Annotated in this window: 73 protein-coding genes, 2 tRNA genes and 2 pseudogenes (1 of these 77 running past the window's edge); 19 read left to right on the forward strand and 58 right to left on the reverse strand. The window is 71.6% G+C overall.

The window, feature by feature from the left end; translation table 11 throughout:
• The first annotated feature begins 152 nt into the window (after positions 1–152).
• From ACFT5B_RS13920 to ACFT5B_RS13950, 7 genes are all read left to right on the forward strand, one after another.
• Positions 153–1,787 (forward strand): ABC transporter permease subunit, encoded by a 1,635-nt coding sequence (locus ACFT5B_RS13920; RefSeq protein WP_386799235.1) that lies wholly within the window; start codon positions 153–155, stop codon positions 1,785–1,787.
• Between the two features lie 10 nt (positions 1,788–1,797).
• On the forward strand, positions 1,798–2,721 hold the full coding sequence (locus tag ACFT5B_RS13925) for a sugar ABC transporter permease (protein ID WP_386799333.1): 924 nt from the start codon (positions 1,798–1,800) through the stop codon (positions 2,719–2,721).
• Positions 2,718–4,637, forward strand: a complete 1,920-nt coding sequence (locus ACFT5B_RS13930; RefSeq protein WP_386799237.1) for a glycoside hydrolase family 13 protein — start codon at positions 2,718–2,720, stop codon at positions 4,635–4,637. Before ACFT5B_RS13925 ends, ACFT5B_RS13930 begins: the two co-directional genes overlap by 4 nt.
• Positions 4,634–5,503, forward strand: a complete 870-nt coding sequence (locus tag ACFT5B_RS13935; RefSeq protein ID WP_386799239.1) for a carbohydrate kinase family protein — start codon at positions 4,634–4,636, stop codon at positions 5,501–5,503. Before ACFT5B_RS13930 ends, ACFT5B_RS13935 begins: the two co-directional genes overlap by 4 nt.
• Positions 5,504–5,571: 68 nt before the next feature.
• Entirely contained in the window at positions 5,572–6,333 is a 762-nt protein-coding gene (locus ACFT5B_RS13940) for a metallophosphoesterase family protein (protein ID WP_386799241.1), read from the forward strand.
• A gap of 33 nt (positions 6,334–6,366) precedes the next feature.
• Positions 6,367–7,665, forward strand: coding sequence for a deoxyguanosinetriphosphate triphosphohydrolase (locus tag ACFT5B_RS13945; protein WP_386799243.1), 1,299 nt, complete (start codon positions 6,367–6,369; stop codon positions 7,663–7,665).
• A 37-nt stretch (positions 7,666–7,702) separates the two neighbouring features.
• Positions 7,703–8,569, forward strand: a complete 867-nt coding sequence (locus tag ACFT5B_RS13950) for a DUF1295 domain-containing protein (protein ID WP_386799245.1) — start codon at positions 7,703–7,705, stop codon at positions 8,567–8,569.
• Between the two features lie 19 nt (positions 8,570–8,588).
• Here ACFT5B_RS13950 and ACFT5B_RS13955 read toward each other — a convergent pair whose 3' ends face one another.
• On the reverse strand, positions 8,589–8,732 hold the full coding sequence (locus ACFT5B_RS13955) for a hypothetical protein (RefSeq protein WP_386799247.1): 144 nt from the start codon (positions 8,730–8,732) through the stop codon (positions 8,589–8,591).
• Between the two features lie 148 nt (positions 8,733–8,880).
• Entirely contained in the window at positions 8,881–9,333 is a 453-nt protein-coding gene (locus ACFT5B_RS13960; RefSeq protein ID WP_386799249.1) for a VOC family protein, read from the reverse strand.
• An 82-nt stretch (positions 9,334–9,415) separates the two neighbouring features.
• Here ACFT5B_RS13960 and ACFT5B_RS13965 point away from each other — a divergent pair, with 82 nt between their 5' ends.
• Positions 9,416–10,384 carry a helix-turn-helix domain-containing protein gene (locus tag ACFT5B_RS13965; protein ID WP_386799251.1) on the forward strand — a complete coding sequence of 323 codons (969 nt, stop codon included), beginning with the start codon at positions 9,416–9,418 and terminating at the stop codon, positions 10,382–10,384.
• 9 nt (positions 10,385–10,393) lie between these two features.
• The gene (dnaG, locus tag ACFT5B_RS13970) at positions 10,394–12,361 is read left to right on the forward strand and encodes a DNA primase (protein WP_386799253.1); all 1,968 of its coding nucleotides are present in this window, start codon (positions 10,394–10,396) and stop codon (positions 12,359–12,361) included.
• A gap of 23 nt (positions 12,362–12,384) precedes the next feature.
• Here the strand turns inward: dnaG and ACFT5B_RS13975 are convergent, their stop codons facing one another.
• The gene (locus ACFT5B_RS13975; protein ID WP_386799255.1) at positions 12,385–13,167 is read right to left on the reverse strand and encodes a class E sortase; all 783 of its coding nucleotides are present in this window, start codon (positions 13,165–13,167) and stop codon (positions 12,385–12,387) included.
• Between the two features lie 248 nt (positions 13,168–13,415).
• Here ACFT5B_RS13975 and ACFT5B_RS13980 point away from each other — a divergent pair, with 248 nt between their 5' ends.
• Both ACFT5B_RS13980 and ACFT5B_RS13985 read left to right on the forward strand, forming a co-directional pair.
• A complete protein-coding gene (locus ACFT5B_RS13980; RefSeq protein WP_386799257.1) occupies positions 13,416–13,556 on the forward strand; it encodes a hypothetical protein in 141 nt (46 codons plus the stop codon).
• 68 nt (positions 13,557–13,624) lie between these two features.
• Positions 13,625–14,350, forward strand: coding sequence for a tyrosine-type recombinase/integrase (locus ACFT5B_RS13985; RefSeq protein ID WP_386799259.1), 726 nt, complete (start codon positions 13,625–13,627; stop codon positions 14,348–14,350).
• A gap of 55 nt (positions 14,351–14,405) precedes the next feature.
• Here ACFT5B_RS13985 and ACFT5B_RS13990 read toward each other — a convergent pair whose 3' ends face one another.
• The 24 genes and pseudogenes from ACFT5B_RS13990 to ACFT5B_RS14105 all read right to left on the reverse strand — a co-directional run bounded on the left by ACFT5B_RS13990 (position 14,406) and on the right by ACFT5B_RS14105 (position 29,697).
• Entirely contained in the window at positions 14,406–14,720 is a 315-nt protein-coding gene (locus tag ACFT5B_RS13990) for a hypothetical protein (protein ID WP_386799261.1), read from the reverse strand.
• Positions 14,717–14,920: a hypothetical protein gene (locus ACFT5B_RS13995; protein WP_386799263.1), complete on the reverse strand. Its 204-nt coding sequence runs from the start codon at positions 14,918–14,920 to the stop codon at positions 14,717–14,719. The genes ACFT5B_RS13990 and ACFT5B_RS13995 overlap by 4 nt, the downstream gene beginning before the upstream one ends.
• Positions 14,917–15,594, reverse strand: coding sequence for a peptidoglycan-binding protein (locus tag ACFT5B_RS14000; RefSeq protein WP_386799265.1), 678 nt, complete (start codon positions 15,592–15,594; stop codon positions 14,917–14,919). Before ACFT5B_RS14000 ends, ACFT5B_RS13995 begins: the two co-directional genes overlap by 4 nt.
• Before the next feature lie 41 nt (positions 15,595–15,635).
• The gene (locus ACFT5B_RS14005; protein ID WP_386799267.1) at positions 15,636–16,040 is read right to left on the reverse strand and encodes a hypothetical protein; all 405 of its coding nucleotides are present in this window, start codon (positions 16,038–16,040) and stop codon (positions 15,636–15,638) included.
• Complete coding sequence (locus tag ACFT5B_RS14010; protein ID WP_386799269.1) at positions 16,037–17,665, reverse strand: hypothetical protein; 1,629 nt, start codon at positions 17,663–17,665, stop codon at positions 16,037–16,039. The genes ACFT5B_RS14005 and ACFT5B_RS14010 overlap by 4 nt, the downstream gene beginning before the upstream one ends.
• Complete coding sequence (locus ACFT5B_RS14015; RefSeq protein WP_386799271.1) at positions 17,656–19,701, reverse strand: hypothetical protein; 2,046 nt, start codon at positions 19,699–19,701, stop codon at positions 17,656–17,658. The genes ACFT5B_RS14010 and ACFT5B_RS14015 overlap by 10 nt, the downstream gene beginning before the upstream one ends.
• A 95-nt stretch (positions 19,702–19,796) precedes the next feature.
• Entirely contained in the window at positions 19,797–20,156 is a 360-nt protein-coding gene (locus ACFT5B_RS14020; protein ID WP_386799273.1) for a hypothetical protein, read from the reverse strand.
• Between the two features lie 13 nt (positions 20,157–20,169).
• Positions 20,170–20,580: an HK97 gp10 family phage protein gene (locus tag ACFT5B_RS14025; RefSeq protein WP_386799275.1), complete on the reverse strand. Its 411-nt coding sequence runs from the start codon at positions 20,578–20,580 to the stop codon at positions 20,170–20,172.
• Positions 20,577–21,041 carry a hypothetical protein gene (locus ACFT5B_RS14030; protein ID WP_386799277.1) on the reverse strand — a complete coding sequence of 155 codons (465 nt, stop codon included), beginning with the start codon at positions 21,039–21,041 and terminating at the stop codon, positions 20,577–20,579. The genes ACFT5B_RS14025 and ACFT5B_RS14030 overlap by 4 nt, the downstream gene beginning before the upstream one ends.
• 2 nt (positions 21,042–21,043) lie before the next feature.
• Positions 21,044–21,424 (reverse strand): hypothetical protein, encoded by a 381-nt coding sequence (locus tag ACFT5B_RS14035; protein ID WP_386799279.1) that lies wholly within the window; start codon positions 21,422–21,424, stop codon positions 21,044–21,046.
• Positions 21,421–21,744, reverse strand: coding sequence for a hypothetical protein (locus ACFT5B_RS14040; protein ID WP_386799281.1), 324 nt, complete (start codon positions 21,742–21,744; stop codon positions 21,421–21,423). The genes ACFT5B_RS14035 and ACFT5B_RS14040 overlap by 4 nt, the downstream gene beginning before the upstream one ends.
• A 3-nt stretch (positions 21,745–21,747) precedes the next feature.
• A complete protein-coding gene (locus ACFT5B_RS14045; protein WP_386799283.1) occupies positions 21,748–23,376 on the reverse strand; it encodes an HK97 family phage prohead protease in 1,629 nt (542 codons plus the stop codon).
• Entirely contained in the window at positions 23,369–24,526 is a 1,158-nt protein-coding gene (locus ACFT5B_RS14050; protein ID WP_386799285.1) for a phage portal protein, read from the reverse strand. Before ACFT5B_RS14050 ends, ACFT5B_RS14045 begins: the two co-directional genes overlap by 8 nt.
• 57 nt (positions 24,527–24,583) lie before the next feature.
• Positions 24,584–24,754, reverse strand: coding sequence for a hypothetical protein (locus ACFT5B_RS14055; protein ID WP_386799287.1), 171 nt, complete (start codon positions 24,752–24,754; stop codon positions 24,584–24,586).
• An 11-nt stretch (positions 24,755–24,765) separates the two neighbouring features.
• Positions 24,766–26,220, reverse strand: a complete 1,455-nt coding sequence (locus ACFT5B_RS14060; RefSeq protein WP_386799289.1) for a terminase large subunit domain-containing protein — start codon at positions 26,218–26,220, stop codon at positions 24,766–24,768.
• Positions 26,217–26,543: a hypothetical protein gene (locus tag ACFT5B_RS14065; protein ID WP_386799291.1), complete on the reverse strand. Its 327-nt coding sequence runs from the start codon at positions 26,541–26,543 to the stop codon at positions 26,217–26,219. Before ACFT5B_RS14065 ends, ACFT5B_RS14060 begins: the two co-directional genes overlap by 4 nt.
• A complete protein-coding gene (locus ACFT5B_RS14070) occupies positions 26,540–26,938 on the reverse strand; it encodes an HNH endonuclease (RefSeq protein ID WP_386799293.1) in 399 nt (132 codons plus the stop codon). The genes ACFT5B_RS14065 and ACFT5B_RS14070 overlap by 4 nt, the downstream gene beginning before the upstream one ends.
• Positions 26,935–27,315 carry a hypothetical protein gene (locus tag ACFT5B_RS14075; protein WP_386799337.1) on the reverse strand — a complete coding sequence of 127 codons (381 nt, stop codon included), beginning with the start codon at positions 27,313–27,315 and terminating at the stop codon, positions 26,935–26,937. The genes ACFT5B_RS14070 and ACFT5B_RS14075 overlap by 4 nt, the downstream gene beginning before the upstream one ends.
• A complete protein-coding gene (locus tag ACFT5B_RS14080; protein WP_386799295.1) occupies positions 27,312–27,671 on the reverse strand; it encodes a helix-turn-helix domain-containing protein in 360 nt (119 codons plus the stop codon). The genes ACFT5B_RS14075 and ACFT5B_RS14080 overlap by 4 nt, the downstream gene beginning before the upstream one ends.
• Before the next feature lie 46 nt (positions 27,672–27,717).
• A pseudogene (locus ACFT5B_RS14085) lies at positions 27,718–28,026 on the reverse strand (DUF2637 domain-containing protein); the annotation flags it as partial.
• On the reverse strand, positions 28,023–28,271 hold the full coding sequence (locus ACFT5B_RS14090; RefSeq protein WP_386799297.1) for a hypothetical protein: 249 nt from the start codon (positions 28,269–28,271) through the stop codon (positions 28,023–28,025). The gene ACFT5B_RS14090 and the pseudogene ACFT5B_RS14085, both read right to left, overlap by 4 nt.
• Before the next feature lie 267 nt (positions 28,272–28,538).
• A complete protein-coding gene (locus ACFT5B_RS14095) occupies positions 28,539–29,288 on the reverse strand; it encodes a hypothetical protein (RefSeq protein ID WP_386799299.1) in 750 nt (249 codons plus the stop codon).
• Complete coding sequence (locus ACFT5B_RS14100; protein WP_386799300.1) at positions 29,285–29,413, reverse strand: hypothetical protein; 129 nt, start codon at positions 29,411–29,413, stop codon at positions 29,285–29,287. The genes ACFT5B_RS14095 and ACFT5B_RS14100 overlap by 4 nt, the downstream gene beginning before the upstream one ends.
• Positions 29,410–29,697, reverse strand: coding sequence for a hypothetical protein (locus tag ACFT5B_RS14105; RefSeq protein WP_386799302.1), 288 nt, complete (start codon positions 29,695–29,697; stop codon positions 29,410–29,412). Before ACFT5B_RS14105 ends, ACFT5B_RS14100 begins: the two co-directional genes overlap by 4 nt.
• Before the next feature lie 217 nt (positions 29,698–29,914).
• Here ACFT5B_RS14105 and ACFT5B_RS14110 point away from each other — a divergent pair, with 217 nt between their 5' ends.
• Positions 29,915–30,133: a hypothetical protein gene (locus tag ACFT5B_RS14110; RefSeq protein ID WP_386799304.1), complete on the forward strand. Its 219-nt coding sequence runs from the start codon at positions 29,915–29,917 to the stop codon at positions 30,131–30,133.
• Positions 30,134–30,171: 38 nt separating this feature from the next.
• On the opposite strand, the gene ACFT5B_RS14115 is transcribed toward ACFT5B_RS14110, so the two are convergent.
• On the reverse strand, positions 30,172–30,405 hold the full coding sequence (locus ACFT5B_RS14115; RefSeq protein WP_386799306.1) for a helix-turn-helix domain-containing protein: 234 nt from the start codon (positions 30,403–30,405) through the stop codon (positions 30,172–30,174).
• Positions 30,406–30,504: 99 nt separating this feature from the next.
• On the opposite strand from ACFT5B_RS14115, the gene ACFT5B_RS14120 reads away from it, so the two are divergent.
• The 3 genes from ACFT5B_RS14120 to ACFT5B_RS14130 all read left to right on the forward strand — a co-directional run bounded on the left by ACFT5B_RS14120 (position 30,505) and on the right by ACFT5B_RS14130 (position 31,801).
• The gene (locus ACFT5B_RS14120; RefSeq protein ID WP_386799308.1) at positions 30,505–30,870 is read left to right on the forward strand and encodes a helix-turn-helix domain-containing protein; all 366 of its coding nucleotides are present in this window, start codon (positions 30,505–30,507) and stop codon (positions 30,868–30,870) included.
• Positions 30,867–31,007, forward strand: a complete 141-nt coding sequence (locus ACFT5B_RS14125; RefSeq protein WP_386799257.1) for a hypothetical protein — start codon at positions 30,867–30,869, stop codon at positions 31,005–31,007. Before ACFT5B_RS14120 ends, ACFT5B_RS14125 begins: the two co-directional genes overlap by 4 nt.
• A gap of 68 nt (positions 31,008–31,075) precedes the next feature.
• On the forward strand, positions 31,076–31,801 hold the full coding sequence (locus ACFT5B_RS14130; RefSeq protein WP_386799259.1) for a tyrosine-type recombinase/integrase: 726 nt from the start codon (positions 31,076–31,078) through the stop codon (positions 31,799–31,801).
• A 55-nt stretch (positions 31,802–31,856) separates the two neighbouring features.
• Here the strand turns inward: ACFT5B_RS14130 and ACFT5B_RS14135 are convergent, their stop codons facing one another.
• The 24 genes and pseudogenes from ACFT5B_RS14135 to ACFT5B_RS14250 all read right to left on the reverse strand — a co-directional run bounded on the left by ACFT5B_RS14135 (position 31,857) and on the right by ACFT5B_RS14250 (position 47,148).
• Entirely contained in the window at positions 31,857–32,171 is a 315-nt protein-coding gene (locus ACFT5B_RS14135) for a hypothetical protein (RefSeq protein ID WP_386799261.1), read from the reverse strand.
• Positions 32,168–32,371, reverse strand: coding sequence for a hypothetical protein (locus ACFT5B_RS14140; protein ID WP_386799263.1), 204 nt, complete (start codon positions 32,369–32,371; stop codon positions 32,168–32,170). Before ACFT5B_RS14140 ends, ACFT5B_RS14135 begins: the two co-directional genes overlap by 4 nt.
• Positions 32,368–33,045, reverse strand: coding sequence for a peptidoglycan-binding protein (locus ACFT5B_RS14145; protein WP_386799265.1), 678 nt, complete (start codon positions 33,043–33,045; stop codon positions 32,368–32,370). The genes ACFT5B_RS14140 and ACFT5B_RS14145 overlap by 4 nt, the downstream gene beginning before the upstream one ends.
• 41 nt (positions 33,046–33,086) lie before the next feature.
• Positions 33,087–33,491 carry a hypothetical protein gene (locus ACFT5B_RS14150; RefSeq protein ID WP_386799267.1) on the reverse strand — a complete coding sequence of 135 codons (405 nt, stop codon included), beginning with the start codon at positions 33,489–33,491 and terminating at the stop codon, positions 33,087–33,089.
• Positions 33,488–35,116, reverse strand: a complete 1,629-nt coding sequence (locus tag ACFT5B_RS14155) for a hypothetical protein (RefSeq protein WP_386799269.1) — start codon at positions 35,114–35,116, stop codon at positions 33,488–33,490. The genes ACFT5B_RS14150 and ACFT5B_RS14155 overlap by 4 nt, the downstream gene beginning before the upstream one ends.
• On the reverse strand, positions 35,107–37,152 hold the full coding sequence (locus ACFT5B_RS14160; RefSeq protein ID WP_386799271.1) for a hypothetical protein: 2,046 nt from the start codon (positions 37,150–37,152) through the stop codon (positions 35,107–35,109). Before ACFT5B_RS14160 ends, ACFT5B_RS14155 begins: the two co-directional genes overlap by 10 nt.
• A 95-nt stretch (positions 37,153–37,247) precedes the next feature.
• Positions 37,248–37,607, reverse strand: a complete 360-nt coding sequence (locus ACFT5B_RS14165; protein WP_386799273.1) for a hypothetical protein — start codon at positions 37,605–37,607, stop codon at positions 37,248–37,250.
• Positions 37,608–37,620: 13 nt separating this feature from the next.
• A complete protein-coding gene (locus tag ACFT5B_RS14170) occupies positions 37,621–38,031 on the reverse strand; it encodes an HK97 gp10 family phage protein (RefSeq protein WP_386799275.1) in 411 nt (136 codons plus the stop codon).
• Positions 38,028–38,492 carry a hypothetical protein gene (locus ACFT5B_RS14175; protein ID WP_386799277.1) on the reverse strand — a complete coding sequence of 155 codons (465 nt, stop codon included), beginning with the start codon at positions 38,490–38,492 and terminating at the stop codon, positions 38,028–38,030. The genes ACFT5B_RS14170 and ACFT5B_RS14175 overlap by 4 nt, the downstream gene beginning before the upstream one ends.
• Before the next feature lie 2 nt (positions 38,493–38,494).
• Positions 38,495–38,875, reverse strand: coding sequence for a hypothetical protein (locus ACFT5B_RS14180; protein ID WP_386799279.1), 381 nt, complete (start codon positions 38,873–38,875; stop codon positions 38,495–38,497).
• Entirely contained in the window at positions 38,872–39,195 is a 324-nt protein-coding gene (locus tag ACFT5B_RS14185) for a hypothetical protein (protein ID WP_386799281.1), read from the reverse strand. Before ACFT5B_RS14185 ends, ACFT5B_RS14180 begins: the two co-directional genes overlap by 4 nt.
• A 3-nt stretch (positions 39,196–39,198) precedes the next feature.
• Positions 39,199–40,827 carry an HK97 family phage prohead protease gene (locus tag ACFT5B_RS14190; protein WP_386799283.1) on the reverse strand — a complete coding sequence of 543 codons (1,629 nt, stop codon included), beginning with the start codon at positions 40,825–40,827 and terminating at the stop codon, positions 39,199–39,201.
• A complete protein-coding gene (locus ACFT5B_RS14195) occupies positions 40,820–41,977 on the reverse strand; it encodes a phage portal protein (RefSeq protein WP_386799285.1) in 1,158 nt (385 codons plus the stop codon). The genes ACFT5B_RS14190 and ACFT5B_RS14195 overlap by 8 nt, the downstream gene beginning before the upstream one ends.
• Positions 41,978–42,034: 57 nt before the next feature.
• Entirely contained in the window at positions 42,035–42,205 is a 171-nt protein-coding gene (locus ACFT5B_RS14200; protein ID WP_386799287.1) for a hypothetical protein, read from the reverse strand.
• An 11-nt stretch (positions 42,206–42,216) separates the two neighbouring features.
• Entirely contained in the window at positions 42,217–43,671 is a 1,455-nt protein-coding gene (locus ACFT5B_RS14205) for a terminase large subunit domain-containing protein (protein WP_386799289.1), read from the reverse strand.
• Complete coding sequence (locus tag ACFT5B_RS14210) at positions 43,668–43,994, reverse strand: hypothetical protein (protein ID WP_386799291.1); 327 nt, start codon at positions 43,992–43,994, stop codon at positions 43,668–43,670. The genes ACFT5B_RS14205 and ACFT5B_RS14210 overlap by 4 nt, the downstream gene beginning before the upstream one ends.
• The gene (locus ACFT5B_RS14215) at positions 43,991–44,389 is read right to left on the reverse strand and encodes an HNH endonuclease (protein ID WP_386799293.1); all 399 of its coding nucleotides are present in this window, start codon (positions 44,387–44,389) and stop codon (positions 43,991–43,993) included. Before ACFT5B_RS14215 ends, ACFT5B_RS14210 begins: the two co-directional genes overlap by 4 nt.
• Positions 44,386–44,766, reverse strand: a complete 381-nt coding sequence (locus ACFT5B_RS14220; protein WP_386799337.1) for a hypothetical protein — start codon at positions 44,764–44,766, stop codon at positions 44,386–44,388. Before ACFT5B_RS14220 ends, ACFT5B_RS14215 begins: the two co-directional genes overlap by 4 nt.
• Positions 44,763–45,122 (reverse strand): helix-turn-helix domain-containing protein, encoded by a 360-nt coding sequence (locus tag ACFT5B_RS14225; protein ID WP_386799295.1) that lies wholly within the window; start codon positions 45,120–45,122, stop codon positions 44,763–44,765. The genes ACFT5B_RS14220 and ACFT5B_RS14225 overlap by 4 nt, the downstream gene beginning before the upstream one ends.
• A gap of 46 nt (positions 45,123–45,168) precedes the next feature.
• A pseudogene (locus tag ACFT5B_RS14230) lies at positions 45,169–45,477 on the reverse strand (DUF2637 domain-containing protein); the annotation flags it as partial.
• Positions 45,474–45,722, reverse strand: a complete 249-nt coding sequence (locus ACFT5B_RS14235) for a hypothetical protein (protein ID WP_386799297.1) — start codon at positions 45,720–45,722, stop codon at positions 45,474–45,476. The gene ACFT5B_RS14235 and the pseudogene ACFT5B_RS14230, both read right to left, overlap by 4 nt.
• A 267-nt stretch (positions 45,723–45,989) precedes the next feature.
• Positions 45,990–46,739: a hypothetical protein gene (locus tag ACFT5B_RS14240; RefSeq protein WP_386799299.1), complete on the reverse strand. Its 750-nt coding sequence runs from the start codon at positions 46,737–46,739 to the stop codon at positions 45,990–45,992.
• Positions 46,736–46,864 carry a hypothetical protein gene (locus ACFT5B_RS14245; protein WP_386799300.1) on the reverse strand — a complete coding sequence of 43 codons (129 nt, stop codon included), beginning with the start codon at positions 46,862–46,864 and terminating at the stop codon, positions 46,736–46,738. The genes ACFT5B_RS14240 and ACFT5B_RS14245 overlap by 4 nt, the downstream gene beginning before the upstream one ends.
• On the reverse strand, positions 46,861–47,148 hold the full coding sequence (locus ACFT5B_RS14250; protein ID WP_386799302.1) for a hypothetical protein: 288 nt from the start codon (positions 47,146–47,148) through the stop codon (positions 46,861–46,863). Before ACFT5B_RS14250 ends, ACFT5B_RS14245 begins: the two co-directional genes overlap by 4 nt.
• Before the next feature lie 217 nt (positions 47,149–47,365).
• On the opposite strand from ACFT5B_RS14250, the gene ACFT5B_RS14255 reads away from it, so the two are divergent.
• On the forward strand, positions 47,366–47,584 hold the full coding sequence (locus tag ACFT5B_RS14255) for a hypothetical protein (protein WP_386799304.1): 219 nt from the start codon (positions 47,366–47,368) through the stop codon (positions 47,582–47,584).
• Positions 47,585–47,622: 38 nt separating this feature from the next.
• Here ACFT5B_RS14255 and ACFT5B_RS14260 read toward each other — a convergent pair whose 3' ends face one another.
• The gene (locus ACFT5B_RS14260; RefSeq protein ID WP_386799306.1) at positions 47,623–47,856 is read right to left on the reverse strand and encodes a helix-turn-helix domain-containing protein; all 234 of its coding nucleotides are present in this window, start codon (positions 47,854–47,856) and stop codon (positions 47,623–47,625) included.
• A gap of 153 nt (positions 47,857–48,009) precedes the next feature.
• Here ACFT5B_RS14260 and ACFT5B_RS14265 point away from each other — a divergent pair, with 153 nt between their 5' ends.
• Positions 48,010–48,261, forward strand: a complete 252-nt coding sequence (locus ACFT5B_RS14265; RefSeq protein WP_386799335.1) for a helix-turn-helix domain-containing protein — start codon at positions 48,010–48,012, stop codon at positions 48,259–48,261.
• On the opposite strand, the gene ACFT5B_RS14270 is transcribed toward ACFT5B_RS14265, so the two are convergent.
• Positions 48,223–48,295, reverse strand: a tRNA-Asn gene (locus tag ACFT5B_RS14270). The genes ACFT5B_RS14265 and ACFT5B_RS14270 overlap by 39 nt on opposite strands.
• 277 nt (positions 48,296–48,572) lie before the next feature.
• Here ACFT5B_RS14270 and ACFT5B_RS14275 point away from each other — a divergent pair.
• Together ACFT5B_RS14275 and ACFT5B_RS14280 are read left to right on the forward strand one after the other, a co-directional pair.
• On the forward strand, positions 48,573–48,947 hold the full coding sequence (locus ACFT5B_RS14275; protein ID WP_386799311.1) for a hypothetical protein: 375 nt from the start codon (positions 48,573–48,575) through the stop codon (positions 48,945–48,947).
• Between the two features lie 24 nt (positions 48,948–48,971).
• The gene (locus ACFT5B_RS14280) at positions 48,972–49,202 is read left to right on the forward strand and encodes a hypothetical protein (RefSeq protein ID WP_386799312.1); all 231 of its coding nucleotides are present in this window, start codon (positions 48,972–48,974) and stop codon (positions 49,200–49,202) included.
• Positions 49,203–49,257: 55 nt separating this feature from the next.
• Here ACFT5B_RS14280 and ACFT5B_RS14285 read toward each other — a convergent pair whose 3' ends face one another.
• The 4 genes from ACFT5B_RS14285 to yicI form a co-directional block, all read right to left on the reverse strand.
• Positions 49,258–49,761, reverse strand: a complete 504-nt coding sequence (locus ACFT5B_RS14285) for a GNAT family N-acetyltransferase (RefSeq protein ID WP_386799314.1) — start codon at positions 49,759–49,761, stop codon at positions 49,258–49,260.
• Between the two features lie 38 nt (positions 49,762–49,799).
• Positions 49,800–49,873: transfer RNA gene (locus tag ACFT5B_RS14290), tRNA-Ile, on the reverse strand.
• A gap of 80 nt (positions 49,874–49,953) precedes the next feature.
• Entirely contained in the window at positions 49,954–51,381 is a 1,428-nt protein-coding gene (locus ACFT5B_RS14295; protein ID WP_386799316.1) for a GH1 family beta-glucosidase, read from the reverse strand.
• A gap of 64 nt (positions 51,382–51,445) precedes the next feature.
• Positions 51,446–52,940, reverse strand: partial view of an alpha-xylosidase gene (gene yicI / locus ACFT5B_RS14300; protein WP_386799318.1) — the 3' portion only. Its footprint extends 797 nt past the window's final position; 1,495 of the gene's 2,292 nt are visible here — the last part of the coding sequence; its start codon lies beyond the right edge, outside the window; its stop codon occupies positions 51,446–51,448.

A 52,940-nucleotide genomic window follows, 5' to 3' on the forward strand; every position in this document is an offset into this window, starting at 1 on the left:
TGTAACAATTTAAAATAAACATCCTCCAAGCAATGTAATAGTCGATGGCGTTCCCACCCGGAGGGCCTTTGGTCCCGCGTACGGGCCGACGGGGCGCCACCGGCGCCCGGTCGGCCCGGTCATCACCCGCCACGTACGAAAGCAGAGCCCCGATGACGGAGCAGCAGCTCGCCCCCCACCCGCCCGAGGCCGCGTCGTCCGACGACGGCGACGGGACGTCGCCCTCGCGGCGCACCCGCCCGCTGGGGCCCGACTCCCACGCCCGCCGGTTCTCGCCCGGCTGGGTCGCGAAGCTCATCCTCGTCGGGCTCGTCGACGCCCTGGGCCTCTACGGCATCGTCGCGGCGGCCGGGGTCGAGAGCTGGTGGATCGTCGTCTTCCTGGTCGCGGCGCTCGCGGCGGTCAACTGGGCCTATTTCTCGCGGCGCGCGATCCCCGCGAAGTACCTCGTTCCCGGGCTGCTGTTCCTCCTCGTCTACCAGCTCTTCGTGATGGCGTACACGGGGTACATCGCGTTCACGAACTACGGCGACGGCCACAACTCCACCAAGTCCGACGCGATCTCCGCGATCGAGACGCAGAACCAGGTGCGGGTCGAGGGCTCGCCCTCCTTCCCCGTGAGCGTCGTGAGCCGTGGGGACGAGCTCGGCCTCGCCGTCGTGCAGGACGGGCAGGCGGAGGTCGGCACGGCCGACGAGCCGCTCGCGCCCGCCGACGGCGCCACGGTCTCCGGTACGAAGGTCACGGCGATCCCCGGCTGGCAGGTCCTGGCGTTCGCGGACATCGCGGGCCGCGCGCAGGACGTCACGGATCTCGCGGTGCCCGTCTCCGAGGACTCCGCGGACGGCACGCTCCGCACCCAGAACGGCTCGACGGCGTACGTGTTCACGCCGGTCATGCAGTACGACGAGAAGACCGACACCTTCACCAACACGAAGACCGGCGAGACGTACACGGCGAGCGACCACGGCAACTTCGTCTCGGCGAAGGGCGAGCGGCTCGAGCCGGGCTGGCGGGTGACGGTCGGCTGGGAGAACTTCACGAAGATGTTCACGGACTCCCGGCTGTCCGGGATCTTCGTGAAGGTGACGCTGTGGACGTTCGCGTTCGCGTTCCTGTCGGTCGCGACGACGTTCTTCCTCGGACTGTTCCTCGCGTTGGTCTTCAACGACCCGCGGGTGCGGGGGCGCAAGATCTACCGGTCGCTGCTGATCCTCCCGTACGCGTTCCCGGGCTTCCTCGCGGCGCTCGTGTGGAGCGGCATGCTCAACTCGAAGTTCGGGTTCATCAACCAGGTGATCCTGGGCGGCGCGAACATCGACTGGCTCGGCGACCCGTGGCTCGCCAAGTTCTCGGTCCTCGCCGTGAACCTCTGGCTGGGCTTCCCGTACATGTTCCTCATCTGCACGGGCGCGCTCCAGTCGATCCCGGGTGACGTCATGGAGTCGGCACGCGTCGACGGCGCCGGCCCGTTCCGCGCGTTCCGCTCGATCACGCTCCCGCTCCTCATGGTGAGCGTCGCGCCGCTGCTGATCTCGAGCTTCGCGTTCAACTTCAACAACTTCACGCTCATCTACCTGCTCACCGGCGGCGGACCGGACTTCGTGGGCGCGCCGATCCCGGTCGGCAGCACCGACATCCTCATCTCGATGGTGTACTCGGTCGCCTTCGGGACGGGGTCCAACGACTACGGCCTCGCGAGCGCCGTGTCGATCCTCATCTTCATCGTCGTCGGGCTGATCTCGTGGCTCGGCTTCCGCCGCACGCGCACCCTCGAGGAGCTCTGACATGGCCGCCATGCAGCCGACCCGCACCCCGATCGTCCGCGTCGACGGCACCGACGACGGCGGCGGCCCCGTCAACGACACGCGTCTGCGCGGCGCCCGGTGGTGGAAGGAGGTCGGCTGGCGTCACGTCGTGGGCGTCGTCGTCATCATCTACTGCGTCCTGCCGCTGCTGTACGTGCTGTCGGCGGCGCTCAACCCGGGTGGCAGCCTGACGGGCTCGAACGACCTGTTCTCGACGGTGAGCTTCACGAACTTCACGGAGCTGTTCCACCGCGGGTTCGGACGGTGGGCGGCGAACTCGCTCATCATCTGCTCGGTGACGGCGATCGGCACGGTCCTCATGGGGGCAGCCGCGGCGTACGCGTTCTCGCGCTACCGGTTCCGCGGGCGGCGCTCGACCCTCACGGGCCTCCTGCTGGTGCAGATGTTCCCGCAGATGCTCGCCGCGGTCGCGATCTTCCTCCTGCTCCTGCAGCTCAAGGACGTCTTCCCGGTCCTCGGTCTCAACTCGATCCCGGGCCTGATCGCCGTCTACCTCGGCGGGGCGCTCGGCGTGAACACGTTCCTGCTCTACGGGTTCTTCAACACGGTGCCCAAGGAGCTCGACGAGGCCGCCCGCATCGACGGGGCGAGCCACGGCCAGGTCTACTGGACGATCATCATGCCGCTCGTGACCCCGATCCTCGTGGTCGTGGGGCTGCTGTCCTTCATCAGCACCTACGGCGAGTTCTTCATCGCGAGCACCGTGCTGCAGTCGAACAGCAAGTTCACGCTCGCGATCGGGCTGTACCAGTGGGCGTCGGACGAGCGCAACGCGCCGTGGGGCCTGTTCGCCGCCGGTGCCGTGCTCGCCGCGATCCCCGTGGTCCTGCTGTTCCTGTTCCTGCAGAAGTACATCGTGGGTGGTCTGACGTCGGGGTCGGTCAAGGGATGACCGCCACGACCACGAGCGCGCCCGCACCGGGTCTCGGCGTCGGGCGCGCCGGCCGGACGCGCGTCCTGACCGAGCTGCCCCACCACGACGGCTCCGAGGCCTACGTGCCGGACGGCGCGCCCGCTCTCGGCGACGTCGTCCCGGTCCGCGTCCGAGTCCCGCACGGACCCGACGCGCCCGGCGACGAGGACGTGTGGGTCCGCGTCGTCCAGGACGGTGAGCCGCGGCTGGTCCAGGCGCGGCCCGAGCGCCGGGACGAGCACGAGACCTGGTTCGTGGCCGACGTCGTCGCCCACAACCCGGTGACGTCGTACCGGTTCTTCTTCGGCCCGTCGACGCGCCCGGGCGGGCACCGCTGGCTCACGGGCCGCGGCGTCGCGACGCGCGACGTGCCCGACGCGTCGGACTTCCGGCTCAGCACCCACGCGCCCGCGCCGGGCTGGGGGACGGGCTCGTTCGTCTACCAGGTCTTCCCGGACCGGTTCGCGCGGTCGGGCCGCGCCGACGCGCACGACGTCCCCGACTGGGCCGAGCCGCGGTCCTGGGGCGACCCGGTCGACGGCTTCGGCCCGGGGGCGGGCCGACAGCTCTACGGCGGCGACCTCTGGGGGGTCGGGGAGCACCTCGACCACCTCGAGCGGCTCGGCGTCGACGTCCTCTACCTCACGCCGACGTTCCCGGGGCGGTCCAACCACCGCTACGACGCCACGACGTTCGACCGGATCGACCCGCTGCTGGGCGGCGACGAGGCCCTCGCCGAGCTCGCCCGGGCCGTGCACGCCCGTGGCATGCGGATCATGGGCGACCTCACGACCAACCACACGGGCGTCGGGCACGAGTGGTTCCGGCGCGCCCTCGCGGAGCCGTCCTCGCCCGAGCGCGACTACTACTACTGGACGCCCGACGGGCACGTCGGGTGGCTCGGCCACGCCAGCCTCCCCAAGCTCAACTACGGCGCCGACGGCCTGGCGCCGCGGCTCGTGCGCGGCCCGGGCTCCGTCGTCGGGCGGTGGCTGGGCGGCGACGGCGACCTCGACGCGGGCCTCGACGGGTGGCGCATCGACGTCGCCAACATGACGGGCCGGTACCGGGACGCCGACCGCGCGCACGCCGTGGCGCGCGAGATCCGCGCCACGATGGCGGCCGTGCGGCCCGACGCGCTCCTGGTCGGCGAGCACTTCCACGACTCCGGCGCGGACGCACAGGGCGACGGCTGGCACGCCGTCATGAACTACTCGGCCTTCACGAGGCCGCTGTGGTCGTGGCTCGCGCCGCAGGGCGCGGTGCGCTCGCTCGAGCTCCCCGGCCCCATCGCCCGCCGGGACGGCCGCGCGACCGTCGCCACGATGCGGGAGTTCGCGTCCGCCGTGCCGTGGGCGGTCACGAGGTCGCAGTGGAACATGCTCGCGTCCCACGACACGCCGCGCCTGCGGACGATCGCCGGCGGCGCCGACCTCGCGCACGCCGCCGCGACGATGCTGTTCACCTACCCGGGCACCCCGGTCGTGTTCGCGGGCGACGAGCTGGGGCTCGAGGGCCGCAACGGGGAGGAGTCGCGCACGCCCATGCCGTGGGACCGCCCCGGCGACCGGGACGAGACCACGTTCGCGCACTACGCGACGCTCGCCCGCCTGCGGCGCTCGAGCCGCGCCCTCCGTGAGGGCGGGCTGCGCTGGGTCGTGGTCGACGACGACGCCGTCGCCTACGTCCGGGAGACCGCGGACGAACGGGTCCTCGTGCTCGTGGCGCGGGCTCCCTGGCCCGGGGTGGCGGTGCCGGCGGGCACGCTGCTCGGGCCCGACGCTCCCGAGACGCTGCTCGGCGACACCCCGCTCCGGGTCTCCGGCTCGGGCGCCGACCGTGTGCTCGAGCTCCCGGGCGACGGCCCGGCCGCTTTCGTGTGGCGGCTCGCGTGACGGCCGGCACGGGCGCGCCCGAGGTCCTGGTCGCGGGGCCCGTGTCGTGGAACGAGATCGTGCACCTCGACGCGCTGCCGGACGCCGCGCCGCACACCGTCTTCGCGAACGGCTCCTACCGCACGGTCGGCGGCACGTCCGCCGGCAAGGCGCTCAACCTCGCGGCCCTCGGCCGTCGCGTCCTGCTGCGGACCGTGCTCGGCGACGACGACGCCGGCCGGTCCGCGCGCGCCGCGCTCGACGTCCCGGGCCTCGAGCTCGCGGCCGCGCCGGCCTCGGACGGACGGACCGAACGGCACCTCAACCTCATGGGAGCCGGCTCGGAGCGGCTCTCGGTGTACCTCCACGCGCCGTCCGACGTGCCCACCACCGACCCGGGCTGGGAGCGGACGCTCGCCGCGCTCGACCAGGCGCGCGCCGTCGTCGTGGACCTCGCGCCGCACGCGCAGCCCCTGCTCGCGGAGGCAGCCCGCCGGGGTGTGCCGGTCTGGGCCGACGTGCACGACTGGGACGCGCGGTCGGCGTTCCACCGGCCGTGGGTGGAGGCGGCGGCGTCCCTGTTCCTCAGCTCCGAGCGGCTGCCCGAGTACCGGGCGCTCATGAGCGAGCGTGTCGCGGCGGGCGCCCGCCTCGTCGTCTGCACGCACGGCGCCGACGGCGCGACCGCGCTGGACGCCGACGGCCGGTGGTACGAGGTCGACGCGGTCCCCGTGGAGCGCGTGGTCGACACGAACGGAGCCGGTGACGGGTTCGTCGCCGGGTTCCTCGACGCCCACCTCGACGGGGCCGACGTCCCGGAGGCGCTCGCGGCCGCGGCACGTCACGCGGCCGCCGTCGTCACGAGCGAGGCGCTCGCTCCGGCATGACGGCTCCGGCATGATGGCCGGGTGAGCGAACCCGACCCCGCGTCCTTCGTCGAGGCGGGCACGCGGCCGTGAGCCTCGACCGGGTCGCGATCCTGTCCGACGTCCACGGCAACCTCACCGCGCTCGAGGCCGTGCTCGACGACGTCGCGTCGCGCGGCATCACCACCGTCGTCAACCTGGGCGACATCGCGGGCAAGGGCCCACGGGGGAGCGCCGCGGTCGACCGGGTCCGTGAGGCGTGCGCCGTGAACGTCCGCGGCAACTGGGACGACTTCCTCCCGCGCACGCCGGCCGACGCGTCCGAGGGCATGCGGTGGTGGCACGACGAGCTCCACGCCGACCAGCGCGCCTGGCTCGGCGGCCTCCCGCTCAGCCACGACCTCGTCCTCAGCGGGCGGCGGGTCCGCCTGTTCCACGCGTCGGCGACGAGCGTGCACGTCCGGGTGCACCGCCACCACACCGACGCCGAGCGCGACGGCATGTTCGCGGCGACCGCGCTCACCGGCGACGGCCCGGCTCCCGACCTCGTCGGGTACGGCGACATCCACGCCGTGTACGTCGACGAGCGCGATGGCCGCACCCTCTTCAACGTCGGGAGCGTGGGGAACCCGCTCGACGAGCCGGTGCCGAGCTACGTCGTCCTGTCGGGAGTCCTCGGCGGGACCGACGAGGCGCCCTTCCACCTCGACGTCGTCCGCGTCCCGTACGACGTCGACGCCGAGGTCGCCGTCGCCCACCGGTTCGACATGCCCGAGGTCGCTCCCTGGGAGGTCGAGCTGCGCACGGGCCTCTACCGCGGGCTCCAGGGTTCGTCGTCCCCAGCCGGTTGAGGGCAGCGCGCGGGACGTCGTTAGTGTGTGACCGTGCACACGAACCCGCTGCGTCCCGCCGCCGGGGCTCCCGTGGCGGGCTACGACGACGCCGCCGAGGAGCGCTGGCTCCCCGAGCCCCCCAAGTCGAGCGCCCGGACCGCGTTCGAGCGTGACCGGGCGCGCCTCGTCCACTCGTCCGCGCTGCGCCGGCTCGGCGCCAAGACGCAGGTCCTGGGCCCCGGGACGGACGACTTCGTCCGGACCCGGCTCACGCACACGCTCGAGGTCGCGCAGGTCGGGCGCGAGCTCGGCAAGGCGCTCGGCTGCGACCCCGACGTCGTCGACAGCGCGTGCCTCGCGCACGACCTCGGGCACCCGCCCTTCGGACACAACGGCGAGCGCGCGCTCGCCGAGGTCGCCGCCGACATCGGCGGATTCGAGGGCAACGCCCAGACCCTGCGGCTCCTCACGCGGCTCGAGCCCAAGCGTCTCGCGCCCGACGGACGCTCCGTCGGGCTCAACCTCACGCGTGCGACCCTCGACGCCGCCACCAAGTACCCGTGGGGACCGGGGGAAGGGCCGCGCCGCCCCGACGGGACCCCCACGCCCAAGTTCGGCGTGTACGACGACGACCGCGAGGTCTTCGCGTGGCTGCGGGACGGCGCGCCCGGCGGCCCCGACAGCCGCGCCCGCTGCATCGAGGCCGACGTCATGGACCTCGCCGACGACATCGCCTACAGCGTCCACGACGTCGAGGACGCGGTCGTGGGCGGGCGGCTCGACCTCGCGGTGCTCGGGGAGGGGGAGGCGCAGGCGCGCGTCGTCGAGGCCGTCCACGCTTGGTACGGGCGCCAGTTCGACGCCGCGGCGCTCGAGGCCGCGATCGAGCGGCTCCTCGCCACGGGCGACCTGGTGACCGGCTTCGACGGCTCGCGGCGCGCGCTCGCGACCCTCAAGGACGCCACGAGCCAGCTCATCGGACGCTTCAGCCGCGCCGCCCAGCACGCCACCCGCGAGGCGTACGGCGACGGCCGGCTCACGCGCTACGCCGCGCGGCTCGTCGTCCCCGACGAGACCACCGCCGAGATCCTCGTCCTCAAGGGCGTGGCCGTCGCGTACGTCATGGCGCCGCGCGAGGCCGAGCCGCTCTACCTGCGCCAGCGCGAGATCGTCGCGGACCTCGCGCGGGTGCTGCACGAGCGGGCGCCGTCGTCGCTCGAGACGCACTTCGCCGAGGACTTCGCGGCCGCGTCCGACGACGCCGCCCGGCTGCGGGTCGTCGTCGACCAGGTCGCGGCGCTCACCGACCTGTCCGCGATGCAGCTCCACGCCCGGCTCGTGCGCGCCTGACCCGACCGGTTCACCCCTCACACCTCCCGGAGGTTCCGTGCACGCCGTCCTGTGGACCGCTCTCGGGGTCACGCTCGCCACCTGGCTGCTGGCCGTCGTCACGCGCGACGCGTCCTGGGTCGACCGGATCTGGTCCGTCGTCCCCGTCGCGTACGCGTGGATCTTCACGGGCACGGGAGGCTGGGACGCCCGTGCGGTGCTCGTCTCCGTGCTCATCACCTGCTGGGGAGCGCGGCTCACGTACAACTTCGCGCGCAAGGGCGGCTACCGCGGCACCGAGGACTACCGCTGGCCGATCCTGAGGCAGCGGATGAAACCCTGGCAGTGGCAGCTGTTCCTCCCGCTGTTCGTCTCCGGGTTCCAGAACGCGCTGCTCGTCGCCATCACGCTTCCGGTCTGGAGCATGGGACGCGTCGCCGAGGGCACCGTCGTCGGGTGGACCTCGTACGCCCCCCTCGACGACGCGACCTTCGCCGTCTCGCCGGCCGACCTGCGGCCCCTCGGCGGGTGGGACGTGGTGCTGGTCGCGCTGTTCGTGCTGTTCCTCGTCGGCGAGACGGTCGCGGACCAGCAGCAGTGGGTCTTCCACCGGCGCAAGCGCGACGCCGCCGCCCGCGGCGAGACGCTCGAGCCCGGCTTCCTCGACACGGGCCTCTTCCGGTGCTCGCGCCACCCCAACTTCTTCTGCGAGCAGGCGCAGTGGTGGGTCGTGTGGCTGTTCGCCGTCGTCGCGCGCGGCGAGGACTGGGGCTGGACGGTGCTGGGCGCCGTCGCGCTGACGGGCCTGTTCGTCGGGTCGACCCGGTTCACGGAGTCGCTCTCCGCGGCCAAGTACCCGGCGTACGCGGACTACCGGCGTCGGACGTCGATGCTCGTCCCGTGGCTCCCGGGGCGCGTCGCCTGAACCTCGCGCGCCGGGCCGGTCACGCCGGCGCGGACGAGTCCTCGTACTCGACGTACGCCGTCTCGACCGAGCACACCCGGCAGCGGAACCACCACACGACCGCCGCCCAGCTGCCGTAGTCGGTACGCCGCGGCTCGAGGTCGACGACGGGGTGCTCGCACATGGCGACTCCTTCGGCAGTTCGGGTGGGGGCGTCAGTCATCCTCGCGCCGGCCACCGACACGAGAGGTCACGTCCTGCACTCGTGACGGATCCCGGGTGCGGTTCGTGACCTCTCGTGCACGGCCGGGCCGCGCCGGGCTCTCGGGAGGTCAGCCGGCGTCCGTCGCCATCCACGCGTCCGAGGCACGCTGCACGTCGGCAGCGGTGATCTCCGGCGCGACGTGGACGAAGAACCAGCGGTGGCCGAACGGGCAGCGCAGCTCCGACTGGCGGAACCCCTCGAACCAGTCCGCGGGCTCGGCGACCGCGGTCGCACCGGAGGCGACCGCGCGGGCGAAGGTCGTGTCGACGTCGGCGGCGCTCGCGAGGTTGACCGTGAACGAGACCGACGACGGCGCCGACGGGTCCGGCGCGGACGACGAGCCCGCGAACGCGGTCGCCACGGTGAACGTGGAGCCGCCGAGGCTGAGGTCCGAGTGGATGATCGTGTCGCCGGCGGTGATCTCGTCGACCAGCTCGGCGCCGAACGCGGCGACGTAGAAGTCGATCGCCGCGCGGGCGTCGTCCACGGTCAGGTTGGGGTGCAGGGTCGAGGACTGCATGGGGAACTCCTCAGGTCGGCCGGAACGGGACGCCTCCATGCTCGTGTGGGCGCGACCTGGCAGTCTTGGAGGAATGCGACAGGTGTTCGACGACGCCCGCGAGCCGGAGCGGGGCGGCCCGCGCTCGACCGACGGCATCGTCGACCCGACCGGGGCCCGTGCGTGGTTCACCCTGGACCGCCGCGCGCCGTCCGCCGACGTCGCGGACGTCGTCGGCTGGTACTGGGTGAGCCACTGGAACCTGGGCGACCGGGCGCACGTCCAGCCCGTCATCGCGCACCCCGTGGTGAACGTCGTCGCCGAGCCGCACGGGTTCGCAGCGCACGGGTTCGTCCCGACCGTCGACGAACGGCGCCTCACCGGCCACGGCGTCGCCGTCGCCGCGATGCTCCGCCCGGGCGCCTTCGCGGTGCTGAGCGGCGGAGACACGCTCGCCCCCGCGCCGCGGGCGTCGTCGGGCGCGAGGCCCCGGACGATGCCCGCCTCCGCGGTGCTCGGCCCGTCCGCGGACGAGGCCGGCGCAGCGGCCGTGGAGGACGGTCTCGCGAGCCGCGTCGACGACGCCGTCGCCCACCTCGACGCGCTGCTGCGCCTTGCCGTGGCCGCACGCCGCGCCGCCTCGGCCGCCCGACGCGCCTGGCGGGACCTCGAGCTCGTGACCGCCGCGGTCGACGCCGCGCGCGACGTCGTCGGGCCGGGGGAGACCGTCGACGTGCTCGCCCGGCACCTGGCCGTCTCCGTGCGGGGGCTCCAGCGCGCGTTCGAGCGGGCCGTCGGCGTCGGGCCCAAGTGGGTGCTTCAGCGGCAGCGTGTCCACCGCGCCGCGGAGCTCCTCGCGATCGACCCGGGCCAGGACCTCGCGGCGCTCGCGGAGCACGTCGGGTACTACGACCAGGCGCACTTCACGCGTGACTTCGTGACCGCGACGGGCACCACCCCGGGTGCCTACGCGCGGCGGTGCGCGGCGAGCCTCGCGCTCCTCGGGCCGGGCCGTGTCGCCGACGGCGGTGGTCCGGTGCGCGCGACCGCGGCCACCGCCGCGCGCCTCTAGGATGGTCGGGTGGCAGGCCGGATCCGACGCGAGGACGTGGACGCCGTCCGCGACCGCACACGGATCGAGGAGGTCGTCGGCCAGCACGTGACGCTCCGCACCGCGGGCGTCGGCTCGATGAAGGGCCTGTGCCCCTTCCACGACGAGCGCACCCCCTCGTTCCACGTCCGCCCTCAGGTGGGCCGCTGGCACTGCTTCGGCTGCGGCGAGGGCGGCGACGTCATCTCGTTCGTGCAGAAGGTCGACGGGCTCGGCTTCACGGAGGCCGTCGAGTACCTGGCCGGCCGGGTCGGGATCCAGCTCCGGTACGAGGACGGCGGCGGCCCGCGGACCCGGGAGGAGCCGGGGCGGCGGCAGCGCCTGCTCGACGCGAACCGGCAGGCCGCGGCCTTCTACACCGAGCAGCTCGTGAGCCCCGGCGCGGCCCAGGCGCGGGCGTTCCTCGCGGAGCGCAGCTTCGAGCGCGCGGACGCGGAGACGTTCGGCGTCGGGTACGCACCGCAGGGCTGGGACAACGTCCACCGGCACCTGCGGGCCAAGGGCTTCACGGACGCGGAGCTGCTGGCCGCGGGGCTCGTGACCCAGGGCCAGCGCGGGGTCTACGACCGGTTCCGCGGCCGCCTGGTCTGGCCCATCCGTGACGTCACGGGGGAGGTCGTCGGCTTCGGCGCCCGTCGCCTGTTCGAGGAGGACCAGGGCCCCAAGTACCTCAACACCCCCGAGACCACGCTCTACAAGAAGTCCCAGGTGCTCTACGGGATCGACCTGGCCAAGCGTGAGATCGCCAAGCAGCGCCGCGTCGTCGTCGTCGAGGGCTACACCGACGTGATGGCGGCCCACCTCTCCGGGGTCACGACGGCGGTCGCGACCTGCGGCACCGCCTTCGGCTCGGACCACGCCCGGATCGTGCGGCGGCTGCTCGGGGACACGTCCGCGGGCGGGGGCGTCCAGCTCGCGAGCGGGCAGTCGGTCGGCGGCGAGGTGATCTTCACGTTCGACGGCGACGCCGCGGGCCAGAAGGCGGCGCTGCGCGCGTTCGGCGAGGACCAGCGCTTCTACGCGCAGACCTTCGTGGCCGTCGAGCCGACGGGCAAGGACCCGTGCGAGCTGCGGCTCGCCGGCGGCCCGGGGGCCGTCAAGGCGCTCGTCGACGGGCGCCTGCCGCTCTTCGAGTTCGTCATCCGCTCCACGATCGTCCGCTACGACCTGGCGACGCCCGAGGGCCGCGTCGGGGCGCTGCGCGAGGCGGCGCCCGTCGTCGCCGGGATCCGCGACGCGGCGCTGCGGCCCGAGTACGCGCGCCTGCTCGCGGGCTGGCTCGGCATGGACTCCGACACGGTGCGGCGAGCCGTGTCGTCCGCGAAGCCGCCGCGCCTGGCCCCCGACCGCCCGGTCCCCGACCGGCCCGAGCGTGGGCGCGAGGGCGCGGGCGGACGCCCGGCGTCGTCGGACCGCGAGCCGCCGGCACCGGCCCCCTCACCCGCGCTCGTGCGGCCGAACCCGCGGGACCCCGTGGCGGCGCGCGAGCGTCAGGCGCTCGAGGTGGTCCTCCAGGTGCCGCACGCGCTCGACGCCGCACAGTTCGACGCACTCGGCCCCGAGACGTTCGCCGTCCCCGCATGGCGCGCCGTGCACGACGCCGTCCGCGCGGCGGGCGGGCTGACCGCCGCCGCGGCACAGCCCGAGTCCGCGTGGGTCGAGCTCGTGGGGGAGCAGGCGCCCGAACCGGTGCGCCCGCTCATCACGGAGCTCGCGGTGACCCCGTTGCCCGAGGACCGCCCCGAGGCGCTCGCCTCGTACGCGCAGGGCGTGGTCCGGTCGCTCGTCGACCTCGGGCTCACCCGGCGGATCGCCGACCTGCGGGGGCGGCTGCAGCGCACCGATCCTGTCGCGGACGCCGACGGCTACGCACGGACGTTCCAGGCGCTGCTCGCGCTCGAGCAGGACCGGCGGGTGCTCCGGGAGTCCGTCGCCTGACGGCTGGCGCGGTGCCCGCCGGCTCAGCCGGTGATGCCGTCGAGCATCCCGGCGTCGAACTTCCCGGTCACGAGCTCCTTCGGCACCTTGTCGCCGTCCGGCGGAGCCCAGTACACGAGCTCCCCGTGGACGATGTACCGGTGGATCGGCTGCCAGACCGGGTGGCAGCTCGTCATCGTGAGGAGGCGCTCGGTCGGCTTCTTCGTGCCGGTCGTGTCACCCGGCACCGGCGCGACCTGCTCGCCGTTGCGCCACCCCGTGATGAGGTGCTCCGTGACCGCGTAGACGTACCAGCCGTCCTTGGTCTGGACGATCACCGGGTCGCCGGCCTTGAGCTTGTCGATGTCGTGGAACGGCTTGCCGTACGTGGTGCGGTGCCCGGCGATCGCGAAGTTCCCGATGTCGCCCGGCATCGCGGTGCCGACGTAGTGGCCGATGCCCTTGGTGTCGAGGACCGTCGCCTTGTCCGTGCCCTCGGTGATGGTCTTGGCGTAGTCGTCGCCGAACCGCGGGACGTACAGCGTCGCGAAGGTCGTGAGGAGCTTCGGCTCCTTGTCGACCTTGGGCGCCTTCTTTGAGGCCGTGAGGTACTCCGGCGCCTGGGCCGCGTCATGCGGCTCGTACGCCCAGCCGAGCGACGCGACGTCCTTGGCCTGCGCCTGGGCGGACTGGACGTTCGTCCACCACAGCTCCCAGACGAGGAACAGCCCGAGGATCACGCCGAGCGTGATGAGGATCTCGCCGACCGTCCCGACGACGGCGCCGAACGGCGATCGGCGGGTACGGCGGCGGGCGTGTGCGGTCATGGCTCCTCGTGCGGTCGGGGCGTCGCGCGTCGGTCCCGCGCGACGGACGGCCAGGGCAGCAGGATACGAGACGGTGCTGGTCAGACGCTGGGACCGACCGGATGAAGCGGGACGACGAAGGCCCGGAACCAGGGGTTCCGGGCCTTCGATGGGCTCCTGCGGCTGGACTCGAACCAGCGACCGTCCGGCCTTGCGTCATCGCAGGTCATCGCGGGTCCGTGGTCGCCGGGCGGCGTGGAGCTCGCGGCGTGATCCGCGACCTACTGACGTCCTGGGTGCCCTACTTCTGGGTCCTGGGATGGGCCGGCTGGACGCTCTGGAGCGAGCTGCGCAAGCAGCGTCGCGAGCGCCTGCGCCGCGAGGTCGAGAGGGAGAACCTGTGGCCATGAGCAACCAAAGTTGGGAGACCCTCCGTTCCGAATACCTCACCTCGCTTCGTGCTGCCGGCCGGCGTCCCTTGACGCTGCGACAGCACGAGCACTACCTACGGGTCTTGCGGGCGCACTGCCGGTCGCCGCTCGCGCTGGACCTGGCCACCCTGGAGCGCGCGCTCGCGCGGCCCGATTGGGCACCGGAGACGCGTAAGAGTGCGCGCACGGTGTTCGTGGGCTTCTGCCGGTGGCTGCACGGCATGGGCTACCTCGAGGTAGACCCGTCGCTGCGCCTGCGACCGGTGAGAGTGCCGCCCGGCGTCGCGCGGCCGATCCCGGAGCCGGTGCTCCAACGCGCCCTGGGCCTCGCTGACGCGCGCGAGCGGCTGATCCTGCTGCTCGGGGCACACTGCGGGATGCGAGCCGGCGAGATAGCCCTCGTGAACCGCGACGACCTCGCCGGCGACCTGCTGCTCGTCCACGGCAAGGGCGGCAAGACGCGCGAGGTGCCCGTCGTCGACGACGAGCTCTTGCACGCGATCCGGCACGACGCGCGACCGTGGCTGTTCGAGGGCAAGACGAACGGGCACCTGTCGTCGGGGCACGTGACGGTGCTCATGAGCCGGCTGTTGGACGAGCACTGGACGACCCACACGCTGCGCCACCGGGCCGGCACGGTGGGCTACGACCGTACGCGCGACCTGCTCGCCGTGATGACGTTCCTCGGGCACGCGAAGCCTGAGACGACGCTGCGCTACGTGCGCCTGCCCGACGACGCGCTGCGCGCTGTGGCGCGCGCGACGGCCGCGTAGACGCGCGACGACGCCGGGCCGCTCCATGGGGAAGTGAGAGCGGCCCGACGTGCGTCTACCAGAGGATCCGGCGGCGCCGGCGCTGCTGGCCGGCTAGGACGTGCTCCTTGAACTGGCCCTGGAGCACGGCGACGGCTCGGGCGGTGAGCTCGCCCTTGGCCTCGATGCGGTTGACGGCGTCGGCGAGTGACTTGCCGCTGTTGGGCTGGACCTCGTGCGCCGCCACGGCGGCCGCCTGATGGGCTGCCGTGGCGGCCGAGCTCGCGCGCTCTGCGGTGGCCTTGGTGCGGCCGCCACGGACCCACAACGCGACGAGCCCGAGCACGTTCGTCGTGAGGCCGCCGAGGAAGATCCAGGCGTCATGGCTCATGCCTCGTCGGCCTCGCCCTGGTCGACGTTCGGGGTGCCGTAGACGCCGAGCGTGCCGAGGACGGCGACGACGACGGCGGCCCACTTGGGGAGCTCGGGCACGGCCGCGACGACGGCCGTGACGAGCGCCGCCACGGCGGCGACGACGGTCTTCGCCGCGTGCTGGTAGCGCTTGGGGATGAGCGCCAGGAGCGCGCTCACAGGTTGATGCCGAACGACGCGAGCTTGGCGACGGTCTTGGGGCCGACGATGCCGTCGGCGACGAGGCCGGTGCGGGTCTGGAAATGCTTGACCCACGCCTCGGTCTGCGCGCCGAACTCGTCGTCGACGGCGATGAGCTGGCCGCGCTTGACCTTGACGGTCTCCTGGTACGCGGGGAACACCTTGCGCAGGCCGGCCTGGAGCGCGCCCACCTTCTTGCCCTTGGAGCCGAGCGCGAGGACGCCGGCGGCGGGCTTGCTGCCCGAGCTCGTGGCCGGCTTCGACGCGGCCTTGGGCTTGAGGCCGGCGATGCGGACGCCGTTGTTGTCCTCGGTCCAGCCGAGCACCTTGTAGCCGGCGCCCGTCCAGTAGGACAGCGGGGCGGTGTGGGGGTGGCCCTTGGCCGAGTCGGTCGAGCGGAGCTGGTTGCCCTTCTTGAGGCCGACGTGCCCGTACTTGTCGCCGGCCTTGGAGAAGAAGATGAACGCGCCGTCGGGGGCGTCGTCCAGGTCGGTGTGCTTGTGCTTGGCCTCGGCCCACGCCTCGGCGGCGCTGCCGGCGCCGGCGGGGATGCCGTAGGCCTCGCGGGCGTAGCGCTCGCACTCGCCGTTGTAGCCCTCGTCGTGCTGGTCGGCCCATGCGAGGGCCTGAGCGGGGGTGCGGTAGGTGGTCATGGTCGTTGTCCTTTCAGGAGGGGGTTGGATCCGAGGGGTCCCTAGATCGGCCAGGACCCGCCGAGAACGAAGGCCGGGGTCGCGTGGGCAGCGTCGGACCACCGGACGGTGATCTGACCGGTCGACGCGTTGACGAGGCCGAAGCACGCACCGGAGCCCGGCCAGCCGATGAACGGCGAGTAGTAGGTCCGCGGCTTGAACGGCGCGTTGATGTTCCCGAGCGCGATGCTCTGCGCGCCGGCCGCCAGAGACGGGCCGCCCGAGTTGTTGAGCTGGAGCTCCCAGACGATCGACTTGTCGGCGATGACCTCGACGGATCCGGACGCGATCGTGAGGCCGGCTACCGGGGCGAAGAAGTCGGCGGCCGCGATGGTCTTGGACACGAGGGCGAAGTTGGCGTTGAGGTCCTGAGCGGTCAGGACCTCGCCGACGGTGAAGATCTTCACGAGACGCTCCAGGCTTGAAGGGCGAGGGTCACGAGCCACTTGTCCGGCGTGATGACGTGCTGGATGCCGATGACTCGGGACTGTTGGGTGAGGCCGTTGTTGGTCACGAGGACCAGGTCGAACACGTCGAGCGAGCACGCGACGTCGACGTCCTTGGTCGCGTTGTAGGTGACCGAGGTGAAGCGGACAGCGGGGTTGGCGAGGTCGCGCGTGTACTCGGTGACGAGGTCGCCGACGGGATCCGCGGTGGGGACGGCGTCGGCGTCCGGGTCGCCGGGGCCGGTCTCGAGCGAGGTCTCGACGTCGGCGTGGCGCACGCCCCAGGTGGCGGCGGAGGTGACGTCCTGGAACGGGCCGAGGCCCGCGTCGTCGGCCTGCCACTGGCCCTGGTCGTTGAGCGCGGCGTCGTGGTTGGCGAGCGTGAGGTCGTTGACGAGGCTGCGCGTGTCGTAGGTGCGGACGACGTCGACGTAGCAGCGGTGGCGGGGGTTGAACTCGTCGTGCTCGTCGGAGAACTCCAGGCGGATCGGGCGCTCCTGGGCGGACCAGTTGCTGAGCTCGATGCGCACGACGTTGTCGCGGTCGACGTACCACCGGCCGGCGGAGGTGTTGGCGATCAGCTGGAGGTGCTTGTCGAGGGTGGACTCGTAGACGGTGCGGGAGCAGACCGGCCAGTAGGCGTCGGGGCGCGTGCCGGGGGCGAAGTCCCACCGGCCTCGGTAGGACGCCATGACGCGGCGGACACGGTCGGACCACCGGTCGATCCCGAGGGCGCCGTAGCGGGTGATGCCGGCGAGGTCGCGGACCGCGTCGAGCGCCGGGACGTTGGCGATGAACCGGCGGTCGACGGACGTGGTCGAGCGGCGCCAGGTGTCGGTGAGGTCGCCGACGTTGCCGGTGTAGGCGACGGTCTCGGTGAGCTTGGACCGGATCCGCACGGGCAGGTTGGGGCGCAGGCCGAGGCCGGGCGGCTGGTCGGGCTGGGCGTAGACGGTGAGGTTGGCGGTGCCGACCTGCGTGGTCGTGGTGACGCCGTCGACGGACGCGCCCCGGTTGATGCTCACGCCGGTTGCGTCGCACAGGTACTCGGTCCAGGCGGTGGCGGTCGCGGTGTCCCCAAGGGCGCCGGTGTCGAGCTCGTCTCGGTTGAGGACGAAGCCCTCGTCGCCGGGGGTGAGGATCTGGTAGCCGAGCTGGCCGAGCAGCGGGCCGCCGTCGACGGCGTAGATCGCGAGCCGGTCGACGTACACGTAGTTCCCGGTGTTGGTGATGATGAACCGGAACGAGGGCGCGAGGCCGAGGTCGCCGACGTCCATGGCCAGGACGTAACGCGTGGCGATGTTGGACCGGACGTCGTCCTGGGCGAACAGGAGGTTGGCGCCGATGGTCGCGGACGCGGCGTGCTCCAGGTCGGTCGCGGTCAGGACGTCGATGACCAGGACGTAGCGGCCGGGCGGGGCGTCGAGCTGGTCGCGCTGGACGGCGCCGTTGACGGTGCCGTTGTCGGCGTGGACGCGCAACCGGCCGCCGACGGCCTCCAGGACGGCGCCGTCTGCGGTCGACGTCCAGGCGGCTTGCTCGGTCGCGTCGTAGGTCGCGGCGGTGAGCTCGTAGATCAGACCCACCGGCGACCGCCCCCGTTCACGCGCTCGAACTCGGTGATGAGCTCGACGAGCTCGCGGCCGAGGGCGACGCGGTCGGTGCCGGGGCCGGCGGTGACGTTGATGTTGTAGACGCGCTGCGTGGCGGTCCCTGCGCCGTTCTGAGCGGCGATCGTGGGGTTGGTGGGCGTCGGGGTGTACCCGTCGGTCACGGCCCCGGACAGGGCCGTCATGGCGTTGTCTACGGGGGTCGTGTCGCCGAGGCCTTGGGCGAGGCCGGCGACGGTGTAGGCGCCGAGCTCGGCGAACACGCGCGAGGGCGAGTGGATCCCGAGGATCGACTTGACGCCGGACACGGCGTCCAGGCCGATCTGCTTGAGCGCGTCGACCGGGGCGGTCGCCATGGACCAGATCCCGCGCACGAGGCCGTTGATGATGTCGCGGCCGATGTCGTAGAGCCAGTCGCCGGCGGACTTGAGGACGCCGACGACGGAATCCTTGAGGCCGGAGAATGCGCCCCTAACGGTGTGAATGTAATTCGATGCGAGGTCGCTAATGCCACTAAAGATTGACGAGAAAATGTCTTTGATGCCCTGCCAGGCGCCGGACCAGTCGCCGTGGATGAGCGAGGTGACGGTCTTGATGATCCCGCGAATCACTCCGAGCGCGGTGCGCACGATGATCTGGAGCGCGTTCCACACGCCGGCGGCGACGGCGCGCATGGCGGACCAGATCCCGGACCAGTAGGCGCCGGCGGCGGACATGTACGCCTTGATCGTGGCCACGACGAACTGGAACGTGGGCAGGACGTAGGTCTTGAACCAGTCGACGACGACCTTGGCGGCGGCCTGGAGGGCTGCCCACGCCTTCTTGCCGGCCTCGGTCTGGGTGAAGAACCACGTCAGGGCCGCGACGAGGCCGGTGATCGCGAGGATGACGAGGCCGATGGGGTTGGCGTCCATCGCGACGTTGAACGCGAGCTGGACGGCGGTGGCGACCTCCTGGGCGGCCTTCCAGATGGCCAGGACCTTCACGTAGGCCTGCCACGCGAGCACCATGGCGCCGATCGTGACGGCGAGGCCTTCGATCACGCCCCGGTTCTGGATGATCCAGGAGAACGCGGCGGAGAACGCCGGGACGAGCGTGCCTGTGATGAACTCGCCGGCCTTTTGCAGGGCCGGCGTCACGTTCTGCGTCCACCAGCTCGCGAACGACTTGAGCGCGGGAATGCCCTCGGACTGGATCCAGGACGAGACGGCGTCGAACGCCGGCTGGAGGTGGTCCGAGAGCCACGAGACGGCCGCCGTGACCGCCGGCAGGAAGTAGGTGCCGATGGTCGCCTTGATGTTCTCGAACTTGGCGCCCAGGATCTGCTGCTGTTCGGCGAGGGTGTTGCTCTGCTTGGAGAACTGGCCCTGTGCGTCCTTGGTCTGGTCGTAGATGAGCGCGAGGGTTGCGAGGCGCTGGTCGTGGGTGGAGAGCTGCCCGTTGACCTTCTTGAAGCCCATGGTGAGGGCCTTGGCCTGGACGGCGTTGGCGGACAGCGCGAGGCCGAACTTCTCGGCGGGGTCGAACTCGCCGCGCAGCGCGGAGCCGAGCGCGGATGCGGCGTCGGCGGTCGTGCCGCCGAACGTGGCCGCGAGGTCGGAGGACAGCCCGATGAGGTCGTTGGTCTTCTTGCCGGCCTCGTCGAGCGAGAGGCCGGCGGACTTGAGCTGCGTGCCGATTCCGGCGGCGAGCTCGTTGTAGGCGTTCTCGGACAGCCCGACGTCGCCGGCGGCGGACTTGGCCCACTCGTGGACCTGCTGGGCGTTGCCCTTGAACACGGCGTCGACGCCGCCGAACGACTGCTGGAGGTCGGAGGCGGATCCGACGGCGGAGGCGACGAACGCGCCGAGGGCGACGGTGCCGGCGGCGAGGCCGACGGCTACGGCCTTGCCGGCGGCCTTGGCCATGCGGCCGAGCTTGGAGAGGCCGGTCTCGTCGCTGAGGTTCTTGAACGCGCGAGAGAACTGCTTGGTGTCGGCGAGAACGCTGACGACGACGGTCTGTCCGGACAAGGCCGGCCCCTCCTTTCAGTGTCGGTTGCGGCGGCGCAGCTGCGCAGCGATCGCGTTGCGCTGGCGCAGGGTGAGCGACCAGTAGTCGCTAGGGCTCACGCCTGCTTGGACGACGAACCACGCGAGGTCTTGCGCGCGGAGCTCTTCGGCGTGGAGGCGGCCGTCGCCGTCGTAGGGTCCCCGTCGGGCGCCTCGTCGCTGCCCTCGGCGGTGCTCTTGCCGACGCCGATGAGCTCGGAGGCCTCGGCGAACGTGAGGGAGCACGCGTCGTTCCAGGTGAACTCGGAGACCTTGCCGCCGGCGGCGAGGATCTGGCGGCGCTTGACGACGAACGCCACGGCGGCCATGGTCTTGCCCTTCGGGGCCTCGTCCTCGCCGATCGCGGTGATCGGCTGGCCGGAGAGCTCTTCGATCTTGGCGACCTCGCCGAGCGTGAGCTTCTTGACGTCGAACATGGTGGGTGTCCTCTCAGATCAGGTGGTTGGCCCGCAGCAGGTCGCCGAGCCCGTCGTCGAGGTCGCGCAGGACCTCGGCTCGGGACGCGTCGAGCGCGTCGGTCAGGTAGGGGTGGGGCTCGATGTTGTGGGCCGGCCAGCCGTAGTGGATGACGCCGGCGTAGGGCACGCGGGAGGTGCCGGCCCGGACGACGGCCTTGGTCTTGCCCTTGCCGGCCCGGATCGTGGACTCCAGGGCCCCGGAGCGGGCCGGGGTGCGGGGGCGGGCGGCCTCGACGACGACGAGCCCCAGCTTGTGCATGAGGTCGCGCATGTCCTCGGCGTCGGCGCCGGCGGCCGAGAGGGCTCGCAGGGTCTTGCCGAGCCCTTCGACGCGCAGGCGGACCGGGCCGGAGGTGACGTCGAGGTCGCCCGCCGAGGTCACGGGGTGGTGCCCTCGTCCATGGTCGCGACGCCGGGCTTGTTGCCGTCGGCGTCGGTCACGTCGAGCCGGAGCTCAGAGGTGAAGCCGGTGCCGGCGACGACGGCCTCGCCGCCGATCGTCGGTCGCGCCTTGGGGATCTGGACGAAGCCGATGAAGTGCGGCTGCTCGGTCGTCGGCTCGGCGTTGCCCTGCGGGGCGTAGGTGAACGGGACGACCTCGCCGGCGTGCTCCCAGCAGAACCGCCAGAACGACGTGCTGTCGAGGGACTGGACGAACGTGACGTCGAAGAACGGCTGCGCGGCGCCACCCTCGGACGCGTCGCAGAACGTGAGGGTGTCGGTGTCGGCGTCCTCGTGCTCCAGGGTGACCGCCGTGGTCTCGCACTTGCGGTCGGTGTTGTCGGGGGTCTCCCCGAACAGGAGGTAGAGCTTGTTCCCACGGATGCGGGCGGGTCCGGACATGGTCAGTCTCCTAGGACGGGTCGGTTGGTGATGAACGTGAGGCGCTGGGCGATGAACGCCTTGGTGTCGGCGGACTGCATGAACGGCCGGCCGGCGGTCTCGAACGCCCACGCGTTGCCGTCGAGGGCCGCGAGGACCTTGACGACGAGCTCGTCGAGCGCGTCGGTCACGGTCTCGTTGGCACCGGAGCGGGCGACGGCGGTGAGGTCGTAGCGCAGCAGGTGCATCCCGTAGACCTGGCCGGGCTCCAGGGCCGGCGAGCCGCCGGTGACGTAGACCAGGGGCGGGCTCATGCGCTCGGGCAGGTAGTCCCGGACGCCGTCGATGCCGGCGGCCTCCAGGAGCTGCGCGAGCTCGCTGCGCGCGTCGGACAGGACGCTCACAGGCCACGCACCATGTACCGGTCGAGGATCGGGTAGACGCCGGACATGGGATCGCGGGCGAGGCGGACGGGGTCGCCCTCGGTCGGGCCGGACGTGATGCCCGAGGGGGCGCCCCGGCGGGCGTAGAGCTCGGAGCCGACCTCCAGGAGCACGCGGGCGTAGACCTCGGCGTCAGCGACGACGTCGGACGCCGTGGCGGGGTCGCCGCCGGGGCCGACGAGGTAGCGGGCGACGAGCTCGCCGGCCTGGGCCTCGCACTCGGCGACGAACGCGGCGTCGTCGCTGGGCGCGCCCACGTACTCCTGGAGGGTGGTGGCCATGGCTCAGGCGCCGGTCTTGACGGGGACGATGCCGGCGGGGATCTCGTCGGCGATCGCCGAGTAGAGGTAGGTGGAGAAGTCGCGGGACAGGTTGACGATGTTGTCGTCCTGGAGCCGGGCGAGCGGGGACGCGTACTCGCGGATCGCGAGGTGGTTGACGAACGCGCCACCGGCGGCGACCTGCTTGAGGTTCACGCGGACCGGGACGCCGGCGAGGACGCCGGAGATGCCGGGCGCGTTGAGCTCGCCGACGACGTTGGTGCCCGACCCGTAGACGGTCATGAGCGGGCGCCCGTCGGTTGCGGTGAGCGCGGCGAGGCTCTTGAAGTAGGTCTTGTCGACGACGAGCGCGTCGAGGTCGAGGCCGAGGTCCTCGAACTTCTCGGCGGCGTCGACGATCCCGGAGACCCAGTCGACGTACTTGGTGACGTCGGTGACGGTGACGGTGTTGTTCGCGGCGGCCTGCGCGGCGACGACGGTCGAGTAGTGGGCGCGGAACGTCGCGTTGCGGGTCTTGTTCGCGGCGATCGCGAGGGCACGCAGCGAGTGGTCGACGATCGCGACGGACGAGCGCTGGATCGACTGGAGCGACAGGCGCGTGTACCCGCCGAACGTCTCGACGGGCGCGGTCTTGGTCTCGAGCGTCACCTTGCCGAACGCGAGGTCGTCGCCCTCGGCGTCCTGCTTGTCGACCTCGACGGTGTTGGTCTTGAGCTGGGCGTACTCCAGGTTCATGCCCTCGGCCGGCAGGGCGCCGGACGAGAACAGGTCTCGGAGCGAGCTCTTCTCGTCGACGATCCGGGTGAGGTCGCCGATCCAGGCATCCTGGGACACGCTGTCGGCGACGGTGCCGCCGGCGGGGTCCCAGGCGCGGGCCTGGATGGTCTCGTACTCGGCGCGGGCCTCGTCGTCGCCGGCGGCGATCGCCTTGAGCAGCGCGCCGGGGGTGCGGAACCGGCTGACGATCTTGTCGCCGCGCTCGGCCTCGGCGGCGCGGGAGAGCATGACCTCGAACTGGCGGACGACGTCGTCGATCCGCCCGTCGAGCTGGGCGCGCAGCTCGTCGATGCTCTGCGCGGACGGCGTCTGGACGGCGTCCTGGCGCTCGGTGACGGTGGGGGGCATGGTGTTTCCCTTCGGGGTGGCGTGGCGGACCTGGTCGACGGTGGCGCCGTCGTAGGCGGGGAACGGGACGAGAGAGACCTCGCGGACGCGGATCTTGGTGCGGGTGATCGTGACGCCGTCGTCGCCCTCGGTGACGACGTGCTCGATGGGCTCGAAGCCGATCGACATGCGGTCGATGACGCCGTCGCGCAGGAGCGTGTAGGCCTCGTCGCCGCGCGGCGTCGACGAGAGCGTGCCGGTGACCTGCCAGCCGGCCTCGGTGTCCTCGAACTCGGTGATCCGGCCGATCGGCTCGTCGTGGCGCCAGAACGTGAGCGGGAGGTCGTCGGCGGCGTTGGTGACGGCGCCGGGAGCGACCTGCTCGCGGTAGTTGTCGCCCCACCAGTCGGAGATAGTGACGGGGTCGTTGAACGGGACGGCGATGCCGGTGAAGGTCCGCTCGCCGGCGGAGCTCGACGCGGCGCGAACGGCGACGTCGCGCACGCACAGGGCGCGGGTCTCAGGCACCGGTGCCGGCCGGGACGGGGCTGGAGCTGACGGGGGCATCGTCGATCCCTTCGATCGGGTCAAGGTGCTCGGTCGCCCGGACCTCGCTGCGCCGCATCCAGCCGGCGTTGATCGCGAGGGTGTAGGACTCGTAGCGGGTCTTGGTGTCGGTGCGCAGGAGCGTTTCGACGTTGAAGCGGGCCGACTGGCCGCGCGGCAGGAGCACCGTCAGGGCCTCTTCGATTTCGCGCAGGTAGCCCATGAGCGAGAACCGGACGTAGGCCAACCAGTCCTGCTCGACGTTCGAGTAGGACTGGCTGTTGCCCTCGATGACGGCGAGCATGAGCGAGGCCGGCACGCCGAACAGGCGGGCGACCTGCGTGACGTTGAACTGCTGCGACTCCAGCCACTGCGCGTCTGCGGGCTTGAGCAGGATCGGCGAGTAGGTCAGGCCGGCGCCGAGGACGCGGACGCCGCCGTCGGCGGTGTCGTTCCACATCTGCTTGTACTGCGCGCCCTGGGTTCCGGTGAGCATCTGGTCCGTGGACAGGACGCCGTTCGGGACGCCGGCGCCGCCGGGCTGGAACCAGTCGGAGGCGTAGTCGCGGACATCCTTGATGCCGGCCAGCTCGACCTGCGCGGCCTGGATCGGGCCGAGGCCGGCGACCTTGCCGGGCACGCGCAGGAGCTGGAGGTGCGACATGCGCAGCGGGCCGGTCTTGCGGTAGATGCGGCCGTCGTAGTGGTACTCGACGCTGCCGTCCTGGAGCTCGACGACGGTGACCTTGAACGGGTCGACGGGCTCCAGGTTGACGACCTGCCCGAACGACCCGAGGCGCTGGATCCAGAACGCGTTGCCCGTCGTGGCGAGGGCGACGACGCTGCGCTCGATGAACGCGGACCGCGACTCATCGATGTCGGGCTGAGCGATCAGGGTCGGGGTGTCGATGATGACGCCGCCGCGCTCGACGTCGATGGAGAGCTGAGAGGCGGCGATCGCGTGAATCTGGATCGCGCGGTAGACCGAGCTGATCGTCAGCGCGGTCGCCGGGGTGATGATCCCGGACGCGGCCCGCGACGGCGGGACGACGCCGTCAGCAGGGCCGGAGCCGTCGTCCGTCGTCGCGCGGACGAGGCCGACCGCTGCGCCGAGTCGCTGGATGAATCCCACGACTCCTATTTGGGTGAGGTAGGGGGGAATCCATCGAACACGCCGGCGCGGCGGCGGTCACTTGCCTCGGAGCTGCCGGACGACGTCCTGGTCGCCGGGGTGGGCGCGGAGCTCGTGGTGACGGGCCTGGCGCAGGGCCTCGCCCCGGTCGAGACCGGGCAGGCCGCGCCAGCCGCACGGGCACAGCGGCAGGAACGATCCTCCGCCGACGTCGACGCGTACACGCATGGCGTGACCTCCTAGAAGATCTGGATGAGCGGGCTGATCTTGGCCGCGAGCCACGCCGCGGTGACGCCGGCGACGAGCGGGTCGATCGGCCCGAGTGAGTCGCGGCGGGACAGGACGGTCACGTCGGACAGGGTCCGTTCAGCGGCGACCTCCAGGGCCGAGCGCATGGCGGGGTCGGCGTCGTGGATGAGCCAATGCCGCTCGGGCGTCGAGTCCTTGACGAGGGCCTTGAACTGACCCCACGCGGTGGCCCCGTCGCGCCCGCCCACGGTCTGCACGGGCACGCCGGCGTGCTTGAGCTGCGCGGTCACGATGCGGGCCGGCCCGCCGTCGTCGGCGCCGATGGTCGCCGCACCGTCGGTGTAGAGCTCGGTGACGTAGGGCACGAGCCAGTCGGCGCCCTCGCGGGTCTCGCGTAGGTGGAGGTTCACGACGCCGGCGTCGTCGAGCCACGCCGCCCACACCGACGCCTGCGTGCGATCGAGCGCGACGTCGTAGCCGTAGGCGACACGCTCGGGGGCCGGCGGCGCCTGCTCGGTCGCGAGCGTGTCGTAGAACTCGAGGTCGAGGATCGTCGACTCGACGCGCGTGCGGCGGTTGAGGTACATGCGCAGGAAGTTCGCGTGCGTGTTGTTCTCGGGCTTGGACTCGGTCGCGAGGTCGTCGATCGTGACGAGCCGGTCCAGGCCGGGGTGGTACTCCCACGTCGCGGGGTCGTAGGGGTCGAGCTCGTCGGCCGGGGACCACTCGAAGTAGGCCGTCGTCGAGTCGGGATCCAGTGTCGCGAGCCGGCCGGCGTCCACCAGGTCGTTCCAGTACTCCGACGTCGCGTCGCCGGCGGCGCTGATCACGTACAGCTGCCGGTCGCGGCGGGTGATCATCGCCGGCCGGATCGCGGCCATGAGCTCGTCAGCGGCCTCGCGCGAGAACGCCCAACCCTCATCGATGAGGACGAGGTCAGGCGAGTAGCCGTGGAGCGAGTCGCGGGTCGGGGCGAACGGGCTGATGTACGACCCGTTCGGGAACGTCGCGCGCTGGGAGCCCTTGCCGCGCTTGACGTCGACGAACCGCTTGAGCGGTCCGTTCTCGACGTCGGCGATCAGGTCATCCCAGCGGGCGCCGGCGTCCTTTCCGAGCTGCGCGGTGGTGAAGATCTGCGACGCGTCGCGGGTGATCGCGCGGTCGACGACGATCGGGCGCAGGAGCGTCGTCTTGCCGGCCTGGCGCGGGACGGCGACCACGACGGTCTGGTACCGGTAGCGCAGCCGGTGGCCCGGAGGGTTGAGCTCGGTCGCGACGTCGGCCACGTACTGCTGCCAGGGCAGGAGCGGGCGGCCGAGCGCGGCGGCGATCGCGGCGACCTGCCGGCCGCGCGTGCGGAGCCGGGGGTTGCGGCGCGTGTAGAAGCGGGGCGGGCGGGCGAGGCCGGTGGGGTGCGCGGTGGGCGCCGGCGCGGTGAGGGTCACGCGAGGGCCTCGCGGAACGCGGCGAACGCGGGGTCGTCGAGCGCGCCGGCGGGGACCTCGCCGCCGGGGATCGCGGGGAGCGCGTCCAGGAGCTCGTGGAGCTCGCGGACGAGCGTGGTGGTCGCGACGGACACCTTGGCCCACGCGAGCCCACGGTCGACGGCCGCTGCGGTCTCCAGGATGAGCTGCACCGTGAGCGCGTCGGCGTCGCCGAGCACGCCGGCGACCTCGCGGGCGGCGATCGCGCGTTGCGCGGCCTGCCGGATGACGCCTCCCGAGGCGCCCACGCTCAGATCGAACAGAACAGGCTGCGTCTCGGTCACGATCGGCTCCCTTCGGTGTCTTTGCTGGTCATCCCGTTTTTTTCTGGGCCAGTTCGGGGGGAAATGGAAACTGTGGGCGGGGTGTCCGGCGCCTCCCCACGGAAGAACGAGGCGGCCGAGCGGGCCGGGCGCCGGCGGAACGACGCCAGCAGCTCCGGGGTGAGCAGCCGGGCGCCACGCCGGCTGTTGCACCGGCGGTGAGCGGGCCGCAGGTTCGACAGGTGGTCGCTGCCGCCGTACTTGCGTGGCACGACGTGGTCGGCGCTCGGTCCCGAGGGGTGGCGGGGCGGGGCCGCGAGGTTGATGCGCTCCAGGCACAGGTGGCACGTCGAGCCGTAGAGCTCGATGACCTGCTTCGTGAGCGCGACCGCGCGGCGCCCGCCCCAGGTGCTCATGCCTGCGGCTGGTCTCGGATGGGCCGGCGCCACCACGGCACGTCGCCGTGGACGACGCGCGGCGGCATGGGCGGGCGCACGGCACCGACCCGACGGGCGACGTCCGCCGGCGTGACGACGGGCGTCGACGGGGGCGTCACGACGACGACCTGGTCGCCGCTGACGACGGTGGCCGGGTCGGGCGCGACGTGCTCGACCAGACGCTCGACGTGCGTCCACTGACCGGGGGCGTAGATGCCGACGGGGTCGGGCTCGCCGTCGTTGTCCATGTAGACGGTGAGCTGGCCCTCGTCGACGTCGACGGCGTCGGCCTGGTGGGTGACCTTCTCGCCGGTGCTCCAGTCGCCGGCGGGGCGGTGGACGACGTAGGTGCTCATGCTGCGGTCTCCTGACGCTTGAGGATGTTGGACACGGTCTGCGGTGAGACGCCGACCTTGGACGCCACCTGCCGGTATGACAGTCCGGTGGTGGACAGCTCGACGACGCGGGCAACGGTGGACGCCGGCGTGACGTTGGACGGGCGCCGCTTGGACGCTGGACGCTTGGACGCCTGCCGGCGCGCGTGCTCGACGACCTCGGCGCTCGGGGGCGTGCGCCTGGACACGAGGCCGGCCCGGCGTTCGGGCTCGAACTCGATGACGGGCGCCGTGGACGGCTGCGGGCTGGGCTCGGGCGTGGACGGGCGCTGGACGATGAGGTCGGCGATCGTGTGGGTCGCGAGCAGCACGGCCACGGGCGCGACGACGGACGACGGTGCCCACGAGACGCTGGACGTCCGGGGCCGGTGTCCAGCCGTGCGCTGCGTTGCCGCCCACGCTCACGGCCGTCCACAGGGCGAGGGCCGTCCAGGCCGTCCACTGCCGCTCGCCGCGAGCTCGCGCGACGAGCACGGCGAGCGTGTAGACGGCGATCGCGCCATCGATCATCACGGGCACGCACCACGAGAGCCGGCCGGGGACGTGGCCCCACGCGGCGAGCTGCACGAGGCCGGCGAACGAGAGCGCGAACGAGACGCCGGCCAGCAGCACGGCCGACGTCGTCGCGACGATGAGGACGGGCTTGGTGTCGGGGTCGATCCGGGCGGTCATGCGCTGACGGCCTTGATCGTGACAGGCGCGCCGATGCCCACGGCGTGGAGGTTGCCGGCGGCCAGGGTGAGCTGCGCCCACGCGGTCTGGACGTTCTCGGTGGCGGCCTCCAGGGCGATCCGGGTGATCGTCGAGTCCACCTGGTGCTTGGACGTGTGGAGACGCTGGAGCGCGGCGTCGGTCTGGTGCGCGAGGTCGATGATCGTGAGCTGCACGTCGCGTGCGTTCTCGATGTTGCCTGCCATCGTGGTCGTCCTCTCAGTGGGGTGTGGTCCGGCGTCGTCGCCGGGCGTTGGTGAAGTCGATGACCTTGGGCGGGTCGTCGTCTGTGAGGGTGAGGTCGTGCGCAGCGAGAGCGGCTATGTCCAGGCGCGGCTGCACCTGCGACGCCCTCCGGGCCGCTTGTTCCGTGCGTCTCGCGGAGGCGAGACGCCGGCAGAGGGCGCAAGCCGACTCGCCGGTGCGTGTCTTGCGCCAGACCTCTACGCCGTGCTCGCAGGTGATCGGTGTGCTCACTGCTCGGCCCTCCGGCAATCGGGGCAGGTGAGACGGCCGTCGCGCTTGCGCTGGCCCACCGGCCAGCCGTGGTCGCACTCGTCGCGGTTGTAGATCGCGCGTCCGGCGCGCGTCACGACGCCCCCCAGGGCGTCGGGACCTTCGATGAGCGCCCGCGCAGCGGGCTCTTGAAGGGCTTGTGTCTGTTCCGGGTCTCCTACGCGGGGAGGCGTGCCTCCGGACCCTCCCCGTAGGGGGGTGGGGTGGGCGCTCAGTTCCACATGGTGTGACCTGCGAGAACGCTTGTCGTTGCGGAGCTTCGTGCGTGTGTAGCGGGTCTTGATCGTCATGATCCGGCGCAGCGTCTCGGCCCGGTGCTGGGCAAGGCGCTCGTCGTGCCAAGGGCGGGCGGCGAAGATGAGCTCGACGAGCTTGTGCTTGACGATGCGGATCCAGCCGGGCGTGCCGTGGCGCTTGGACGCGGACTCGATGGTGATTCCGCCTCGCGTCCACTCGATGACGCCCAGGTCCTCCAGGAGGTGCAGGCACCGGGCCGTCCACTTCATCGACAGGCCGGCGCGGTCGGCGATATCCATGACGGTCGCCTTGCCGGCTGCGGAGCGGTGGGGGAGCTGCGCCACGAGGCCGTGGAGCACGCTGCGCACGCCCTGCATGGAACGGCCGTTGAGCTCGCCCCAGCCGGCGTTCGAGAGGGACGTCATGAGCGACGGGGCGCTCCAGGACGCGTTGGGCGTGGGGCGGCTCACAGGTCGACCTCCGGGCGCGGCTGCGCGACGTAGAACGGGGTGCGGCGCGGCTCGACGCCGAACCGCTCGCGGTAGACCGCGACGTAGGCCTCGCGGCGCGTCTCGGGCTTGGTCCAGGGCGTCACAGCGACTCGCCGCCCTGGAGGTAGGTCCGCTCGAACTCGGCGAACGTCATGCGGCCGTTCTTGGCCCACCACTCGCGGAGCTCGTCAGACGCCCACCGGTGCGCGCGGCGCTCGGGGCCGATGAACAGGGACCAGGCCGAGACGCCACGCTCTCGGGCCTCGTGGTTGAGCAGGTGGCCGCGCGTCGCGAGCTCGGCGCGCTCGTACTGCGCCTCGCGGTAGAGCTCGAACGCGTCGCGGACGTCGCGCCACAGCGCGATCGCGTCATCGAAGATCGCGCTCACCGGCGGGCCTCGTACCAGTGAGCCGCCACGCACAGAGCGACGACGACGCCGGCCAGGATCCAGCCGCCGGCCGTCACTCGGCGCCCCGGGTGACGTCACCGGCCGGCGCACTGACACGGCGTGCGGGAGAGTCGGCGCACGCCGTGTCAGCGGTTTCCCCTACGGTCAGCTCAGCGCCGGACGGTAGGACGTCCGGCCCAACCGAAGGAGAGTCTTCGTGGGCACCCTCAACGACATCGTCGGCGACAAGATCCCCGCCGAACTGACCGTCACCCGCCACCTGATCGACACGCTCGATGAGGGCGAGGCCCTGACGAACGAGCGGGTGACGGGCGCGCTGATCAGCGCCGTCGTGGAGCTCGAAGCGCGACTGGTCGAGCTGGAGCGCGGCCATGGCGCGGGCGAGCTCGCGGCCGAGAGCGACACGGTCAACTGACGCCAGGGGGCAGGCGCACGCCGCCATTCGCTGATCGCTCACCGGGCACCGACCACGCGGGCGGCTCCGACGAGGCGGATCACTTCCTCGCGCTCCGCCTGGATGCGCTCAATGTCGGCGCGGTCGAACAGATAGGCGCCGTTGCTCCCGGGGTACTTGAACGCCGGCGTGATGCGGCCGTCCTGGACCCATCGCACGAGCGTCGAGCGGTCGATCCCGAGCATCGAGCACGCCGTTGCGCTCGTGAGGGTCGTCTCTTCGATCGGTTCCATGCCGACAGTGTGCGCAATGCGCATCCCGTAGGTCAAGCGAAGACACGCGGAGAAGCGCACCGTCTTGTGTGGTAAGGGGACGCGTGCAATGCTCGTTGCATGAGCATTCAGCCTGAGAGTGGTGTCGTGCCGGTCTTCGACATCGCCGATCGCATGCGTAAGGCGCTGCGCGTCGCCGACGTCGGCGTGCAGGAGATGGCGGACTATCTGGAGGTCTCGCGCGGGGCCGTCGGAAACTGGATCAACGGCAAGGCCAAGCCGAGCCCTCAGTCTGTGCGCTTGTGGGCGCTCCGGACGGGCGTGCCCTACGAGTGGCTTCGGGATGGAGAAAGCCCCCGCCAGGGTGGACCTGACGGGGGCAATGGGCTCCTGCGGCTGGACTCGAACCAGCGACCGTCCGGCCTTGCGTCATCGCAGGTCATCGCGGGTCCGTGGTCGCCGGGCGGCGTGGAGCTCGCGGCGTGATCCGCGACCTACTGACGTCCTGGGTGCCCTACTTCTGGGTCCTGGGATGGGCCGGCTGGACGCTCTGGAGCGAGCTGCGCAAGCAGCGTCGCGAGCGCCTGCGCCGCGAGGTCGAGAGGGAGAACCTGTGGCCATGAGCAACCAAAGTTGGGAGACCCTCCGTTCCGAATACCTCACCTCGCTTCGTGCTGCCGGCCGGCGTCCCTTGACGCTGCGACAGCACGAGCACTACCTACGGGTCTTGCGGGCGCACTGCCGGTCGCCGCTCGCGCTGGACCTGGCCACCCTGGAGCGCGCGCTCGCGCGGCCCGATTGGGCACCGGAGACGCGTAAGAGTGCGCGCACGGTGTTCGTGGGCTTCTGCCGGTGGCTGCACGGCATGGGCTACCTCGAGGTAGACCCGTCGCTGCGCCTGCGACCGGTGAGAGTGCCGCCCGGCGTCGCGCGGCCGATCCCGGAGCCGGTGCTCCAACGCGCCCTGGGCCTCGCTGACGCGCGCGAGCGGCTGATCCTGCTGCTCGGGGCACACTGCGGGATGCGAGCCGGCGAGATAGCCCTCGTGAACCGCGACGACCTCGCCGGCGACCTGCTGCTCGTCCACGGCAAGGGCGGCAAGACGCGCGAGGTGCCCGTCGTCGACGACGAGCTCTTGCACGCGATCCGGCACGACGCGCGACCGTGGCTGTTCGAGGGCAAGACGAACGGGCACCTGTCGTCGGGGCACGTGACGGTGCTCATGAGCCGGCTGTTGGACGAGCACTGGACGACCCACACGCTGCGCCACCGGGCCGGCACGGTGGGCTACGACCGTACGCGCGACCTGCTCGCCGTGATGACGTTCCTCGGGCACGCGAAGCCTGAGACGACGCTGCGCTACGTGCGCCTGCCCGACGACGCGCTGCGCGCTGTGGCGCGCGCGACGGCCGCGTAGACGCGCGACGACGCCGGGCCGCTCCATGGGGAAGTGAGAGCGGCCCGACGTGCGTCTACCAGAGGATCCGGCGGCGCCGGCGCTGCTGGCCGGCTAGGACGTGCTCCTTGAACTGGCCCTGGAGCACGGCGACGGCTCGGGCGGTGAGCTCGCCCTTGGCCTCGATGCGGTTGACGGCGTCGGCGAGTGACTTGCCGCTGTTGGGCTGGACCTCGTGCGCCGCCACGGCGGCCGCCTGATGGGCTGCCGTGGCGGCCGAGCTCGCGCGCTCTGCGGTGGCCTTGGTGCGGCCGCCACGGACCCACAACGCGACGAGCCCGAGCACGTTCGTCGTGAGGCCGCCGAGGAAGATCCAGGCGTCATGGCTCATGCCTCGTCGGCCTCGCCCTGGTCGACGTTCGGGGTGCCGTAGACGCCGAGCGTGCCGAGGACGGCGACGACGACGGCGGCCCACTTGGGGAGCTCGGGCACGGCCGCGACGACGGCCGTGACGAGCGCCGCCACGGCGGCGACGACGGTCTTCGCCGCGTGCTGGTAGCGCTTGGGGATGAGCGCCAGGAGCGCGCTCACAGGTTGATGCCGAACGACGCGAGCTTGGCGACGGTCTTGGGGCCGACGATGCCGTCGGCGACGAGGCCGGTGCGGGTCTGGAAATGCTTGACCCACGCCTCGGTCTGCGCGCCGAACTCGTCGTCGACGGCGATGAGCTGGCCGCGCTTGACCTTGACGGTCTCCTGGTACGCGGGGAACACCTTGCGCAGGCCGGCCTGGAGCGCGCCCACCTTCTTGCCCTTGGAGCCGAGCGCGAGGACGCCGGCGGCGGGCTTGCTGCCCGAGCTCGTGGCCGGCTTCGACGCGGCCTTGGGCTTGAGGCCGGCGATGCGGACGCCGTTGTTGTCCTCGGTCCAGCCGAGCACCTTGTAGCCGGCGCCCGTCCAGTAGGACAGCGGGGCGGTGTGGGGGTGGCCCTTGGCCGAGTCGGTCGAGCGGAGCTGGTTGCCCTTCTTGAGGCCGACGTGCCCGTACTTGTCGCCGGCCTTGGAGAAGAAGATGAACGCGCCGTCGGGGGCGTCGTCCAGGTCGGTGTGCTTGTGCTTGGCCTCGGCCCACGCCTCGGCGGCGCTGCCGGCGCCGGCGGGGATGCCGTAGGCCTCGCGGGCGTAGCGCTCGCACTCGCCGTTGTAGCCCTCGTCGTGCTGGTCGGCCCATGCGAGGGCCTGAGCGGGGGTGCGGTAGGTGGTCATGGTCGTTGTCCTTTCAGGAGGGGGTTGGATCCGAGGGGTCCCTAGATCGGCCAGGACCCGCCGAGAACGAAGGCCGGGGTCGCGTGGGCAGCGTCGGACCACCGGACGGTGATCTGACCGGTCGACGCGTTGACGAGGCCGAAGCACGCACCGGAGCCCGGCCAGCCGATGAACGGCGAGTAGTAGGTCCGCGGCTTGAACGGCGCGTTGATGTTCCCGAGCGCGATGCTCTGCGCGCCGGCCGCCAGAGACGGGCCGCCCGAGTTGTTGAGCTGGAGCTCCCAGACGATCGACTTGTCGGCGATGACCTCGACGGATCCGGACGCGATCGTGAGGCCGGCTACCGGGGCGAAGAAGTCGGCGGCCGCGATGGTCTTGGACACGAGGGCGAAGTTGGCGTTGAGGTCCTGAGCGGTCAGGACCTCGCCGACGGTGAAGATCTTCACGAGACGCTCCAGGCTTGAAGGGCGAGGGTCACGAGCCACTTGTCCGGCGTGATGACGTGCTGGATGCCGATGACTCGGGACTGTTGGGTGAGGCCGTTGTTGGTCACGAGGACCAGGTCGAACACGTCGAGCGAGCACGCGACGTCGACGTCCTTGGTCGCGTTGTAGGTGACCGAGGTGAAGCGGACAGCGGGGTTGGCGAGGTCGCGCGTGTACTCGGTGACGAGGTCGCCGACGGGATCCGCGGTGGGGACGGCGTCGGCGTCCGGGTCGCCGGGGCCGGTCTCGAGCGAGGTCTCGACGTCGGCGTGGCGCACGCCCCAGGTGGCGGCGGAGGTGACGTCCTGGAACGGGCCGAGGCCCGCGTCGTCGGCCTGCCACTGGCCCTGGTCGTTGAGCGCGGCGTCGTGGTTGGCGAGCGTGAGGTCGTTGACGAGGCTGCGCGTGTCGTAGGTGCGGACGACGTCGACGTAGCAGCGGTGGCGGGGGTTGAACTCGTCGTGCTCGTCGGAGAACTCCAGGCGGATCGGGCGCTCCTGGGCGGACCAGTTGCTGAGCTCGATGCGCACGACGTTGTCGCGGTCGACGTACCACCGGCCGGCGGAGGTGTTGGCGATCAGCTGGAGGTGCTTGTCGAGGGTGGACTCGTAGACGGTGCGGGAGCAGACCGGCCAGTAGGCGTCGGGGCGCGTGCCGGGGGCGAAGTCCCACCGGCCTCGGTAGGACGCCATGACGCGGCGGACACGGTCGGACCACCGGTCGATCCCGAGGGCGCCGTAGCGGGTGATGCCGGCGAGGTCGCGGACCGCGTCGAGCGCCGGGACGTTGGCGATGAACCGGCGGTCGACGGACGTGGTCGAGCGGCGCCAGGTGTCGGTGAGGTCGCCGACGTTGCCGGTGTAGGCGACGGTCTCGGTGAGCTTGGACCGGATCCGCACGGGCAGGTTGGGGCGCAGGCCGAGGCCGGGCGGCTGGTCGGGCTGGGCGTAGACGGTGAGGTTGGCGGTGCCGACCTGCGTGGTCGTGGTGACGCCGTCGACGGACGCGCCCCGGTTGATGCTCACGCCGGTTGCGTCGCACAGGTACTCGGTCCAGGCGGTGGCGGTCGCGGTGTCCCCAAGGGCGCCGGTGTCGAGCTCGTCTCGGTTGAGGACGAAGCCCTCGTCGCCGGGGGTGAGGATCTGGTAGCCGAGCTGGCCGAGCAGCGGGCCGCCGTCGACGGCGTAGATCGCGAGCCGGTCGACGTACACGTAGTTCCCGGTGTTGGTGATGATGAACCGGAACGAGGGCGCGAGGCCGAGGTCGCCGACGTCCATGGCCAGGACGTAACGCGTGGCGATGTTGGACCGGACGTCGTCCTGGGCGAACAGGAGGTTGGCGCCGATGGTCGCGGACGCGGCGTGCTCCAGGTCGGTCGCGGTCAGGACGTCGATGACCAGGACGTAGCGGCCGGGCGGGGCGTCGAGCTGGTCGCGCTGGACGGCGCCGTTGACGGTGCCGTTGTCGGCGTGGACGCGCAACCGGCCGCCGACGGCCTCCAGGACGGCGCCGTCTGCGGTCGACGTCCAGGCGGCTTGCTCGGTCGCGTCGTAGGTCGCGGCGGTGAGCTCGTAGATCAGACCCACCGGCGACCGCCCCCGTTCACGCGCTCGAACTCGGTGATGAGCTCGACGAGCTCGCGGCCGAGGGCGACGCGGTCGGTGCCGGGGCCGGCGGTGACGTTGATGTTGTAGACGCGCTGCGTGGCGGTCCCTGCGCCGTTCTGAGCGGCGATCGTGGGGTTGGTGGGCGTCGGGGTGTACCCGTCGGTCACGGCCCCGGACAGGGCCGTCATGGCGTTGTCTACGGGGGTCGTGTCGCCGAGGCCTTGGGCGAGGCCGGCGACGGTGTAGGCGCCGAGCTCGGCGAACACGCGCGAGGGCGAGTGGATCCCGAGGATCGACTTGACGCCGGACACGGCGTCCAGGCCGATCTGCTTGAGCGCGTCGACCGGGGCGGTCGCCATGGACCAGATCCCGCGCACGAGGCCGTTGATGATGTCGCGGCCGATGTCGTAGAGCCAGTCGCCGGCGGACTTGAGGACGCCGACGACGGAATCCTTGAGGCCGGAGAATGCGCCCCTAACGGTGTGAATGTAATTCGATGCGAGGTCGCTAATGCCACTAAAGATTGACGAGAAAATGTCTTTGATGCCCTGCCAGGCGCCGGACCAGTCGCCGTGGATGAGCGAGGTGACGGTCTTGATGATCCCGCGAATCACTCCGAGCGCGGTGCGCACGATGATCTGGAGCGCGTTCCACACGCCGGCGGCGACGGCGCGCATGGCGGACCAGATCCCGGACCAGTAGGCGCCGGCGGCGGACATGTACGCCTTGATCGTGGCCACGACGAACTGGAACGTGGGCAGGACGTAGGTCTTGAACCAGTCGACGACGACCTTGGCGGCGGCCTGGAGGGCTGCCCACGCCTTCTTGCCGGCCTCGGTCTGGGTGAAGAACCACGTCAGGGCCGCGACGAGGCCGGTGATCGCGAGGATGACGAGGCCGATGGGGTTGGCGTCCATCGCGACGTTGAACGCGAGCTGGACGGCGGTGGCGACCTCCTGGGCGGCCTTCCAGATGGCCAGGACCTTCACGTAGGCCTGCCACGCGAGCACCATGGCGCCGATCGTGACGGCGAGGCCTTCGATCACGCCCCGGTTCTGGATGATCCAGGAGAACGCGGCGGAGAACGCCGGGACGAGCGTGCCTGTGATGAACTCGCCGGCCTTTTGCAGGGCCGGCGTCACGTTCTGCGTCCACCAGCTCGCGAACGACTTGAGCGCGGGAATGCCCTCGGACTGGATCCAGGACGAGACGGCGTCGAACGCCGGCTGGAGGTGGTCCGAGAGCCACGAGACGGCCGCCGTGACCGCCGGCAGGAAGTAGGTGCCGATGGTCGCCTTGATGTTCTCGAACTTGGCGCCCAGGATCTGCTGCTGTTCGGCGAGGGTGTTGCTCTGCTTGGAGAACTGGCCCTGTGCGTCCTTGGTCTGGTCGTAGATGAGCGCGAGGGTTGCGAGGCGCTGGTCGTGGGTGGAGAGCTGCCCGTTGACCTTCTTGAAGCCCATGGTGAGGGCCTTGGCCTGGACGGCGTTGGCGGACAGCGCGAGGCCGAACTTCTCGGCGGGGTCGAACTCGCCGCGCAGCGCGGAGCCGAGCGCGGATGCGGCGTCGGCGGTCGTGCCGCCGAACGTGGCCGCGAGGTCGGAGGACAGCCCGATGAGGTCGTTGGTCTTCTTGCCGGCCTCGTCGAGCGAGAGGCCGGCGGACTTGAGCTGCGTGCCGATTCCGGCGGCGAGCTCGTTGTAGGCGTTCTCGGACAGCCCGACGTCGCCGGCGGCGGACTTGGCCCACTCGTGGACCTGCTGGGCGTTGCCCTTGAACACGGCGTCGACGCCGCCGAACGACTGCTGGAGGTCGGAGGCGGATCCGACGGCGGAGGCGACGAACGCGCCGAGGGCGACGGTGCCGGCGGCGAGGCCGACGGCTACGGCCTTGCCGGCGGCCTTGGCCATGCGGCCGAGCTTGGAGAGGCCGGTCTCGTCGCTGAGGTTCTTGAACGCGCGAGAGAACTGCTTGGTGTCGGCGAGAACGCTGACGACGACGGTCTGTCCGGACAAGGCCGGCCCCTCCTTTCAGTGTCGGTTGCGGCGGCGCAGCTGCGCAGCGATCGCGTTGCGCTGGCGCAGGGTGAGCGACCAGTAGTCGCTAGGGCTCACGCCTGCTTGGACGACGAACCACGCGAGGTCTTGCGCGCGGAGCTCTTCGGCGTGGAGGCGGCCGTCGCCGTCGTAGGGTCCCCGTCGGGCGCCTCGTCGCTGCCCTCGGCGGTGCTCTTGCCGACGCCGATGAGCTCGGAGGCCTCGGCGAACGTGAGGGAGCACGCGTCGTTCCAGGTGAACTCGGAGACCTTGCCGCCGGCGGCGAGGATCTGGCGGCGCTTGACGACGAACGCCACGGCGGCCATGGTCTTGCCCTTCGGGGCCTCGTCCTCGCCGATCGCGGTGATCGGCTGGCCGGAGAGCTCTTCGATCTTGGCGACCTCGCCGAGCGTGAGCTTCTTGACGTCGAACATGGTGGGTGTCCTCTCAGATCAGGTGGTTGGCCCGCAGCAGGTCGCCGAGCCCGTCGTCGAGGTCGCGCAGGACCTCGGCTCGGGACGCGTCGAGCGCGTCGGTCAGGTAGGGGTGGGGCTCGATGTTGTGGGCCGGCCAGCCGTAGTGGATGACGCCGGCGTAGGGCACGCGGGAGGTGCCGGCCCGGACGACGGCCTTGGTCTTGCCCTTGCCGGCCCGGATCGTGGACTCCAGGGCCCCGGAGCGGGCCGGGGTGCGGGGGCGGGCGGCCTCGACGACGACGAGCCCCAGCTTGTGCATGAGGTCGCGCATGTCCTCGGCGTCGGCGCCGGCGGCCGAGAGGGCTCGCAGGGTCTTGCCGAGCCCTTCGACGCGCAGGCGGACCGGGCCGGAGGTGACGTCGAGGTCGCCCGCCGAGGTCACGGGGTGGTGCCCTCGTCCATGGTCGCGACGCCGGGCTTGTTGCCGTCGGCGTCGGTCACGTCGAGCCGGAGCTCAGAGGTGAAGCCGGTGCCGGCGACGACGGCCTCGCCGCCGATCGTCGGTCGCGCCTTGGGGATCTGGACGAAGCCGATGAAGTGCGGCTGCTCGGTCGTCGGCTCGGCGTTGCCCTGCGGGGCGTAGGTGAACGGGACGACCTCGCCGGCGTGCTCCCAGCAGAACCGCCAGAACGACGTGCTGTCGAGGGACTGGACGAACGTGACGTCGAAGAACGGCTGCGCGGCGCCACCCTCGGACGCGTCGCAGAACGTGAGGGTGTCGGTGTCGGCGTCCTCGTGCTCCAGGGTGACCGCCGTGGTCTCGCACTTGCGGTCGGTGTTGTCGGGGGTCTCCCCGAACAGGAGGTAGAGCTTGTTCCCACGGATGCGGGCGGGTCCGGACATGGTCAGTCTCCTAGGACGGGTCGGTTGGTGATGAACGTGAGGCGCTGGGCGATGAACGCCTTGGTGTCGGCGGACTGCATGAACGGCCGGCCGGCGGTCTCGAACGCCCACGCGTTGCCGTCGAGGGCCGCGAGGACCTTGACGACGAGCTCGTCGAGCGCGTCGGTCACGGTCTCGTTGGCACCGGAGCGGGCGACGGCGGTGAGGTCGTAGCGCAGCAGGTGCATCCCGTAGACCTGGCCGGGCTCCAGGGCCGGCGAGCCGCCGGTGACGTAGACCAGGGGCGGGCTCATGCGCTCGGGCAGGTAGTCCCGGACGCCGTCGATGCCGGCGGCCTCCAGGAGCTGCGCGAGCTCGCTGCGCGCGTCGGACAGGACGCTCACAGGCCACGCACCATGTACCGGTCGAGGATCGGGTAGACGCCGGACATGGGATCGCGGGCGAGGCGGACGGGGTCGCCCTCGGTCGGGCCGGACGTGATGCCCGAGGGGGCGCCCCGGCGGGCGTAGAGCTCGGAGCCGACCTCCAGGAGCACGCGGGCGTAGACCTCGGCGTCAGCGACGACGTCGGACGCCGTGGCGGGGTCGCCGCCGGGGCCGACGAGGTAGCGGGCGACGAGCTCGCCGGCCTGGGCCTCGCACTCGGCGACGAACGCGGCGTCGTCGCTGGGCGCGCCCACGTACTCCTGGAGGGTGGTGGCCATGGCTCAGGCGCCGGTCTTGACGGGGACGATGCCGGCGGGGATCTCGTCGGCGATCGCCGAGTAGAGGTAGGTGGAGAAGTCGCGGGACAGGTTGACGATGTTGTCGTCCTGGAGCCGGGCGAGCGGGGACGCGTACTCGCGGATCGCGAGGTGGTTGACGAACGCGCCACCGGCGGCGACCTGCTTGAGGTTCACGCGGACCGGGACGCCGGCGAGGACGCCGGAGATGCCGGGCGCGTTGAGCTCGCCGACGACGTTGGTGCCCGACCCGTAGACGGTCATGAGCGGGCGCCCGTCGGTTGCGGTGAGCGCGGCGAGGCTCTTGAAGTAGGTCTTGTCGACGACGAGCGCGTCGAGGTCGAGGCCGAGGTCCTCGAACTTCTCGGCGGCGTCGACGATCCCGGAGACCCAGTCGACGTACTTGGTGACGTCGGTGACGGTGACGGTGTTGTTCGCGGCGGCCTGCGCGGCGACGACGGTCGAGTAGTGGGCGCGGAACGTCGCGTTGCGGGTCTTGTTCGCGGCGATCGCGAGGGCACGCAGCGAGTGGTCGACGATCGCGACGGACGAGCGCTGGATCGACTGGAGCGACAGGCGCGTGTACCCGCCGAACGTCTCGACGGGCGCGGTCTTGGTCTCGAGCGTCACCTTGCCGAACGCGAGGTCGTCGCCCTCGGCGTCCTGCTTGTCGACCTCGACGGTGTTGGTCTTGAGCTGGGCGTACTCCAGGTTCATGCCCTCGGCCGGCAGGGCGCCGGACGAGAACAGGTCTCGGAGCGAGCTCTTCTCGTCGACGATCCGGGTGAGGTCGCCGATCCAGGCATCCTGGGACACGCTGTCGGCGACGGTGCCGCCGGCGGGGTCCCAGGCGCGGGCCTGGATGGTCTCGTACTCGGCGCGGGCCTCGTCGTCGCCGGCGGCGATCGCCTTGAGCAGCGCGCCGGGGGTGCGGAACCGGCTGACGATCTTGTCGCCGCGCTCGGCCTCGGCGGCGCGGGAGAGCATGACCTCGAACTGGCGGACGACGTCGTCGATCCGCCCGTCGAGCTGGGCGCGCAGCTCGTCGATGCTCTGCGCGGACGGCGTCTGGACGGCGTCCTGGCGCTCGGTGACGGTGGGGGGCATGGTGTTTCCCTTCGGGGTGGCGTGGCGGACCTGGTCGACGGTGGCGCCGTCGTAGGCGGGGAACGGGACGAGAGAGACCTCGCGGACGCGGATCTTGGTGCGGGTGATCGTGACGCCGTCGTCGCCCTCGGTGACGACGTGCTCGATGGGCTCGAAGCCGATCGACATGCGGTCGATGACGCCGTCGCGCAGGAGCGTGTAGGCCTCGTCGCCGCGCGGCGTCGACGAGAGCGTGCCGGTGACCTGCCAGCCGGCCTCGGTGTCCTCGAACTCGGTGATCCGGCCGATCGGCTCGTCGTGGCGCCAGAACGTGAGCGGGAGGTCGTCGGCGGCGTTGGTGACGGCGCCGGGAGCGACCTGCTCGCGGTAGTTGTCGCCCCACCAGTCGGAGATAGTGACGGGGTCGTTGAACGGGACGGCGATGCCGGTGAAGGTCCGCTCGCCGGCGGAGCTCGACGCGGCGCGAACGGCGACGTCGCGCACGCACAGGGCGCGGGTCTCAGGCACCGGTGCCGGCCGGGACGGGGCTGGAGCTGACGGGGGCATCGTCGATCCCTTCGATCGGGTCAAGGTGCTCGGTCGCCCGGACCTCGCTGCGCCGCATCCAGCCGGCGTTGATCGCGAGGGTGTAGGACTCGTAGCGGGTCTTGGTGTCGGTGCGCAGGAGCGTTTCGACGTTGAAGCGGGCCGACTGGCCGCGCGGCAGGAGCACCGTCAGGGCCTCTTCGATTTCGCGCAGGTAGCCCATGAGCGAGAACCGGACGTAGGCCAACCAGTCCTGCTCGACGTTCGAGTAGGACTGGCTGTTGCCCTCGATGACGGCGAGCATGAGCGAGGCCGGCACGCCGAACAGGCGGGCGACCTGCGTGACGTTGAACTGCTGCGACTCCAGCCACTGCGCGTCTGCGGGCTTGAGCAGGATCGGCGAGTAGGTCAGGCCGGCGCCGAGGACGCGGACGCCGCCGTCGGCGGTGTCGTTCCACATCTGCTTGTACTGCGCGCCCTGGGTTCCGGTGAGCATCTGGTCCGTGGACAGGACGCCGTTCGGGACGCCGGCGCCGCCGGGCTGGAACCAGTCGGAGGCGTAGTCGCGGACATCCTTGATGCCGGCCAGCTCGACCTGCGCGGCCTGGATCGGGCCGAGGCCGGCGACCTTGCCGGGCACGCGCAGGAGCTGGAGGTGCGACATGCGCAGCGGGCCGGTCTTGCGGTAGATGCGGCCGTCGTAGTGGTACTCGACGCTGCCGTCCTGGAGCTCGACGACGGTGACCTTGAACGGGTCGACGGGCTCCAGGTTGACGACCTGCCCGAACGACCCGAGGCGCTGGATCCAGAACGCGTTGCCCGTCGTGGCGAGGGCGACGACGCTGCGCTCGATGAACGCGGACCGCGACTCATCGATGTCGGGCTGAGCGATCAGGGTCGGGGTGTCGATGATGACGCCGCCGCGCTCGACGTCGATGGAGAGCTGAGAGGCGGCGATCGCGTGAATCTGGATCGCGCGGTAGACCGAGCTGATCGTCAGCGCGGTCGCCGGGGTGATGATCCCGGACGCGGCCCGCGACGGCGGGACGACGCCGTCAGCAGGGCCGGAGCCGTCGTCCGTCGTCGCGCGGACGAGGCCGACCGCTGCGCCGAGTCGCTGGATGAATCCCACGACTCCTATTTGGGTGAGGTAGGGGGGAATCCATCGAACACGCCGGCGCGGCGGCGGTCACTTGCCTCGGAGCTGCCGGACGACGTCCTGGTCGCCGGGGTGGGCGCGGAGCTCGTGGTGACGGGCCTGGCGCAGGGCCTCGCCCCGGTCGAGACCGGGCAGGCCGCGCCAGCCGCACGGGCACAGCGGCAGGAACGATCCTCCGCCGACGTCGACGCGTACACGCATGGCGTGACCTCCTAGAAGATCTGGATGAGCGGGCTGATCTTGGCCGCGAGCCACGCCGCGGTGACGCCGGCGACGAGCGGGTCGATCGGCCCGAGTGAGTCGCGGCGGGACAGGACGGTCACGTCGGACAGGGTCCGTTCAGCGGCGACCTCCAGGGCCGAGCGCATGGCGGGGTCGGCGTCGTGGATGAGCCAATGCCGCTCGGGCGTCGAGTCCTTGACGAGGGCCTTGAACTGACCCCACGCGGTGGCCCCGTCGCGCCCGCCCACGGTCTGCACGGGCACGCCGGCGTGCTTGAGCTGCGCGGTCACGATGCGGGCCGGCCCGCCGTCGTCGGCGCCGATGGTCGCCGCACCGTCGGTGTAGAGCTCGGTGACGTAGGGCACGAGCCAGTCGGCGCCCTCGCGGGTCTCGCGTAGGTGGAGGTTCACGACGCCGGCGTCGTCGAGCCACGCCGCCCACACCGACGCCTGCGTGCGATCGAGCGCGACGTCGTAGCCGTAGGCGACACGCTCGGGGGCCGGCGGCGCCTGCTCGGTCGCGAGCGTGTCGTAGAACTCGAGGTCGAGGATCGTCGACTCGACGCGCGTGCGGCGGTTGAGGTACATGCGCAGGAAGTTCGCGTGCGTGTTGTTCTCGGGCTTGGACTCGGTCGCGAGGTCGTCGATCGTGACGAGCCGGTCCAGGCCGGGGTGGTACTCCCACGTCGCGGGGTCGTAGGGGTCGAGCTCGTCGGCCGGGGACCACTCGAAGTAGGCCGTCGTCGAGTCGGGATCCAGTGTCGCGAGCCGGCCGGCGTCCACCAGGTCGTTCCAGTACTCCGACGTCGCGTCGCCGGCGGCGCTGATCACGTACAGCTGCCGGTCGCGGCGGGTGATCATCGCCGGCCGGATCGCGGCCATGAGCTCGTCAGCGGCCTCGCGCGAGAACGCCCAACCCTCATCGATGAGGACGAGGTCAGGCGAGTAGCCGTGGAGCGAGTCGCGGGTCGGGGCGAACGGGCTGATGTACGACCCGTTCGGGAACGTCGCGCGCTGGGAGCCCTTGCCGCGCTTGACGTCGACGAACCGCTTGAGCGGTCCGTTCTCGACGTCGGCGATCAGGTCATCCCAGCGGGCGCCGGCGTCCTTTCCGAGCTGCGCGGTGGTGAAGATCTGCGACGCGTCGCGGGTGATCGCGCGGTCGACGACGATCGGGCGCAGGAGCGTCGTCTTGCCGGCCTGGCGCGGGACGGCGACCACGACGGTCTGGTACCGGTAGCGCAGCCGGTGGCCCGGAGGGTTGAGCTCGGTCGCGACGTCGGCCACGTACTGCTGCCAGGGCAGGAGCGGGCGGCCGAGCGCGGCGGCGATCGCGGCGACCTGCCGGCCGCGCGTGCGGAGCCGGGGGTTGCGGCGCGTGTAGAAGCGGGGCGGGCGGGCGAGGCCGGTGGGGTGCGCGGTGGGCGCCGGCGCGGTGAGGGTCACGCGAGGGCCTCGCGGAACGCGGCGAACGCGGGGTCGTCGAGCGCGCCGGCGGGGACCTCGCCGCCGGGGATCGCGGGGAGCGCGTCCAGGAGCTCGTGGAGCTCGCGGACGAGCGTGGTGGTCGCGACGGACACCTTGGCCCACGCGAGCCCACGGTCGACGGCCGCTGCGGTCTCCAGGATGAGCTGCACCGTGAGCGCGTCGGCGTCGCCGAGCACGCCGGCGACCTCGCGGGCGGCGATCGCGCGTTGCGCGGCCTGCCGGATGACGCCTCCCGAGGCGCCCACGCTCAGATCGAACAGAACAGGCTGCGTCTCGGTCACGATCGGCTCCCTTCGGTGTCTTTGCTGGTCATCCCGTTTTTTTCTGGGCCAGTTCGGGGGGAAATGGAAACTGTGGGCGGGGTGTCCGGCGCCTCCCCACGGAAGAACGAGGCGGCCGAGCGGGCCGGGCGCCGGCGGAACGACGCCAGCAGCTCCGGGGTGAGCAGCCGGGCGCCACGCCGGCTGTTGCACCGGCGGTGAGCGGGCCGCAGGTTCGACAGGTGGTCGCTGCCGCCGTACTTGCGTGGCACGACGTGGTCGGCGCTCGGTCCCGAGGGGTGGCGGGGCGGGGCCGCGAGGTTGATGCGCTCCAGGCACAGGTGGCACGTCGAGCCGTAGAGCTCGATGACCTGCTTCGTGAGCGCGACCGCGCGGCGCCCGCCCCAGGTGCTCATGCCTGCGGCTGGTCTCGGATGGGCCGGCGCCACCACGGCACGTCGCCGTGGACGACGCGCGGCGGCATGGGCGGGCGCACGGCACCGACCCGACGGGCGACGTCCGCCGGCGTGACGACGGGCGTCGACGGGGGCGTCACGACGACGACCTGGTCGCCGCTGACGACGGTGGCCGGGTCGGGCGCGACGTGCTCGACCAGACGCTCGACGTGCGTCCACTGACCGGGGGCGTAGATGCCGACGGGGTCGGGCTCGCCGTCGTTGTCCATGTAGACGGTGAGCTGGCCCTCGTCGACGTCGACGGCGTCGGCCTGGTGGGTGACCTTCTCGCCGGTGCTCCAGTCGCCGGCGGGGCGGTGGACGACGTAGGTGCTCATGCTGCGGTCTCCTGACGCTTGAGGATGTTGGACACGGTCTGCGGTGAGACGCCGACCTTGGACGCCACCTGCCGGTATGACAGTCCGGTGGTGGACAGCTCGACGACGCGGGCAACGGTGGACGCCGGCGTGACGTTGGACGGGCGCCGCTTGGACGCTGGACGCTTGGACGCCTGCCGGCGCGCGTGCTCGACGACCTCGGCGCTCGGGGGCGTGCGCCTGGACACGAGGCCGGCCCGGCGTTCGGGCTCGAACTCGATGACGGGCGCCGTGGACGGCTGCGGGCTGGGCTCGGGCGTGGACGGGCGCTGGACGATGAGGTCGGCGATCGTGTGGGTCGCGAGCAGCACGGCCACGGGCGCGACGACGGACGACGGTGCCCACGAGACGCTGGACGTCCGGGGCCGGTGTCCAGCCGTGCGCTGCGTTGCCGCCCACGCTCACGGCCGTCCACAGGGCGAGGGCCGTCCAGGCCGTCCACTGCCGCTCGCCGCGAGCTCGCGCGACGAGCACGGCGAGCGTGTAGACGGCGATCGCGCCATCGATCATCACGGGCACGCACCACGAGAGCCGGCCGGGGACGTGGCCCCACGCGGCGAGCTGCACGAGGCCGGCGAACGAGAGCGCGAACGAGACGCCGGCCAGCAGCACGGCCGACGTCGTCGCGACGATGAGGACGGGCTTGGTGTCGGGGTCGATCCGGGCGGTCATGCGCTGACGGCCTTGATCGTGACAGGCGCGCCGATGCCCACGGCGTGGAGGTTGCCGGCGGCCAGGGTGAGCTGCGCCCACGCGGTCTGGACGTTCTCGGTGGCGGCCTCCAGGGCGATCCGGGTGATCGTCGAGTCCACCTGGTGCTTGGACGTGTGGAGACGCTGGAGCGCGGCGTCGGTCTGGTGCGCGAGGTCGATGATCGTGAGCTGCACGTCGCGTGCGTTCTCGATGTTGCCTGCCATCGTGGTCGTCCTCTCAGTGGGGTGTGGTCCGGCGTCGTCGCCGGGCGTTGGTGAAGTCGATGACCTTGGGCGGGTCGTCGTCTGTGAGGGTGAGGTCGTGCGCAGCGAGAGCGGCTATGTCCAGGCGCGGCTGCACCTGCGACGCCCTCCGGGCCGCTTGTTCCGTGCGTCTCGCGGAGGCGAGACGCCGGCAGAGGGCGCAAGCCGACTCGCCGGTGCGTGTCTTGCGCCAGACCTCTACGCCGTGCTCGCAGGTGATCGGTGTGCTCACTGCTCGGCCCTCCGGCAATCGGGGCAGGTGAGACGGCCGTCGCGCTTGCGCTGGCCCACCGGCCAGCCGTGGTCGCACTCGTCGCGGTTGTAGATCGCGCGTCCGGCGCGCGTCACGACGCCCCCCAGGGCGTCGGGACCTTCGATGAGCGCCCGCGCAGCGGGCTCTTGAAGGGCTTGTGTCTGTTCCGGGTCTCCTACGCGGGGAGGCGTGCCTCCGGACCCTCCCCGTAGGGGGGTGGGGTGGGCGCTCAGTTCCACATGGTGTGACCTGCGAGAACGCTTGTCGTTGCGGAGCTTCGTGCGTGTGTAGCGGGTCTTGATCGTCATGATCCGGCGCAGCGTCTCGGCCCGGTGCTGGGCAAGGCGCTCGTCGTGCCAAGGGCGGGCGGCGAAGATGAGCTCGACGAGCTTGTGCTTGACGATGCGGATCCAGCCGGGCGTGCCGTGGCGCTTGGACGCGGACTCGATGGTGATTCCGCCTCGCGTCCACTCGATGACGCCCAGGTCCTCCAGGAGGTGCAGGCACCGGGCCGTCCACTTCATCGACAGGCCGGCGCGGTCGGCGATATCCATGACGGTCGCCTTGCCGGCTGCGGAGCGGTGGGGGAGCTGCGCCACGAGGCCGTGGAGCACGCTGCGCACGCCCTGCATGGAACGGCCGTTGAGCTCGCCCCAGCCGGCGTTCGAGAGGGACGTCATGAGCGACGGGGCGCTCCAGGACGCGTTGGGCGTGGGGCGGCTCACAGGTCGACCTCCGGGCGCGGCTGCGCGACGTAGAACGGGGTGCGGCGCGGCTCGACGCCGAACCGCTCGCGGTAGACCGCGACGTAGGCCTCGCGGCGCGTCTCGGGCTTGGTCCAGGGCGTCACAGCGACTCGCCGCCCTGGAGGTAGGTCCGCTCGAACTCGGCGAACGTCATGCGGCCGTTCTTGGCCCACCACTCGCGGAGCTCGTCAGACGCCCACCGGTGCGCGCGGCGCTCGGGGCCGATGAACAGGGACCAGGCCGAGACGCCACGCTCTCGGGCCTCGTGGTTGAGCAGGTGGCCGCGCGTCGCGAGCTCGGCGCGCTCGTACTGCGCCTCGCGGTAGAGCTCGAACGCGTCGCGGACGTCGCGCCACAGCGCGATCGCGTCATCGAAGATCGCGCTCACCGGCGGGCCTCGTACCAGTGAGCCGCCACGCACAGAGCGACGACGACGCCGGCCAGGATCCAGCCGCCGGCCGTCACTCGGCGCCCCGGGTGACGTCACCGGCCGGCGCACTGACACGGCGTGCGGGAGAGTCGGCGCACGCCGTGTCAGCGGTTTCCCCTACGGTCAGCTCAGCGCCGGACGGTAGGACGTCCGGCCCAACCGAAGGAGAGTCTTCGTGGGCACCCTCAACGACATCGTCGGCGACAAGATCCCCGCCGAACTGACCGTCACCCGCCACCTGATCGACACGCTCGATGAGGGCGAGGCCCTGACGAACGAGCGGGTGACGGGCGCGCTGATCAGCGCCGTCGTGGAGCTCGAAGCGCGACTGGTCGAGCTGGAGCGCGGCCATGGCGCGGGCGAGCTCGCGGCCGAGAGCGACACGGTCAACTGACGCCAGGGGGCAGGCGCACGCCGCCATTCGCTGATCGCTCACCGGGCACCGACCACGCGGGCGGCTCCGACGAGGCGGATCACTTCCTCGCGCTCCGCCTGGATGCGCTCAATGTCGGCGCGGTCGAACAGATAGGCGCCGTTGCTCCCGGGGTACTTGAACGCCGGCGTGATGCGGCCGTCCTGGACCCATCGCACGAGCGTCGAGCGGTCGATCCCGAGCATCGAGCACGCCGTTGCGCTCGTGAGGGTCGTCTCTTCGATCGGTTCCATGCCGACAGTGTGCGCAATGCGCATCCCGTAGGTCAAGCGAAGACACGCGGAGAAGCGCACCGTCTTGTGTGGTAAGGGGACGCGTGCAATGCTCGTTGCATGAGCATTCAGCCTGAGAGTGGTGTCGTGCCGGTCTTCGACATCGCCGATCGCATGCGTAAGGCGCTGCGCGTCGCCGACGTCGGCGTGCAGGAGATGGCGGACTATCTGGAGGTCTCGCGCGGGGCCGTCGGAAACTGGATCAACGGCAAGGCCAAGCCGAGCCCTCAGTCTGTGCGCTTGTGGGCGCTCCGGACGGGCGTGCCCTACGAGTGGCTTCGGGATGGAGAAAGCCCCCGCCAGGGTGGACCTGACGGGGGCAATGGGCTCCTGCGGCTGGACTCGAACCAGCGACCGTCCGATTAACAGTCGGATGCTCTGCCAACTGAGCTACGCAGGATCGCGCGGGATAAAGCCTAGCAGCCCGGACCGGGTGCTCAGGACCACTTTCGAGCGCCCGAGGCGCGGTCCGACGCGCTCGACCGCGGACGCCAGGACGGTGCGCGCGGCTGCCGTCGGGACCGATACGGAGCCGCCGCTCATCCCTTCTGGGTGAACTGATCGGACGAGCCGCCGCTTCCCGCGCCAAATGCACACACCGGTGCTAGTTTCCGAAGCGTCGTGAGGTGGACGCCACGTCACGACCCGGACATCTTCGCCCGCCCGAGGAGGCACCCATGAGCTTCTGGAACTACTTCTGGCTCGTCGTCGAGATCTTCTTCTTCTTCGCGTACCTGGTCGTGTTGTTCATGATCATCACGGACCTCTTCCGCGACCACAAGCTCTCGGGCTGGTGGAAGGCGCTGTGGGTGATCTGCCTGATCATCTTCCCGCTGATCACAGCGCTCGTGTACGTGATCGCGCGGGGCAACGGGATGACGCAGCGCCAGATCGCGACCCAGCAGCAGGCCAAGGCCGCGACCGACAGCTACATCCGCAACGTCGCCGGCGCGTCGCCCGCCGACCAGATCGCGACCGCGAAGCAGCTCCTCGACACGGGGGCCATCGACCAGGCGGAGTTCGACAAGCTCAAGGCTGCCGCGCTCGCCTGAGCGCGCCACCACCGGGGAGGCGACATGTTCGAGTACTGGATCCGGGACCTCACCGGGGACCATCGCGACACGCTCGTGCGGGCCGAGTACGACGACGACGCGGTCGCCGCGATCAAGGGCCACCTCAGGTCCGGGGAGATCGGACCCTTCCGCGGCGAGATCTCGCTCGTCCGTTCGGACGGCGAGATCATCGAGACGTGGGACGGCCCCGACCAGGTGTTCTACCTGGAGGAGAAGGGCACGCCCGGCGCCTGACCGCCGTCCGCAGCACGAGGAGCCCTCACCCTGGGGGTGCGGGCTCCTCGCCGTCTCAGGGGCGGCGCTCCATGCAGACCAGCCTCGGGCGGTCCGGCTCCCAGGACTCGACCGGGGCGAAGCCGCGCCGGGCGTAGGCGCGGATCGCGTCCGCCCGCCAGTCCCACACCGAGAGCCGGACGGGGCCGCGCGCGAGGCCGATCGCGGCGTCCAGGAGCGCTCCGCCGGCTCCCGCCCGGCGGTGCGCCGGGTCCACCCAGAACCGCTTGAGCTCGACCGCACCCTCGGGGCGTGGCTTCACCACGACGACGCCTACCGCGCTCCCGACGGGACCCGCCAGGAGGACCTGCGCGTCGTCGAACGCCTTCGCCGGGGCGTGCACCTCGACGAGGTGGCGGGGCTGCAGCGGCGCGTCCGGGCCGGGGCCGTCGGGACCGAGGTGCTCGTGCTTCTCCCGCTCGGTGCGCCTGAGGTAGTCCTCGAGGAGGCGTGCGACGTCGTCCGCGTCGTCGGGCAGTCGGGCGTCGCGGACGAGCACGGTGGGGGACGCGGGCGTCATCGAGTCCTCGAGGAACGGCGCGCTTCGGCACGCGGGAGTAGGGCAGGTGGGGCTTGAACCCACGACCGACGGATTATGAGTCCGCTGCTCTGACCGGCTGAGCTACTGCCCCGCGACGACAGCGTACCGGCCCGCCCCAGGTCCCCGGACGGGGACCTGCGACGGGCCGGTAGGCGTGTCGGACGTGCGACGTCAGGCCGGGGAGACCTCGTCGACGCCAGGGAGGGTGCGCGTGGTCGCCAGGCGGCGGTACCAGTGCGCGGAGTCCTTCCAGGTGCGCTCGAGCGTGTCGTAGTCGACGCGGATGATCCCGAACCGCTTGGAGTACCCGTAGCTCCACTCGAAGTTGTCGAGCAGCGACCACGCGAAGTACCCGCCCACGTCGGCGCCCCCGTCGATCGCCTTGCCGACGGCCTCGACGTGGTCGTGGAGGTACGCCACGCGCTCGGGGTCGTGCACGGCGCCGTCGGGGGAGACGACGTCGTCGAACGCGGCGCCGTTCTCGGTGACCATGAGCGGCTGCTCCGGGTAGGTGGCGTGCAGCGAGAGCAGCAGGTCGGTCATGCCCTGCGGCTCGATGTTCCAGCCCATCGCGGTGTAGGGGCCGGGCTGCTGGAGGAACTCGACGTCGGTGACACCGACCCACGGGGTCGCGGCGGACTCCGCGTGGCCGTCGTTCTGCTCGGGCGCCCCCTCGCCGGCGAAGTGCCGGACGCGCGCGGTCGAGTAGTAGTTGACGCCGAGGACGTCGAGCGGCTGCCGGGTGATCGCGAGGTCGCCGTCCTCGACGAACGACCAGTCGGTCACGTGCGCGGTGTCCTCGAGGAGGTCGGCGGGGTAGGCGCCGTCGAGGAGCGGACCGAGGAACGCGCGGTTGGCAAGCGCGTCGATCTTGCGGACGGCGTCCGCGTCCTCGGCGCTGTCCGTGTCGGGGCGCACGACGTGCAGGTTGAGCGTGACGGACGTGCGCGCGTCGTCGCCCAGGACGTCGCGGATGGCCTGGACGGCGAGACCGTGCGCCAGGTTGAGGTGGTGGACGGCGCGCAGCGCGCCCTCGCCCTCCGTGCGGCCCGGCGCGTGGACGCCCGACGCGTACCCGAGGTACGCCGAGCACCAGGGCTCGTTGAGCGTCGTCCAGGTGTCGACGCGGGCGCCGAGCTCCTGGGCCATCCGCCGTGCGTACTCGGCGAACGCGTACGCGGTGGCGCGGTTGGTCCAGCCGCCGGCGTCCTCGAGCTCCTGCGGGAGGTCCCAGTGGTAGAGCGTCACGACGGGCTTCACCCCGGCCTCGCGCAGCGCGTCGACGAGGCGCGAGTAGAACGCGATGCCTGCCTCGTTGAACTCGCCCGAGCCACCCGGCTGGACGCGCGGCCAGGAGATCGACAGCCGGTAGGCGTCGAGCCCGAGGTCGCGGATGTGCTGCACGTCCTCGGCCCAGCGGTGGTAGTGGTCGTCGGCGACGTCGCCCGTGTCGCCGTCGAGCACCTTGCCCGGGGTCCGGGAGAAGGTGTCCCAGATGGACGGGCCGCGGCCGTCCTCGTCCGCGGCGCCCTCGATCTGGTAGGCGGCTGTCGCGGAGCCCCAGACGAAGTCGTCGGGGAACCGTCGTGGCGTGGTCATGCTTCTCCTCGGGTGCTGGTGCGGGGCCGGCCTGCGGGCCGGCGGGTGCTCCGGTGCGCTGCGTTCATCGTGCCAGATCCGCGGCAGCGATCCGGCCCTCGGCGGTGCCCGCCTCGAAGCGGACCACCTGGTCGCCCGAGCGCAGGGCCCAGGCGCGGTCCGAGGTGGTCGTCACGACCACCTCGTCCCCGGTGCGGCGGACGTGGAACTCGGCGTCGGCCGCACCCACCCCGGCGTCCGACGCCGGGACGACGACCGTGGAGTCGTGGCCGTCCGCGAGCTGGACCAGGTGCAGCGTGACGCCGTCGGCCCAGTCGTAGTCGGTGGTGCCGGTCTCGGCGCCGAGCGGGAGGACCGTGTCGGGGCGGACGAGCAGGGGCAGCGAGTCGAAGCCGTGCTGCTGCCTGACCCAGCGCGGCCCGGTGACCGTCGAACCGTCGAGCAGCGACGTCCACGTGCCCTCGGGGACGTACACGTCGACGTCGCCCTCCCCGCTGAAGACCGGCGCCACGAGCAGCGACGGGCCCAGCAGGTACTGCGTGTCGACGTCCCAGCCGCCGCGGTCCTCGGGGAGCTCGAGCACCATCGGCCGCATGAGCGGAGTCCCGTGCGCGACGACGTCGCGGGCCGCGGCACCGAGGTACGGCAGGAGCGAGAGCTTGAGCTTCGTGAAGCGGCGGGTGACGTCGACGGCCTCGTCGTCGAACGCCCACGGCACGCGGACCGAGCCCGAGCCGTGCAGGCGCGAGTGCGACGACAGGAGTCCGAACGCCAACCAGCGCTTGAAGACGGCGGGGTCGGGGTCGCCCTCGAAGCCGCCGATGTCGTGGCTCCAGTAGCCGAAGCCGGACATGGCGAGCGAGAGGCCGCCACGCAGCGTCTCGGCCATCGACACGAACGTCGAGTCGTTGTCGCCGCCCCAGTGCACGGGGAACTGCTGGCCGCCCGCGGTCGCCGACCGCGCGAACAGCGCAGCCTGACCCGTGCCGCGCTTGCGCTCGAGGAGCTCGAACACCGTCTGGTTGTAGAGGTGCGTGTAGTAGTTCCGCATCCTTTGCGGGTCCGAGCCGTCGTGCCAGACCACGCCGTCGACGGGGATCCGCTCGCCGAAGTCGGTCTTGAAGCAGTCGACGCCCATGTCGAGGAGGCCCTCGAGCTTGCTCGCGTACCAGGCCGCCGCGGCCGGGTTGGTGAAGTCCACGACCCCCATGCCGGCCTGCCACAGGTCCCACTGCCAGACGCCGCCGTCCGTGGTCCGCAGCAGGTAGCCCTTCTCGGCTGCCTCGGCGAACAGCGGGGACTTCTGGCCGATGTAGGAGTTGATCCACACGCAGATGCGCAGGCCCTTGTCCTTGTAGCGCTCGAGCATGCCTTCCGGGTCGGGGAAGGTCCGGGGGTCCCACTCGAAGTCGCACCACTGGTACTCGCGCATCCAGAAGCAGTCGAAGTGGAACACCGAGAGCGGGATGTCGCGCTCGGCCATGCCGTCGACGAACGACGTCACGGTCTGCTCGTCGTAGCTCGTCGTGAAGGACGTCGAGAGCCACAGGCCGTACGAC

Origin of the sequence: Luteimicrobium sp. NPDC057192, from assembly GCF_042670205.1 — a bacterium.
GTDB lineage: Bacteria > Actinomycetota > Actinomycetes > Actinomycetales > Cellulomonadaceae > Luteimicrobium.

What these genes read in the sequence shown, in the direction of transcription:
- ACFT5B_RS13920 (WP_386799235.1), top strand. Translation starts at nt 153, where the DNA reads ATGACGGAGCAGCAGCTCGCCCCCCACCCGCCCGAGGCCGCGTCGTCC.
- ACFT5B_RS13925 (WP_386799333.1), top strand. Translation starts at nt 1,798, where the DNA reads ATGCAGCCGACCCGCACCCCGATCGTCCGCGTCGACGGCACCGACGAC.
- ACFT5B_RS13930 (WP_386799237.1), top strand. Translation starts at nt 2,718, where the DNA reads ATGACCGCCACGACCACGAGCGCGCCCGCACCGGGTCTCGGCGTCGGG.
- ACFT5B_RS13955 (WP_386799247.1), bottom strand. Translation starts at nt 8,732, where the DNA reads ATGTGCGAGCACCCCGTCGTCGACCTCGAGCCGCGGCGTACCGACTAC.
- ACFT5B_RS13960 (WP_386799249.1), bottom strand. Translation starts at nt 9,333, where the DNA reads ATGCAGTCCTCGACCCTGCACCCCAACCTGACCGTGGACGACGCCCGC.
- ACFT5B_RS13975 (WP_386799255.1), bottom strand. Translation starts at nt 13,167, where the DNA reads ATGACCGCACACGCCCGCCGCCGTACCCGCCGATCGCCGTTCGGCGCC.
- ACFT5B_RS13990 (WP_386799261.1), bottom strand. Translation starts at nt 14,720, where the DNA reads ATGAGCCATGACGCCTGGATCTTCCTCGGCGGCCTCACGACGAACGTG.
- ACFT5B_RS14000 (WP_386799265.1), bottom strand. Translation starts at nt 15,594, where the DNA reads ATGACCACCTACCGCACCCCCGCTCAGGCCCTCGCATGGGCCGACCAG.
- ACFT5B_RS14020 (WP_386799273.1), bottom strand. Translation starts at nt 20,156, where the DNA reads ATGTTCGACGTCAAGAAGCTCACGCTCGGCGAGGTCGCCAAGATCGAA.
- ACFT5B_RS14030 (WP_386799277.1), bottom strand. Translation starts at nt 21,041, where the DNA reads ATGTCCGGACCCGCCCGCATCCGTGGGAACAAGCTCTACCTCCTGTTC.
- ACFT5B_RS14040 (WP_386799281.1), bottom strand. Translation starts at nt 21,744, where the DNA reads ATGGCCACCACCCTCCAGGAGTACGTGGGCGCGCCCAGCGACGACGCC.
- ACFT5B_RS14055 (WP_386799287.1), bottom strand. Translation starts at nt 24,754, where the DNA reads ATGCGTGTACGCGTCGACGTCGGCGGAGGATCGTTCCTGCCGCTGTGC.
- ACFT5B_RS14070 (WP_386799293.1), bottom strand. Translation starts at nt 26,938, where the DNA reads ATGAGCACCTGGGGCGGGCGCCGCGCGGTCGCGCTCACGAAGCAGGTC.
- ACFT5B_RS14075 (WP_386799337.1), bottom strand. Translation starts at nt 27,315, where the DNA reads ATGAGCACCTACGTCGTCCACCGCCCCGCCGGCGACTGGAGCACCGGC.
- ACFT5B_RS14090 (WP_386799297.1), bottom strand. Translation starts at nt 28,271, where the DNA reads ATGGCAGGCAACATCGAGAACGCACGCGACGTGCAGCTCACGATCATC.
- ACFT5B_RS14115 (WP_386799306.1), bottom strand. Translation starts at nt 30,405, where the DNA reads ATGGAACCGATCGAAGAGACGACCCTCACGAGCGCAACGGCGTGCTCG.
- ACFT5B_RS14120 (WP_386799308.1), top strand. Translation starts at nt 30,505, where the DNA reads ATGAGCATTCAGCCTGAGAGTGGTGTCGTGCCGGTCTTCGACATCGCC.
- ACFT5B_RS14135 (WP_386799261.1), bottom strand. Translation starts at nt 32,171, where the DNA reads ATGAGCCATGACGCCTGGATCTTCCTCGGCGGCCTCACGACGAACGTG.
- ACFT5B_RS14145 (WP_386799265.1), bottom strand. Translation starts at nt 33,045, where the DNA reads ATGACCACCTACCGCACCCCCGCTCAGGCCCTCGCATGGGCCGACCAG.
- ACFT5B_RS14165 (WP_386799273.1), bottom strand. Translation starts at nt 37,607, where the DNA reads ATGTTCGACGTCAAGAAGCTCACGCTCGGCGAGGTCGCCAAGATCGAA.
- ACFT5B_RS14175 (WP_386799277.1), bottom strand. Translation starts at nt 38,492, where the DNA reads ATGTCCGGACCCGCCCGCATCCGTGGGAACAAGCTCTACCTCCTGTTC.
- ACFT5B_RS14185 (WP_386799281.1), bottom strand. Translation starts at nt 39,195, where the DNA reads ATGGCCACCACCCTCCAGGAGTACGTGGGCGCGCCCAGCGACGACGCC.
- ACFT5B_RS14200 (WP_386799287.1), bottom strand. Translation starts at nt 42,205, where the DNA reads ATGCGTGTACGCGTCGACGTCGGCGGAGGATCGTTCCTGCCGCTGTGC.
- ACFT5B_RS14215 (WP_386799293.1), bottom strand. Translation starts at nt 44,389, where the DNA reads ATGAGCACCTGGGGCGGGCGCCGCGCGGTCGCGCTCACGAAGCAGGTC.
- ACFT5B_RS14220 (WP_386799337.1), bottom strand. Translation starts at nt 44,766, where the DNA reads ATGAGCACCTACGTCGTCCACCGCCCCGCCGGCGACTGGAGCACCGGC.
- ACFT5B_RS14235 (WP_386799297.1), bottom strand. Translation starts at nt 45,722, where the DNA reads ATGGCAGGCAACATCGAGAACGCACGCGACGTGCAGCTCACGATCATC.
- ACFT5B_RS14260 (WP_386799306.1), bottom strand. Translation starts at nt 47,856, where the DNA reads ATGGAACCGATCGAAGAGACGACCCTCACGAGCGCAACGGCGTGCTCG.
- ACFT5B_RS14265 (WP_386799335.1), top strand. Translation starts at nt 48,010, where the DNA reads ATGCGTAAGGCGCTGCGCGTCGCCGACGTCGGCGTGCAGGAGATGGCG.
- ACFT5B_RS14275 (WP_386799311.1), top strand. Translation starts at nt 48,573, where the DNA reads ATGAGCTTCTGGAACTACTTCTGGCTCGTCGTCGAGATCTTCTTCTTC.
- ACFT5B_RS14280 (WP_386799312.1), top strand. Translation starts at nt 48,972, where the DNA reads ATGTTCGAGTACTGGATCCGGGACCTCACCGGGGACCATCGCGACACG.
- ACFT5B_RS14285 (WP_386799314.1), bottom strand. Translation starts at nt 49,761, where the DNA reads ATGACGCCCGCGTCCCCCACCGTGCTCGTCCGCGACGCCCGACTGCCC.
- ACFT5B_RS14295 (WP_386799316.1), bottom strand. Translation starts at nt 51,381, where the DNA reads ATGACCACGCCACGACGGTTCCCCGACGACTTCGTCTGGGGCTCCGCG.